The organism is Sediminibacillus halophilus (genome assembly GCF_900103695.1).
Taxonomy (GTDB): Bacteria; Bacillota; Bacilli; order Bacillales; family Amphibacillaceae; genus Sediminibacillus; species Sediminibacillus halophilus.
The window spans coordinates 193,238-239,517 of record NZ_FNHF01000005.1 but is presented as its reverse complement, the minus strand read 5'-3'; the positions used below and the strand labels follow the sequence as shown (position 1 = coordinate 239,517).

Here is a 46,280-nt window from a genome sequence, read left to right as displayed (position 1 = left end):
AAGCCCACCTCTAGATGAGACTTCCCATCATTTTAAATGAGTAAGATCCCTCAGAGACGATGAGGTTGATAGGTCCGAGGTGGAAGCGTGGTGACACGTGCAGCTGACGGATACTAATCGATCGAGGACTTAACTTAAATCAAAAAGCGTCGCGGGCTTGGTCAGATGCGACACGCATAAGCCAGTCACCGAAAAGCCCTGCCTTATGGGGCTTGTAGGGGAATGACTTATGACGCGAGCATCTAGCCCGCAGAGCTGGATTATAGTACTATCACGTGTGAAGTTCGTTGATGTCTTCCTTCTTATCTAGTTTTGAAGGTGTAAAAGATTTTTCGAATTTACCCTTGATTTTTTGTGAAAAACAGCTATAATAGTTGTTGTCACAAAAAAGTACACTTGGATGTACGCTAAAATGAGTCTGGTGGCAATAGCGGAGAGGTCACACCTGTTCCCATGCCGAACACAGAAGTTAAGCTCTCCAGCGCCCATGGTAGTTGGGGCTTTGCCCCTGCGAGAGTAGGACGCCGCCAGGCATATCCGTTCCACCGTAGCTCAGTGGTAGAGCAATCGGCTGTTAACCGATCGGTCGTAGGTTCGAATCCTACCGGTGGAGCCATGGAGAGCTGTCCGAGTGGCCGAAGGAGCACGATTGGAAATCGTGTAGACCGCTACCGCGGTCTCGAGGGTTCGAATCCCTCGCTCTCCGCCATTTCTTAAATGGCCCGTTGGTCAAGTGGTTAAGACACCGCCCTTTCACGGCGGTAACACGGGTTCGAATCCCGTACGGGTCACCACTTAATTGGAGGATTAGCTCAGCTGGGAGAGCACCTGCCTTACAAGCAGGGGGTCGCAGGTTCGAGCCCTGCATCCTCCACCATTAGAGAATCTGATAGGAATACATCTCCTACATTATCGCGGGATGGAGCAGTCTGGTAGCTCGTCGGGCTCATAACCCGAAGGTCGCAGGTTCAAATCCTGCTCCCGCAACCAATTATTTTCTTGCAACGTCGATTATCCTTCTTCGTTAGAAAATGATAATAGTGCTTGAAAGAGTGCAACCAATTCATTTCACTTACTACGCTGAGTTATCCCTTGGCTAGTGAGAGATACAGGTGCCCGACAGGGTGCAATCCAATCATTCCTTAATATGGTCCGGTAGTTCAGTTGGTTAGAATGCCTGCCTGTCACGCAGGAGGTCGCGGGTTCGAGTCCCGTCCGGACCGCCACTTACATAGTTTCATATCATTTATTGGCTCGGTAGCTCAGTCGGTAGAGCAACGGACTGAAAATCCGTGTGTCGGCGGTTCGATTCCGTCCCGAGCCACCTTTTCTTATGGAGGGATAGCGAAGTTGGCCAAACGCGGCGGACTGTAAATCCGCTCCCATCGGGTTCGTAGGTTCGAGTCCTACTCCCTCCACCATTACATAGGGGTATAGTTTAACGGTAGAACAGAGGTCTCCAAAACCTCCGGTGTGGGTTCGATTCCTACTACCCCTGCCATTATTAATATGTTGGCGGTCGTGGCGAAGTGGTTAACGCACCGGATTGTGGCTCCGGCACTCGTGGGTTCGATTCCCACCGGTCGCCCCATTTTCCAGTGTGTGGTATAGTTGGGCTATAGCCAAGCGGTAAGGCATCGGGTTTTGATCCCGTGATTCGCTGGTTCGAATCCAGCTAGCCCAGCCAAAAATGCGGAAGTAGTTCAGTGGTAGAACACCACCTTGCCAAGGTGGGGGTCGCGGGTTCGAATCCCGTCTTCCGCTCCATTTTAAGGCGGCATAGCCAAGTGGTAAGGCAGAGGTCTGCAAAACCTTTATCACCGGTTCAAATCCGGTTGCCGCCTCCATATGAATAACGTGCCGGTGTGGCGGAATTGGCAGACGCGCACGACTCAAAATCGTGTTCCTTCGGGAGTGTCGGTTCGACCCCGACCACCGGTATCGAATTAAACGCATGAGGACGGTTTAGTTTAACGACTAGATCGTCCTTTTTTGCGTTTAAAGAACCGTGAAATTATTCGCTGCAACTCAAAGACGTTATGTTCTATTTTTAAAACACATACGAGCAAACTTGTGGTTTGTGGTACTTTGCGATCACGTTGACTTTCTTTCCATAGTTTGAAATAAATTGACTCCGTTTTAGACAAGTAAAAAACCCCGCCTTCCTAACGTAATTTAGGAAAACAAAGCTTTACGATTCACACGACCAGGTTGATTTCAAGCTAGAATGCCGATAAGAGCTGAAAAAGTTCCCCTCACGGTAACAGGCTTGCTATTCACCTGTCTACCGAATGGGGAACATACAACTGTTGGGACAGCCCTATCATTCATTTGGCTCACATTTCAAACGTAATCATATATACATTATGTCTGACTTGAATGGGCATCATTACGGGATCGGAGATATTGCACTGGTGAGAGCCCAAACAACCTCTTATACTCACGGCTAAATTGAGTCGCACTCTGATATCCCATTTGCAGTGCCGTTTCGGTTACATTTGCACCGTCAAGTAGAAGTCTTCGCGCCTCTTGAAGACGAAGTTGTTTTTGATATTGCAAAGGTGTTTTGCCGGTCACTTCTTTAAATTTGTAATGAAGACTGGAAACGCTCATATTCCCAAGTCTAGCCAGCTCTTTAATGTTAATGGTACTATTAAAGTTTTGTGTAACCCAGTCGACCACCCTGCTTATCTGGGAAGCCTCCTGATGCCATAACATGCTGAAGTAAAAATCGGTAGCTTCTTCTCCGGTTAACAGCCAGTAGATAATTTCTCTTTTTACCGATGGTGCAAGGTACTTTGCGGCTTTGGGATTTTGTGAAAGTTTAAGCAATTTTTCGAAACCTTCCAATATCTCAATTGTTGTTTTGCCAACAAAAATGCCATGATACTGTTTAGAATTTGGTCGAAACTTTAGGTCGGCTTCAGTTGCGACAGCGGCGACTTCTCCAGGTGGCAATTCAATCCGAACGGCCACATATGGAGCAGCAGCTGAAGCCTCTAGCACCTGGCCTGTAACCGGCATATTTACACTTGTTGCAAGAAAATTCCCCGGTTTGTATTCAATAATATTTTCTCCAACCTGCATGTGCGTTTTCCCTTGAACAATAAGGCAGAGAGACGGTTTTAATGGACCTTTTGATCCAACCGTTGGACTTTTTTCAGTCAAGATTTGAAGGAAGGAAATCTCTGTCTGATATATGTTTGTACGTAAAGACAATTTTAATATTAAGTTTAATATTCGGTTCAGGACTTCCTGAACATTTTCCTGATTGTTTTCCATGGAATTAATCACCTCTAATAAAAAAAGGGTTTTCTTAATATGCATTAGACCACATAGGACATAAGAAAACAACTCCTTTTGGATGATTAGGCAGACATTCAATACAATTGAACTATCTATATAAAAGAAAAAGGCACATAATAACGGATGTAGCGGACAGATACATGCTGGTTGCTAAGCAAGTATTATTGTCATGCTTTAGAATACGCAGTATTAAGGAGGATATACAAAATGAAGTATAAGCAGCTTGGTAATACAGGACTTTTAGTTTCACAACTTGCGTTAGGCACAATGACGTTCACGAGTGGAAAGGATGGCTATAAAGTTCTCGGTTCAGTCGGGCAGGAAGAAGCTGACAAGATGATAAAAAAGAGTGTTGATACTGGAATTAATTTCTTTGATACTGCTGATGTTTATGCGGAAGGTGAAAGTGAAATTATTCTGGGTCAATCCTTCCGCAATCTTGGTATTCCACGGGAGGAAATTGTAATTGCCAGCAAAGCCGCTGGACGAACAGGTACGGGGCGTAACGATGTCGGAGCTTCAAGAGGACATATAATTAATGCCGTGGAAGCGAGTTTAAAGAGACTGAAGACGGATTATATTGATTTGTATCAAATTCACGCTGATGATTTCTTGACACCTGTAGAAGAAACGCTAGGTGCTTTAAATGATCTGGTAACACAGGGGAAGGTACGATATATTGGCGTGTCGAACTGGCATGCTTGGAAAATTGCTGATGCTCTTGGTATCTCGGAACGCAAAAATCTAGCTCGCTTTGAGACGGTTCAGGGGTATTATTCTCTTGCCAGCCGCGATGTTGAGCGAGAGCTGGCCCCTTTGATGGAAGCAAAAAAGATGGGGCTTCTGGTGTGGGGGCCGCTTGCTGGCGGACTGCTGTCAGGGCGTTATGATAGACACAATCAAAAAGCAGAGGACTCGCGCCGCAGTGAGGCTGATTTCCCAATTGTAGATAAAGAGCGGGCTTGGAATATCATTGATACGTTAAAACCGATCGCTGAAGCACATGGGACAAATATAGCAAGTATAGCTCTCGCTTGGCTGATGACAAGGCCATTTGTAACGTCCGTTCTTGTTGGAGCGAAACGATTGGAACAGTTAGAAGAAAATCTGGAGGCTGCAAACTTAGAACTAACGGGTGATGAAATTCGCCAACTTGACGAAGTCAGTAAACTACCTCCTGAATATCCAGGTTGGATGATTGACTTTCAGAAAAAGGATCGCCTGGAACCGCCGCTTTTTTGACAGGATTACAGTCCAGATAATCTGGAGCTTCAACACATATTAGGTTAAAATGCGACGATGAGGACAAGCAGATCCGGACGTCGTTCAGAGAACTGCCGGTTGTTGTAAGGCAGTGGATGTCTAAAGCTTGCTTTCGGAAAATAGTAGATAGGCAAGCCGATACAAAGAGGCATTGTTGTTGGATGGTGTCTAAGAGTTGTAATTGCTTAGGTGGTAACGCAGAGAAAGGGCTATTCCAAAAGAGATATGCTCCCCCTAGGGTAGACAGGTGAAATAATAAAACCTGTTACGCAGGGGGGAGCATTTTTTATGGTTAAATGGAATATACAGCCCTAGAGAAGTTTGCCATAATACAAGAGAGATCAATGAAGGTGCATCAATGTTAGAATGGCGATTAAGAAGTAAATCGAACCTTGCGAAGTGGAGGCGAGGGTATCGCGCTTACGGATACGAAGGGCTTGAAATCCGCACCTCCAATAAACACTGACCAGTTGATTCAATTGATATCCTATGTTGTTTTGTCCTATATTAAGTGGACAGAGTAAGACTTGCTCCTCTCCAACCTTCAAAGGGGCAAGTTCTGTATATTCCTCTTGTCTGACAACCTTCTGTATTTCCTCTTTTGCATTCTCACACACTTATTTTATGGCAAAGTTATTTTTACAAGCGGAAGTTGATCCATCTTCACATTATCCTCTCCCACTCAGTGGTAAGGTCGAAAAACGATTTGAAACTCCTTGCAAGGATCCGCTAATACCGGCTTGATTGATTCCCTGAAAGAGTTCAACGGCTCACACGCTTTTTTAGTATGCTAAAGTTCAAGTCTTTTTTGCTAATTAACTTGTTCCACGAAGAATTTGAGTTGCTTGATCTGGAAGAAACGACTTTATTGCTCAAAATGAAAATAAGCCAAAATGCTTGTAACGAAATAAAAGTTCTGGAGTTATATAAGAGAAAGGGGGAAAGAGATGGACTTTGAGGAGATCTATCGAGAATATTTTAAAGAGATCTATTTGTATATTAAATCGCTAAGTCACGATGAGACGATAGCAGAGGATATGACGCAAGAAGTTTTTTTTAAGGCATTAAAAGCAATTGATAAATTCGATGGCTCCAAAGATATTCGAGCGTGGCTTTATACTATTGCAAAAAATACATATTTCTCTCATTACAAAAGAAAGAAAAGAACTGTAACTTTAGAGGTCAATGAAGAGCCAAGCACGGGAGTCCAACTTGTCAAGCATTTGATGAATGAGGAAGATGCCTTCATGGTTCACCAGTTTCTTCATTCCATGAATGAGCCATATAAAGAGGTCTTTTCACTTCGTACTTTTGGTGAATTGCCTTTTGAGAAAATAGGAAGTCTTTTTGGAAAAAGTGCAGGATGGGCACGAGTGACTTTTTACAGAGCGAGGAAACAAATTATCGCATATATGGAGGAGTTGGAATATGAAAGAGATTAAGTGCACAATTATTCAAGATATTTTACCTCTTTATATTGATGAGGTAGTTAGTCAAGATACAAGAGAAATGGTTGACGAGCATTTACAGCACTGTGAGGAATGTAAAAAAGAATATGAAACAATGAAACATAACTTGTATATTCCTGAAGAAAATAAAGACTCTCTGTTTAGAACGATCCGTAAAAAGTGGCGTAAGAAGAAAGTGATGACTTCCATTGTATCCATCTTTGTAACCACAACGATTTTAATAGGAGCCTTTTTGTATGTTTTTTATTATGAAACGGTTATTCCCTATTCGGAAGACTTAATTAATATAGAAGCCAAAAATGAGAATCAGTTGGCTTCCCGTTACTTTGGTGAAAGCTATGCGAGTGTTAACGAAACGCACCCTATGCAACTTGAAATTAATGGAGAGACAAAGAATGTAAGCTTTATTTATTATACAAAAACCATTGCCGATTCCCCTTCCAGAAACCTGGTGAATAACGAAAAAGGCCTTAATGAAAAAGAATATACCTTTAACCTTGCGGAAAGTGGAAAAATTGATGCTGTGTATTATGGGGAATTTGACACGAAAAAAATCACTTCTGGAAAAGATTCTTGGGAAGCAATTTTAAAACGTTCCACATTAATTTGGGAGAAATAAGGACCGCTTTAAAAGACCAGAAATGGTCTTTTTTGTTTGAGTAAAACATATTTAAACTAAAAAACATAAATAGTATGACATAATAAAATAAAAATGATATACTAATTTTAAATCTAAGCTGGAGGAGATGTGTATGGCAGAGAAGCGGTACATTCGCTGGTTCGAGGAGATCCGGAAAGAAGATATTCCGCTTGTTGGTGGAAAAGGGGCTAACTTAGGCGAGCTTACCAATGGAGGGATCAGGGTTCCTCCCGGTTTTTGTGTTACTGCACAGGCGTATAGCGATTTTATTAAGGAGCGTAACTTGGATAAACAAATACTCGAAGAGGTAAAGCAGCTGGACATGGAGAATAATGCCCAGCTCCAAAGCACAAGTGCTTTGATCCGGGAATTGATCCTTCAAACCGATATTTTGAAATCGATCGAAGCAGAAATTCGTGAAGCATATGCAACATTTCAACATAGCCTTCAACAGGATGACTTATTTGTAGCGGTTAGAAGCTCCGCAACAGCGGAGGACTTACCTGAAGCCTCCTTTGCTGGACAACAGGACACATACCTGGAGATAAAAGGGATTTCAGAAGTGATCCGGCACGTTAAAAAGTGTTGGGCCTCTCTTTGGACTGCACGCGCCATCTATTATCGTGAAAAACAGCATTTCAGCCACTTTGATGTATCACTTTGCGCTGTCGTCCAGAAAATGGTGAACAGTAAAAAAGCGGGCGTGTTATTTACAGCCAACCCTGTCACAGAGAACCACAATCAAATGATGATTAATGCCAGCTGGGGGCTTGGTGAATCCGTCGTCTCCGGAATGGTCTCCCCTGATGAATACATTGTTGATAAAAAGAATAATAGGGTCGTTGAAAAGCATATCGCGACGAAAAACTTCCTTGTCGTCAAAAACGAGAAAGCAGTCGGAACGTCAAAAGTCGCCGTCAAAGAATTTTTGGGGGAAGACCTGGTAACGCAACAATGCCTGACAGCAACGGAAATCTGCCAACTTTCTGCGAATGCGCTTCGTATCGAAAAAATGTATCAATCACCGCAGGATATTGAATGGGCAATTGATGGCGATACGAATGACTTATACATTTTACAAGCCAGGCCGATTACCACGCTAAAAAAGGAGGAAACAGATGTGGTGGAACAGGTGGAAATAAAACGATTGGCGCTTTTGCGGGGACTTGCTGCATCCCCTGGAACAGGAAGTGGGAAGGTAAGAAAAATCAAAGATATCACCGAGATTTCGAAAGTGGAGGAAGGGGATATCCTTGTTACGATCATGACCAATCCGGATATGATGCCGGCCATGAAAAAAGCTGCAGCTGTTGTTACCAATGAAGGTGGCCGGACATGCCACGCTGCCATTGTTTCCAGAGAGTTCGGCATCCCCTGTATTGTCGGTTCCAACAATGCAACCGAAGTGTTGAAGGAAGGAATGGAAGTCACCGTGGATGCCACACGAGGCGTAGTCTATCAAGGCATTTTAGAGGAACCAGCCGAAATAAATAAAGAAATAAATCAGACTCCACCTGGAATAGACCAAATGCATCTACATCAACTAGCCCCGATTTCAGGGACGAAGGTTTACATGAACCTTGGGGAGCCGGATTTAATTACCAAATACAAAGACTTGCCGTTCGATGGAATAGGACTGATGCGCACCGAATTCATTTTCACTCATCTTGTAGGCGCTCATCCTATGTATCTATTGCGAAATGGCGAAGAAAAGCAATTTATCGATAAAATGGCCGAGGGCATCACAAAGGTAGCGCAAGACGTTTACCCTAAGCCTGTCGTCGTAAGATTGAGCGACTTCCGTTCGAATGAATTTAGAGGCTTAAAAGGCGGGGAAGAAGTGGAACCAATCGAGGCTAACCCGATGATCGGGTGGAGAGGAGTTTCCCGTTATATATCCCCTGAATACGAGGAAGGTTTCCGTCTGGAATGCCGCGCCATAAAAAAAGTCCGGGAAGAGTATGGACTGGTTAATGTATGGACGATGCTCCCTTTTGTCCGGACTACTTGGGAAGTCAAGAGAGTGAAAGAGATCATGGCTGAGGAAGGCCTCAAACAAGATCAGCAGTTCAAAATTTGGATTATGGCCGAAGTGCCGTCTGTCATATTCGAGGCGGAAGAATTTGCTGAAATGGTTGACGGATTTAGTATTGGAAGTAATGATTTGACCCAGTTAGTGCTTGGTTCCGACCGGGATTCGGGTATTCTGAACACCATGGGTTACTTTGATGAACGAAACCCGGCTGTGAAAAAAGCGATCAAAATGCTAATACAAGGTGCCCATAAACATAATAAGAGCGTCTCGATCTGTGGGCAAGGGCCATCCTTGTATCCCGAATTCACAGAATTCCTTATTCATGAGGGAATTGACAGTGTAAGCGTGAACCCTGATACGGTGGCCGGCACAAGGAGATTGGTTGCATCCGTCGAGCAGCGAATGATCTTGAATAAATTAAGAGAATTGTAAGTGTGCTTGAGAAATAGAAACCAATAAGGCTTCCTCAAAGCCTTATTGGTTTCTATATATTTGATGGTTCTTTCAAGGGAACTGCTATGATATCTCGGTGGCACTTCACGCATATGCGAAGAGTGACTAACTAAGTAAACTAGATGAAATCAAGCAAATATTAAAGTTAGCCCTTGATGTGAAGTTGGATATGGGACGCATATTCTATGTAACTGTCGGCTATTAAATAAAAAGAGGGCTATGCGATCAGTGGTAAGTGGTTTGTTTCATCCGATAGAGATTTTTCCTGAATTTACACATATATCCTAGTCTTAAAAAAAGTGCTATGTTATACTAAATTAAAATCACATATATTTACACTAGGGGTGCCATATAAGGCTGAGACAGATAGTAATCTGGACCCTTTGAACCTGATCTGGGAAATACCAGCGTAGGGAAGTGGGATTGAAACTTTTATATTATGTCTGTTTATAATATATTGACTAAAAGGCCACCCCTATATCCGGGTGGCCTTTTTTGCGTCCCGCGAATCGAAGAAAACTGAGCCAAATCAGCTGCAATTCGTCCAAAGACGGCGCAATCACGACTGCAAGAAGGGGGGGGAGACAGTGAGGAATGGGGAACTGCATATCGTTTCAACCGGAAATCAACAGCCAGAAGAATTTGCCAAAATCGCAGGGGACATACATCCATACATAACAGCCATTCATATTCGGGAGAAGCATAAAACGGCAAAGGAAATCTATCAAATGATTAAACGATTACTAGATAATCAAGTCCCCGCTTCTAAAATCATCGTAAATGACCGATTAGATGTTGCCCATGTGATGAAGGTTTGCGGTGTTCACTTAGCGTATCATTCCTTACCGGTCGACGAAGTGAAGGAACGCTTCCCTGATTTGCGTGTTGGTTGTTCTGTTCACTCCCTTGAGGAAGCAACGTTGGCTCAAAAGCAAGGTGCAGACTATGCATTCTTCGGGCATGTTTTTCCTACAAAATCAAAACCAGGATTAGCACCGCGGGGAGTGGAACAATTACGGTCAATTTTATCGTCTGTCTCTATTCCGGTAATTGCCATAGGAGGAATCAAACCTGGCAATGTTAACGAGGTGATGGAGGCTGGTGCGAAAGGGGTAGCTGTGATGTCAGGTGTTTTGGAGGCGAATCAGCCTCTGGTAAAAGCGAAAGAATATGTTTCCGAACTTATTATCTAGCAGTCCGATCCAACGAATGGATAGGAAGTGCTTATCGGAAAGGAGACTTTGTAATGCCTAATAAGTACGATTGTATTGTGATTGGCGGAGGGGTCAATGGGGGTTCGGTTGCGTATAACCTGGCCAAAAGAGGAAAAAAAGTTCTTTTGCTGGAAAAGGACCGTCTTGCAAGCAAAGCTTCTGGAGCGGCAGCAGGGATGTTGGCGGCACAGGCTGAACTGGAGGAAGATGGTCCGTTATTCCATTTGGCAAAGAAAAGCAGGTCGATGTTTCCTGTGCTTGCAAAGGAAATAAAAGATTTAACCGGAGTGGATATCGAATTAGTCAATAAAGGAATGTACAAAGTCGCTTTCACAGAAGAGGAGGAAAACCGTTTCAAGCATGTTATTAATCTCCAAACCAAGGCTGGTGAACAAGCAGAATGGATAAGTCGGGAAGAAGTAAGAAGAAGAGAGCCTGCCTTATCTACAGCAATCCGGGGTGCGATGTATATTGAAAAAGATGGGCAGGTAGCAGCACCTCATATGACGTTTGGGTTCTTGAAAGCGGCTGCGGTACTGGGGGTGGAAATAAGGGAGTTTACGGAAGTTTCCGCTTTTCTTTTCGACAATGGAAAAATAGCAGGAGTAAGAACAAGTGGAGGGAGCTTCGAGAGTGACAAGGTGATTCTGACGGGAGGGGCATGGAGTGAATCCCTATTGCCTGATTCGGAAATCCACTTAAACACTTATCCTGTAAAAGGGGTGTGCTTTTCCGTGGTCACCCATCAACCATTACTGACTGGAACGATTTTTTCTCATAGTTGTTATCTGGTGCCCAAAAAGGGCGGTCGCCTTCTAGTAGGGGCTACAGTCCAACCAAACACTTTTGATCAAACGGTGACGGTGGATGGCATTTCTTATCTGATGGAAAAGGCAAAGACACTAGTTCCCGACATCGTTCATGCAGAGTGGGAAAAAGCCTGGGCTGGGATTCGGCCGCAAACGTCAGATGGACTTCCCTACTTAGGGGAGCATCCAGCGTACGAAGGATTGTATGTGGCAACAGGGCATTTCCGTAATGGTATTTTGCTTTCGCCCATTACAGGAGAACTTATAGCTAGATTAGTAGATCGAGAACCGTTGGCTGCGGACTTACGTGCTTTTCGGATTGATCGCCATCTAGAAAGAACGCTTTAAAAAGGAGGGGTATGGATGGAATTAATTATCAATGGGGACAAGGTAGAGGTCCCAGATACCATTGCCACCGTTTCTTCATTGTTGGAGTATTTCGGCCTTGGCGAAAAAGTAGCGATTGTGGAACTGAATCAGAATATTTTGGAAAAGGATTTTCATGCAGATACGAGGCTCTCTGACCGGGACAAAATCGAAATTGTAAACTTTGTAGGAGGCGGATGATGATGCTCAAAATAGGCGATTACGAATTTTCATCAAGACTTTTATTAGGTACAGGTAAATACCCAAACTTTGATGTGCAAAAGAAAGCGGTAGAGGTTTCAAAAGCAGATATCCTGACTTTTTCCGTACGAAGAATGAATATATTTGAGGCTGGCCAGCCCAATTTTCTTGAAAAAATTGATGTGGAAAATTATACGCTGCTCCCAAATACCGCAGGGGCCAAGACAGCAGAGGAAGCCGTTCGTACGGCGAAACTAGCAAAAGCTTCTGGTCTATGTGACATGATTAAAGTAGAAGTGATCGGTGATCAAAAAACACTTTTGCCGGATCCGATAGAAACGTTAAAAGCAGCGGAAATGTTGTTAGAAGAAGGCTTTATTGTACTTCCGTATACGTCGGATGATGTTCTGTTAGCGAAACGGTTAGAGGAATTAGGCTGTCATGCGATTATGCCCGGGGCTTCCCCTATCGGGTCCGGGCAAGGAATTGTCAATCCGTTGAATCTTCATTTTATTATTGAACAATCAACGGTACCTGTAATCGTTGATGCTGGTATTGGTACACCTTCAGATGCAGCGATCGCGATGGAAATGGGGGCGGATGGAGTACTGCTGAACACTGCTGTTTCTAGTGCCGGAGATCCCGTGAAAATGGCAGAGGCAATGAAAATGGCGATTGAAGCTGGAAGATTGGGATATGAAGCAGGACGTATTCCGAAAAAAAGCTACGCAACAGCAAGCAGTCCAACGGAAGGACTGAGTGTACTTGAGTGAGCGTTATTCTCGCCAGGAATTGTTCGCGCCAATCGGGGAAGAAGGACAGGATAAGATTGGAAAAAAGCATGTGTTGATAATTGGTGCAGGGGCTCTGGGTACCGGAGCCGCTGAAGCACTGGTTCGAGCAGGAGTGGGAAAGTTGACAATTGTTGATCGGGATTACGTAGAATGGAGCAATCTCCAGAGACAGCAGTTATATGCGGAAGAAGACACCGAAAACCGCTTACCAAAAGCTGTGGCAGCAGAAAAACGTCTTCAATCGATTAACTCTTCGGTGACAATTGAAGCCATGGTGCTGGATGTGTCAGTAGAGGAGATAGAGCAATTGATTGATAGGGTGGATTTAATAATCGATGCCACTGATAATTTTGAAATTCGCCTAATCATAAACGACATAGCTCAAAAATATCGCATTCCGTGGATATGTGGAGCATGTGTAGGAAGCTATGGAATTAGCTATACGATTTTACCGGGAGAGACACCTTGTTTGCATTGTCTGCTGGAGACTGTGCCAATGGGAGGGGTAACCTGCGATACGGCAGGCATCATTAGTCCTGCTGTCCAAATGGTGGTCGCATATCAAACGACAGAAGCGTTAAAGATATTAGTTGAAGACAAGCAATCGTTGCGGAAAAAACTTGTCTCCTTTGATTTATGGAAAAATCAGCATACGGCCATTCAAGTCGATAAACTGAAGAGGGAAGATTGTCCATCTTGCGGTCAAGCCCCTTCCTATCCTTTTCTGTCGTATTCAAATCAGGCAAAAACAGCAGTTTTGTGCGGGCGGGATACAGTGCAAATTCGTCCCGCAAAGCAGAGGAGCAGAAACTTGCAAGAGCTGGCGGAGAGATTATCAAAACAAGACGGCAAGGTTTCGAAAAATCCTTATTTGCTTTCTTTTTCAATTGGAGATTTCCGCCTTGTCATCTTTCAGGATGGACGGGTGCTAGTTCATGGTACAAAGGATATATCAGAAGCAAAGACGTTGTATCATCGATATGTGGGATAGAGCCAACATTATGCTTTATGAGCTATTTCAATAAAAATACGTAATCGTCCCTCTATTTCCATTATAATGAAAGAAAACACGGAAAGCAGGGGATTGTATGCCGGCTCCTTTTTCTTTCGAGAGCATTGCCTGGAAACGTATTATGTTGCTTTTATCTTTAATCCTTCTCCCGAATTATCTTGTGATGCAAGTACAGCTTGTTGGTCCTGTCGATGATCTGATCGGCCTTTGCACAGCGCTTGATCTCGTCATCATCTTACCATTGGTGCTTTATTTCTTTGGATTCAAGAAACGGGTTTCATGGCTGGTGTTGTGCGCGTTTATATTCTGGGGACTGCTTCTGGCCAATTGGATGATTCCCGGTGAAGCAGATGGATACCTGTCCTATTTTAACCAATCGGTGATAGTGTTGGAGGCTGGAGTCATTGTCTTGGAATTGATGCTATTTGCTTTTATTGTAAAACGGCTTCCGTTGCTTTTCACAAATTATAGCGAGGAGAAGCAAGAGCATTATCACTTTTTGTTAAGTTTCTCGACGGCTATCCAACGCACGTTTTCCTTTAAAAATGAAAGATTGAATAAGTTCCAGTTCACCTTAAGGATTTTAGCAACTGATATTGCGGCGATCTATTATAGTTTGTTCAGCTGGAGAAAAAGCCCGCCCGTTATGGAGCATGGAAAAGGTCATTCTTTTACGTTTCATAAGGATGGCAGTTACCTGGGCGTTTTCATGATGCTCGTCCACGCAATGGTCCTGGAGATTATCGCGGTGCATATTATGGTTGCGCAGTACAGCCATACTGCCGCCTGGCTAGTCACGGGTCTTGATATTTACACGTTATTGTTCATCATTGCGGATTACCAGGCGATCCGTTTATCTCCTGTGGTGCTGGATTCAACAGGTATACATTTTCAAAAAGGCATCCGGCAGTACGGTTTTGTGTCATGGGAAAGAGTAAGCGGGATAGGTAAAAATGAAAAGTCCGTCAAGGAAGTAGATCAGGATCGTCGAAGTGTCTCGCTGGCACTTCACGGTCTTGAAAAAGAACAAATCCCTTATGTGATCCAACTAAAGGAACCAGTAGAAATCAGGCAGATATTCGGGTTCAAGAAAACGATCAAGTCTTTATATGTAAAAATGGATGAGGGACACACATTTTATGAGACTGTTGCTGCTTATATAAAGAAGCAAAAATCTATTTACTGAACGAGGAACGTGATTCTAAGAAAGCATGTTGATAAAGAAGGAAAAATGATTAACAAAGCTGACTGACGGCAAGTGCCTGGCACTCTTGTATGTCGAATGTGACATATGCAAGGAATGCCAGGCACTATTTTATGGTTGCCTTATTTTTTTATATCCATTAATAGTTCTTCAAACCATTTAACATTCACGATATGATGGGAACGTGAATTCTCCAGTAACTTCTTGAAATGGTTCTTTTCATCGAAAGTGTCTAGCGATTGCTCTATCAAGGAGATTTTCTTTTTCGTTTGTTCGATTTGTATTTCAAGAAGTTTTGCCAGTTCTTTGCTATCATACTCATCTGCAAACAACATGGCTGCATAAAATGATAAATTTATATAATCTGTTTTTGATCCATACTTGACCATCAATCTATCAAATTCTTCATTCCCTAGTTCCGTGATGATGTAATTGCGTTTCTCTCGCGTGTTGTCTAATTGATCGACTTTTTCAATATAATGTTTTTCTTCCAGCTGTTGAAGATTGTAGTAGAAGGACCCCTTTGTGAAATTCACTACATATTGATAGTGTCTCTCTTTCATTAAGGCCAGCAATTCGTATCCGTATGAACCCGGATTTTGCTTCAATAAACCTAAGATTAGTAACGGTATCAGAGAAACTCCTCCTTTAAATTCTTTAAAAAACCTTTAAATCATCATAGGGTTAACTATTGTTGATTTGCGCTAAGGAGGACTCGAATTCCTCATAAGATATTTTTCCCAGTGCCAAATCCATACTTTTTATATAAATCTTTTCCGTTTTTGTATAATCTTTAGGCTTATGATTGATCAATTCATCCTCATTATTTAATGGTTTTAAGATATGTTGCTTATTGGAAAAGGCTTCAAAATATCGCAGACCAAATTTTCTTTGCGAGGCTGCATCAAGATGAATACCATCAGGATTAGAAGTTAAACCGGAAGCTGTGACAAAGTAACAATTAGCTTGCTCAAAAGCAAATCTTTGCAGCTCTTCGTTGACAAGGTGATACTCCGTACAGTGCTTTCCAAATCCCTCTTTCCCTAAAAAATCTCCTAAGCCACCAATGATAAGAGGAATTTCCGGAGCATCCAGCTCTTTTCTAAGCATCTCGACAATGGAAAGCAATTTATCATAATAAACCTGATGGTTACCGTTTGTACTATCACTTTCTCCTTGATGCCACAGAATGCCCGTTAATTCACTAGTCTCCATGGCAAATTTAGCTTCGCTTACTGCGTGTCTAAATAGAGTTTCTTCTACAGCCCATTCATCCAGTGAGCTTCCTCCTTCAGCACACGGAATTAAGCCAATGGTGTCCTCTTGATTATGCTGGCACCAGGCTTCTGCAAATGAAGCCGCCAGACTGATGCCGGATACAGGGCGGTCGTAATTGATCGGTTCGGTCATCATCTGCCACCTTCCATTACGCAGCATACTGATTCTTTCATTAAAAATGGGCGTTGTCTCATGAATGAATCCCCGACCAGCCATATTGGACTGGCCTAGCATTAAAAATGATTTCATTTTTTTTCGACCTTTCTTTTGGTATTTAAATGTTTCCCCTTCTTGATAAGTGCTATCTATATCTATTTAAGTTATCCCTTAAGGAGTGCCATTATTGTAGATGAAAAATAGAATAGTCTAATTAGACTGATTGTCAATTATATTTTATGTTTCGTATTTCAGATAAAAATAAAATGAAATATAATGCGAAATGCCCTCTATATCTCACTAATTAACCTAAGCTCCATATTCTCCTTACTCCTTTTACGGACCCACCTACATGTCAGACCGCATACTTTCTTTAGTCACAATTCCTCCATTCATAATAAAATTCCCAAACGCCCATACTACCATTAGCGATTTTACGCAGGAGGAATGGCATGTGAACATTGCAAACATTTTTACGGTCATCGGATTTATCGCCTGTACGATATTAATTATTGTGCTCCTGGTTCTTGGAATCTTTTTATACAGAGTGGATAAAAGGCAAAAACAACATCCTATTCTTCGTAACTATCCACTGATCGGGAGAGTCAGGTATTTCCTGGAAAGCATTGGCCCCGAGCTGCGGCAATATTTGTTCAACAATAACCGGGAGGGGAAGCCTTTTTCACGGAATGACTATCAAAATATCGTGAAAAAGGCGAAGTACAAGCGGGATGTCATTGGATTTGGCTCGCAACGTGATTTTGATGAGCCTGGATACTATATCCGGAATTCGATGTTCCCTCACTTAACAGAAGAATTAAAGATGGATAGGCAGACGAAAGTCACGACCGAGCGCTATCTATTGATTAATGAACCCTTATTCGCCCAAAGGAAAGAGCGATTAGATAGAGATGAATCCCCTGTTTATTTATTGGAAGAGGATGATGCAATCGTGATTGGAGAAAATACGAGGCATCCGTTTAAGGTGAAAGGTCAGATTGGTATGTCTGCAATGAGTTATGGTTCTTTAGGTGAACGAGCCATTACTGCCCTCTCGGAAGGATTGGCTATTGCGAAAGGCACCTGGATGAATACAGGGGAAGGGGGGATCTCTGACTACCATCTAAAGGGCGGCGTGGATATTATCATGCAAATCGGCCCGGGGTTATTCGGAGTCAGGGATATGCAAGGGAATTTTAGTTGGGATGCATTGCTGGAAAAAAGCAACATTCCAGAAGTGAAGGCATTCGAGTTAAAACTTGCCCAAGGCGCCAAAACACGAGGCGGCCATGTCGACGGGGAGAAAGTGACTGAAGAAATTGCCAAAATAAGAATGGTAGAGCCTTATAAGTCGATCGACAGTCCCAATCGTTTTCGAGAGTTCAGTGACTTTCCTTCTTTATTTGAATTTATGGAAAAGGTTCGGGAACATGCCGGAAAGCCTATCGGTATGAAGGTGGTAATCGGAAGCCGTGAGGAGGCTGATGACCTTGCAAAAGCAATTAAAGAAACGGGTATGGGACCGAACTTCATTACGGTGGATGGCGGGGAAGGCGGTACAGGAGCATCGTACCAGGAATTAGCGGACAGTGTCGGGTTGCCGATTCGGTCGGCGCTGCCGTTAGTCGATCATGCCCTTCGGAAATACGGGGTGCGGGACAACGTAAAAATTATCGCATCCGGAAAGATGTTTTCGCCAGACCGAGTTGCCATCGCTTTGGCAATGGGGGCGGATCTTGTCAATATCGCGAGGGCCTTTATGATCACAGTAGGTTGCATCCAGGCGCTACAATGCCAATCCAACTCCTGTCCGGTCGGCGTCGCAACTACAGATCCTGAATTGCAAAAAGGACTCGTAATCGAAGAGAAAAAGTGGCGGACGGCAAACTATGTGATTACTATGCGCAAAGGCCTTTTCCGGCTGGCTGCGGCGGCAGGATTGGACTCACCGGCCAAGTTCACGAGAGACCATATTGTTTATCGGGATGAAAAAGGCAGGACATGGTCGTTGGAAGACATTTATCAATCGGCGGTACGACCGAAACATGTAAATGATATTTCTTAAGCGGAAGAAGGGGCGATAAATGAAAGCAGCAGAACTATTGATCAAATGCTTGGAGAACGAAGGAGTCGAATATATTTTTGGTGTGCCAGGAGAAGAAAACATCGATGTCATGGATGCGCTCCATGACTCAACGATTCAATTTATTTTGACAAGGCATGAAACGAGTGCAGCTTTTATGGCAGGGGGATACGGCCGGCTTACAGGAAAACCAGGTGTCTGTTTAGCAACACTGGGGCCTGGTGCAACCAATTTATTGACAGGTGTCGCCAATGCCAACATGGACCTGTGTCCGATCGTGGCGATCACCGGGCAGGCAGGACTTGGCCGCCAGCACAAAGTTTCCCACCAATACTATGACATGGTTTCGGTATATGAAAAAGTGACGAAATGGAATGCCCAGATAAAGACGCCTGACATTGTTCCAGAGGTAGTGCGGAAGGCCTTTCAAGTTGCTACACAGGAAAAGACCGGAGCAACGCATATTGAACTACCGGAAGATATTGCGGGAATGGAGGTGGACAGTTCCCCTCTAAATCTTGTTTCTCACCAGCTTTCAGAAGCAGATGAACCGGTGATTAATCAGGCGGCCGAAATGATAGAACAGGCGAGCCATCCGCTAATTCTAGCCGGAAATGGGGTGACACGGGGAAATGCTGCTGAAGCGTTAAAATCTCTGGTACAGAAGACAAATCTCCCGGTTGTACATACTTTTATGGGAAAGGGCGCAGTACCATGGACCGATGAGCACAGCTTGCTGACCGCCGGAATTGGCGGTGATGATTATATTACCTGCGGATTTGATGAATCAGACTTGGTTATAGCGATTGGCTTCGATATGGCGGAGTATTCGCCCAAAAGCTGGAATCCCGAGGGACAGACCCCCGTCCTGCACATCGATACGCAGGAAGCGGAAATCGATGCATGCTATCCAGTTCAATTACAGGTAGTCGGGAATTTGCAAGAAAACATCCTTAAACTAAAAGAGGGACTTTCGGAAAAAGAAAGAGATTTAACGTGGGTATCCCATGTTCGCAGAAAGGCATTCAGTGAACTGGAATCATTTCAAAACGATACATCCTTTCCTGTGAAACCGCAAAAAATCATTTCCGATTTACGTGCTGCAATGAAGGAAGACAGCATTGTCATCTCGGATGTGGGCGCACACAAAATGTGGATGGCCAGAATGTATCATTGTTATCAACCGAATTCATGTCTCATTTCCAATGGTTTGGCATCCATGGGGGTGGCAGTTCCCAGTGCCATCGCTGCTAAATTGGTACACCCGGAACGTCAGGTGGTTGCTGTATGTGGTGATGGATCGTTTCAGATGACCAGTGCAGAGTTGGAGACTGCCAAACGCCTGAACGTACCGATTGTCATCCTTTTATGGCGTGATGAAGGATACGGTTTGATTGAATGGCATCAAATGAAAGCTTTTAACCGTTCCTCTTATATTAAATTCGGCAATCCGGATTTCGGCCAGCTTGCCAATTCCTATGGTTTCGAGGCCTTGAAGGTCGCAGAGACAAACGAACTGAAACCGACCATCGAAAAAGCGCTCTCGATGAATAAGCCCGTACTAATCGATTGCCCAGTCGATTATCGGGAAAATATGAAGCTTACAGAAAAGCTGGGAAATATCATTTGCTGAATGGAGGACGTCTTATGATGAAAATAGGGTCCATTATCAATGGGCAAGAAAGAATAGAAGAGAACCGGCAAACAATGGCGGTTCATAATCCTTTTGACAACGAAAAGGTTGCCGAGTTAAAGCTTGCTGCCAAGAAAGACCTTGATGACGCGGTAACCAGCAGCTTCGAAACGTTTCATTCTGTGATGAAGGCTATGCCAGCGCATGAACGCGCAGATATTTTACGGAAAACGGCGGATTTGTTAGAGAAAAGAACAGATGAATTTGCAACCACAATCTGTAAGGAAGCAGGAAAACCGATAAAGTATAGCCGCGGGGAAGTCGAGCGTTCCATCCAGGTCCTCCGTTTCGCTTCTGAGTTGGCCAAAAATATTACAGGAGAAGTGGTGCCGATGGATGCCGCAGTCGGAGGCCAGCACCGAATCGGGCTGGTAAAGCGGGAGCCGTTGGGAGTTGTTGGGGCCATCACACCGTTTAACTTTCCTTTAAACCTTTCGCTTCATAAACTGGCTCCGGCGCTGGCTGCAGGTAACACAGTCGTGTTCAAGCCGGCGGAAAAAACGCCGATTTCGGCTTATAAGCTTGTAAAGCTGTTTCAGGAAGCGGGACTGCCGGATGGAGTAATCAATTTGGTTATCGGTACTGGCGAGGAAGTCGGCGCCCCCCTGGTAACGCATGACCACGTCCATAAAATCAGCTTTACCGGCAGTCTTGCAGTAGGCAAGAACATCAGGGAAACAGCTGGATTTAAAAAAGTTACGTTAGAGCTCGGTTCCAATTCCCCGAACATCTTGTTTGAGGACTCCGACATCGAAGACGCTGCCACAGAGCTGGTAAAAGGGGCATTTGCCTTTTCCGGCCAGGTGTGCATTTCCGCCCAGCGGATTTACGTCCATCAACAGATTTATGATAACTTCCTTTCGTCTTATATCCAAAAAATAAACGCATTGCGCATTGGTGATCCGCTCGATGAAAAGACGGACATTGGTCCAATGATCAATCAAGAAGAGGCAGAACGGGCCAAGCAGTGGATTGACGATGCGGTAGAAAAGGGAGCGAAAATCGAGGTCGGCGGTGAACAAGACGGCGCGGTCTTGACCCCTACGCTCATGACCAACGTGGATGAAAACATGAAAATCATTGCCCAAGAAGTATTCGCTCCCATTGTGTCCGTCATTCCATTTCGTACAGAAGAAGAAGTAATCGGCTATTCCAATAATTCCATTTATGGACTGCAGGCTGGTGTTTTTACAAAAGATATCAACCGGGCAATGCGGGTTGCCGACCGATTGGAAATGGGCGGCGTCTGGATTAATGAAATTTCGACGTACAGGCAGGATAATCATCCATATGGCGGCGTGAAGCAAAGCGGTGTGGGTAGAGAAGGCGTAAAATATGCCATCGAAGACATGACCGAAACAAAATTCATCGGGATAAAGATCGACCAAAACAAGCAGTGAAACGGTCAGGGTTGACCGTTTCGTTAAGCCCCCTCTTCCCTCAGGGAGGAAGGGGAACCTTTAGCTCTGAGAGTCCATTTAAAAGCGACCGGAAAAAACTCGAAACAACCGATATTGCGAAGGCGGTCGTTTATGCTGTGACCCAGCCGGATTACATAAATGTAAATGAAATTACGGTCCGGCCGGTTTAATTGCTTTTATAAATCAATATGATTTGGAGTCACGGATGACAAGGTTGAAAACTTATATTTTTGATCGGACAATGCTTATTCGCAAAATCGTGTGTAAGAGATAACTATAACAAATCCATCAAATAAATTTGATTTAAAAGGTTGCAATTTGAAATAATGAATAATACAATAACATTAAATCAAATAAAATTGATGTAAGGAAGTGAATCTTAGATGGGTTTACAATATACAAGTGATATTAATCAACAAGAAATGTTTAAAACATACGAAGCGAAATTTAAAGCCTTGTCTGATCAACTCCGCCTGAAAATCATGTATGAGTTAAACCAAAAAGGACAGATATGTGTCTGTGACTTAACCGAAATTATAGGTTTATCGCAATCAAAATTATCTTATCATCTAAAGATTTTGCTTGATGTCAATCTAATTGAAAGAGAAAAGATCGGCACTTGGAATTATTATCGTTTGAATGAAGAGGAAGTAAGAGGACTGCTGTCAGAAGAGTTATGCTGTATTTTTTATCCTGAGAAAAAATAAAAAATTTTAAGTTATACATCAAAAAAATTTGATTAATAGATCAACTTTTTTTGATGTGAAACGAAGGGATGGAGGGAAAAGATGGATGTTTTTTTGCAGTTTTTAAAAACATTTTTGACGCTTTTTTTAGAGTTGACATTGCTATTTATATTTATCAGCTTTTTGGTGAGCTGGTTACAGCGAAAGGTTACTGAAGAGAGGATTAAAAGAGTTTTCGATCGTCCGAATAAATGGAGTGGTTATCTTTATGGAACAGGTCTAGGTGCTTTGACCCCGTTTTGTTCATGTTCCACCATACCAATCTTAGCGGGCTTATTATCTTCCAAGGCACCTTTTGGTCCATCAATGTCATTCTTGATTGCTTCCCCTCTCTTGAATCCAGTCATTGTTCTGTTACTTTGGACATTACTTGGGTGGAAATTGACCCTTTATTATGTCGTAATTGTTGGGGTATTTTCCATTCTTATCGGAGTTGTTTGGAATGCCTTAGGTCTTAACCATTCCGTTAAAGAAGTAAAAGTCAGAAAAAGTGAGAACGAAGGCGATGGTATTGCTACATCGAAGTGGATATTAGCTCTTCAAGATGCATGGTCATTCTTTTATCCATTGCTACCTTTCTTGCTGATTGGTGTTTTTATTGGAGCATTTATTCATGATTTCATCCCTCAGGATTTTATTGTCAAATATGCAGGGGGGGATAAACCATGGACCATTCCAATAGCTTCCGTTATCGGTATTCCAATGTACATTCGTGCAGAAGCAATCTTGCCTATTGCAGATGCTTTGGTAGGTAAGGGCATGGGAATTGGAGCGATTATCGCCCTATTAATCGGTGGAGCCGGAGCAAGTATCCCTGAGGTGATTTTATTAAGCAAGCTGTTTAAAAAGAAATTAGTTGTTGCCTTTGTGGTATCAATATTATTTGTTGCCATTAGTACAGGATTTATCGTTCAAGTAATCCTATGAAGGGGGTGATAATCATGGCAGAAAAAAAGCCCGGTCTTAAAAAGTTGTTCTCTAGATCTAGTAAAGATTGCTGCAGTATTGAAATTGAAGAAGTAAAAGCAGATGAAAGTAACTGTTGTAAAACCGGAGAACAGAAAAGTGATAAACAAGAGAAAGAAGCTTGATAAATTAACCAGCCCAGCATTTTTCCTGCCGACAAAACAAAGGACTTTTTCAGAGAGTCCTTTGTTTGTTTTCGACTAATCCACCTTCCTTACGGTAAGGTTAAAAATAAACGGTAAGACCGGGAAAAGAGGTAAACAATGGTCGTCAATCATGGAGGATCTTTAACGCAAAATTACTTTAAATCTTATATAAAATTGATTTTGAATGCAAACGAATGTTCATTAAAAGAAGCTAAAGAGATAGTTTTTAACCATTTTTTTGAAAGGAAAGAAAGCCGTTTTGGGGAAGAAACATATAAGAATTTTTTATTTGCTTATAAAGAATTGGAAAAAGATATACACGATTAATTCTGCTTACCATCGTCTTAGTTAAACAGTTCAGAGACTCTGTAGAGGCGTCCGGGATAGGTGTATGGAAATAATGAATTATCCTTTCTTTCCTATTGAATAAACTCCTCCATTAAGAGGCAAGGTAAGCGTGACTATACCTGAGGAGGTTTCAGTATGGAAGAAAACAAAGATAAGAATTCAGCAAAGGGGAAAGACGTGGAACGCGACACGTTGACCACGCGCCAGGGGCGTCCTGTGGTTGATAACCAAAACATCCGTACGATTGGCAATCGCGGTCCGGCCACACTTGAAAATTATCATTTCATCGAAAAGATTTCCCATTTTGACCGGGAGGAAGTACCGGAGAGGGTCGTGCATGCACGAGGATCTGGAGCATTCGGGTATTTCGAAACCTATGGAAAAGTCGGAGACGAACCGGTTGAGAAATACACGCGTGCGAAAGTATTTTCTGGGGCGGGCAAGCAAACCCCTTTAATGGTTCGTTTCTCCACAGTTGCAGGAGCGAAAGATGCTCCGGAAACCGATCGCGATCCCCGAGGATTTGCCGTAAAGATGTACACGGAAGATGGCAACTGGGATTTGGTAGGAAATAATTTAAAAATCTTCTTCATCCGCGATGCCATGAAGTTTCCGGATATGATTCATGCATTTAAAGCAGATCCGGCCTCCAATATAAAAAGTCCTGAGCGAATGTTTGATTTCGTTTCCCGTACGCCGGAAGCTACCCATATGATTACCTTCCTGTTCTCACCGTGGGGTATTCCAGCTACATACCGCCATATGCAGGGATCCGGGGTGAACACGTACAAATGGGTGAACGACAAAGGGGAAGCAGTGTTGGTAAAATACCACTGGGAACCGAAACAAGGGATACGAAATCTGACACAAGAAGAAGCGAACGAGATTCAATCGAAGAACGTTGGACATGCGACCCAGGACTTATATGAAGCAATTGAGCGGGGAGAATACCCGGAGTGGGAATTGTTTGTTCAAATCATGGAAGACGGGTACCATCCGGAGCTCGACTTCGATCCGCTTGACGATACAAAGCTTTGGCCGGAAGACAAGTTTCCATGGCTGCCGGTAGGGCGTATGGTACTGGACCGTAACCCTGAGGATTTCCATGCAGAAATCGAACAAGCGTCATTCGGTACAGGTGTCCTGGTAGATGGAATGGATTTTTCGGATGATAAAATGCTACAAGGTCGTACTTTCTCCTACTCTGATACCCAGCGCTATCGTGTTGGCGCAAACTACTTGAAGCTTCCTGTCAATGCGCCTAAGACAGGCATTCGGACGAACCAGCAGCGCGGCCAAATGGATACCCGGGATCCGCGGGAATCAGGAGACAACCCGCATATTAACTATGAGCCTTCCATGGTCGGCGGTTTCCAGGAAGCGGATGGATCAAAAACACCGCCCCACGAGCCGGAATATAATGCGACGGCCATGAGTGCACCGATCGACCGCACCAATAATTACGGCCAGGCCGGCCACACCTACCGCAGCTTTGATGATTGGGAACGTGAGGAGTTAATAAAAAACCTATCAGATGCTCTCGCGATTTGCGATAAACGAATCCAAGATGCGATGATCGAGCACTTCACCCAGGCCGATGAAGACTATGGGCGCCGGGTTAAAGAAGGCATTCAAGCGAAAATGGCAGAAATGAAGAAAATGCAGGGTGACAGTAAAGTTCCCGGCCGTGAAGCAGGGGAATCCAAATATGGCCGAGGTTCTACAGCGCAGCATGAAGCAACAGAAGATGCAGTGAAGAAAAGCCACGAAGCAGATCCTTATTAACTTCTGGCAGAAAAACTTAAAAGGCTGTACAGACCAGCGTAAACTGGACTGGCAGTCTTTTTAATGTCATAAACAAAGCTTGGAGACAATTAAGTATTAAAGATGGCATTTTATCCGATTGAATCCTACCTATGTAAAGATAGTGGATAGCCCCTTGTCCACTACGCAATAAGCAAAATGATTTGAATATATAAGCAAATTATTATATATTGATAAGGGAATGAACAGGGAGGGATCTTATGTGACAAAAACAACAATTGAGATGGAAAAAGCGGCTTTGATTTTAAAACTGTTAGGGGACAAAACACGCTTAACCATGGTGAAGCTTTTGGAAAACAATGATTGTTGTGTATGCGAGTTTGTAGAAATCTTTCAAGCCAGCCAGCCGTCTATCAGTCAACATCTTCGTAAATTAAGGGACGTCGGGCTTGTCAAAGAGGATAGAAGGGGCCAGTGGATTTTTTATTCGATTAATAAGAACCACGAGTACTTTCCTTTTGTCGAACAAATCCTTGGTCAGCTACCTGATCAGGAAGATAAATTAAAAGAATTAGAAAAGAACGGAACACGGATTACTTGTTGTTAAATTGGAGGGGAAACGAGTGACAGCTTCGCTTATACTAGCTGTGTTTATTTTTTTGGCAACATTAGTGCTGGTGATTTGGCAGCCCAGAGGATTATCAATCGGATGGTCGGCGATCGGTGGGGCCATCCTGGCTTTAATTGTCGGTGTCGTTGACTTTAGCGACGTTGTAGAAGTAACCGGAATTGTCTGGAACGCAACGCTGGCATTTGTTGCGATTATTCTTATTTCGTTAATCTTAGATGAAATAGGCTTTTTCGAATGGGCTGCGTTACATATGGCCCGTGCCGCTAAAGGGAATGGCACGAAGATGTTCATCTATGTCAGCTTGTTGGGTGCCATTGTTGCGGCTTTCTTCGCCAATGACGGAGCGGCGTTAATATTGACGCCTATCGTATTGGCAATGGTCCGAAATTTAAATTTCCAGGAAAAAATGATTTTTCCATTCATCATGGCCAGTGGCTTTATTGCCGATACCACTTCACTGCCATTGATTGTCAGTAACTTGGTGAATATCGTCTCGGCAGATTTTTTCCATATCGGATTTGTGGAATATGCGTCACGGATGATTATCCCGAACTTTTTCTCTTTAGGTGCCACGATAATGGTATTATTGATCTATTTTAGAAAGGGCATTCCGAGAAATTATGATTTAACCGAATTAAAGAAACCGATCGATGCGATTAAGGATATCAAGATGTTCCGTCTTTCCTGGTATGTACTCGGGATACTCCTTATCGGTTATTTCGCAAGTGAATTTATTGCACTGCCGGTCTCGATTGTCGCAGGCGTAATCGCGATTTTCTTTATTTTCATGGCCAGGGGAAGCAAGGCAGTGGATACAAAAGGTGTAATAAAAGGAGCACCGTGGGAAATTGTGTTCTTCTCGATTGGTATGTATGTGGTGGTCTTTGGTCTGCGAAACGCCGGGCTTACTGATGTATTGGCCGGCCTGATCCAGGCGAGTGCAGAACAAGGTCTATTTGCCGGTACGGTAGCGATGGGCTTTATTGCGGCAATATTGTCGTCGCTCATGAACAACATGCCGACGGTGATGATCGATGCGATTGCGATTGCAGAGACTGATACTTCCGGAGTGCTAAGGGAAGCGCTGATTTATGCCAATGTCATCGGTTCCGACCTGGGGCCGAAAATCACTCCGATTGGTTCTCTGGCAACCTTGTTATGGCTTCATGTGTTGTCGCAAAAAGGCGTCAAAATTTCGTGGGGGACTTACTTTAAAACAGGGATTGTTTTAACGATTCCCATCCTGTTCATTACCCTTGTCGGCCTGTACCTGACGCTACTCATTCTTTAGTTGGAGATCGGATGGCTGCATGCGTGCGGCATCAGGAGTGTGTCCTTTTAAACGATCGCTAAAATTCATTCATGTTGGAGGGATAGAAATGAGCAAAGTAGAAATTTTTGATCCGGCGATGTGCTGTTCGACGGGTGTGTGCGGTCCGAGTGTGGACCCGGATTTAACAAGAGTCGCTTCCGCCGTTTATTCATTAGAACAAAAAGGAGTCGACATTAAACGATTTAATTTAGCCAATGAACCGGCTGCTTTCACCGATAATGAAACGGTAAATAACGTATTGCAAGAAAAAGGAGCAGATGCGCTTCCTGTCATCCTGTTAGATGGGGAAGTCGTCAAAATCGGAGAGTATCCAGCGAATGAAGAGTTCGCTACATGGCTGGAAGTGAAGGCAGAGGAACTAACACTAAAGCCTCGTGTCCGTGTATCTGTGAATTTTGATTAACAAAGGAGAAGAACAGATGTATCCACTATATCGTCCCAATGAACAGATTGAAACACCTTACTTGTTCTTCACTGGAAAAGGAGGGGTCGGGAAAACCTCTTTGGCTTGTGCCACAGCAGTGGCGCTTGCCGACCAAGGCGAAAAAGTCCTGTTAGTCAGTACGGATCCGGCCTCCAATCTGCAAGATGTATTCGGTATCGAAGTACAGCGGGAGGCTGTTGAAATTTATGGCGTTAAAAATTTATATGTAAGTAACATCGATCCGGAAGAGGCGGCAAGGGTGTACCGGGAACAGACAGTAGGTCCCTATCGGGATAAACTTCCTGCATCCGTCGTCCAACAAATGGAGGAACAGTTATCTGGAGCATGCACGGTAGAGATTGCGGCTTTTAACGAATTTTCCCATTTACTTGCGGATGAAGGGATTTTTGCTCAATATGACCGTGTGTTATTTGATACAGCGCCAACCGGTCATACTCTCCGTTTGTTATCACTTCCTGCTGCCTGGACGGGTTATTTGGAAGAAAGCACCCATGGTGCTTCATGCTTGGGTCCCTTATCAGGACTTGGTGACAAGAAGGAGATGTACCAAAAGGCTGTAAATGCTCTGTCCGACGCTGAAAAAACCACACTGATTTTAGTTGCCAGGCCGGAGGAATCTACGTTTAAAGAAGCGAATCGTGCCTCGAAAGAACTGGGGAGTATAGGTATCGAAAATCAATTGGTGGTTATCAACGGTCTCCTTCACCATCATGATCCGGAAGACGAGATATCAACGGCTTTTTATGAAGGACAGCAATATGCACTTCGCCAATTACCGGAAGGCTTGAAACAATTCAAACTGCTTTACATGCCCTATGTTTCTTATTCGTTAACGGGAATTGACAGCTTGCGCCAAATCGTAAGCAATCAACCGTTTGAACATGAAAGCGTGAAGGATGATGAAATGGAGATCCAGGCATTGCCCGGTTTGAAAGAGGTGGTGAACGATTTTTCCGTAAGAAATACCCGCGTCATTTTCACGATGGGCAAAGGAGGAGTCGGGAAGACATCGACGGCAGCCGCAATTGCGGTGGGACTCACCGAAAAAGGACACAAGGTTCACTTGACAACGACCGACCCGGCAGCACATTTGGATGATATGTTTCGGCACAATGCCATCCATGACAACCTGACAATCAGCAGCATCGACCCGGCTGTGGAAGTAGCAAATTATAAGCAGCAAGTAATCACAGCAGCGGGGGATATAACAGAAGAAGAGCTTGCCTACTTGCAGGAGGACCTGGAATCACCTTGTACGGAGGAAATCGCTGTATTCCGTGCATTTGCCGATGTGATAGACAAATCCGAACAGGAGATGGTCGTCGTTGACACCGCACCGACCGGGCATACGTTGCTCTTGCTGGATTCTTCAGAAGCCTATCATAAGGAAATGAGTCGGTCGACAGGGGAAGTTCCGGAAAGTGTTCGGAAACTTTTGCCGCGTTTACGCAACCCGGATGAAACGAGTGTTGTGATTGTGACGTTGCCAGAAGCCACCCCTGTTTTTGAAGCAGACCGCCTGCAGGATGACTTGAAACGAGCGGAAATCCGGCCAAAGTGGTGGGTAATCAACAAAAGTTTATATGCTGTACAAACAACCGATCAGCTATTGAAGCAGCGTGCTGCAAGCGAAAAACAATGGATCAGGCAAGTCAGTGAAGAGTTAGCGGCTAATAGTGCGCTAGTTCCTTGGAGGAAAGAACAAAAAATAGGATATGAACAATGGAAAGAATTAGTTTGAAAAACGGGAGGGTTCGAAATGAATATTACGGAAAAGGCAAATAAGAAAATAAACGAGTTATTGGAACAAAAAAACGCAGAAGGGATTCGTTTTTATTCGATGGGAGCAGGCTGCTGCGGCCCACAACTCGGAATTTCCCTGGATGCACCGGGAGAGAATGATATTATCGAAGAAATTGACGGAATCCAAGTAGCAATTGATAAAGAGGTAAAAGATACGGTGGCAGAATTAACGCTTGATAATGAAGAAACGCTGGAAGGTTCGCACTTCACTTTACTCGGCATGGATCAATGTTGCTAAAAAAACAAAAACGCTAGGGGGCCTAGTCTTATGAAACTAATTATTATTGGATCGGTGGCTGCGGGTACATCTGTAGCAGCAAAAGCGCGCCGGAATGATGAAAACGCGGAAATCACCTTGTATAATGCCGATTATGATATCTCCTATTCTATCTGTGGAATTCCTTACTTTTTGGGTGGAGAGGTTGATGAACTAGAAACTTTGACACCAAGAAATGCAGCATGGTTTAAAAAAAGGTATAACGTGGATATTCATACCCGTCATGAGGTGACGGCCATTGAACCAAACCAGAAAACAGTCACTGTCAAGAACTTGGAGACCGGTGAGGAAATACAAGATAATTATGATACATTAGTGTTTGCAACTGGTGCGTCACCAATCACTCCTCAGATTGATGGTGTTGAGCTCGGCCATGTATTTCATGTTCGTACTATTCAAAACACAGCTGCCATTCAATCGTTTATGACTGTGAATCAACCGAAAAAGGTTACCATCATAGGGGCAGGATTCATCGGGCTCGAAATGGCGGAACAGTTAACCCATAAAGGGATGGAAGTGACGATCGTGCAGCGGGGCGGCCAAATTATGTCCCATTTAGACAGGGATATGGCCGTTCGGGTTGAAGAACATATGCGAAACTACGGGGTCAACTTGTTAGTAAACGAAGAGGCTGCGAAAATTTCCCCACATAGAGTAGAGATGGCAAGCGGAAAAGCCGTTGATGCTGATATGGTGATATTAGCGACTGGAGTAAGACCCAATTCAAGTCTCGCTAAATCTATCGGGGTAGAGCTTGGTGCATCTGGTGCTATCAAAGTGAATACGAAAATGCAAACGAATGTACCGGATGTTTATGCCGTCGGGGATGTTGCTGAAAGCTTTTCCGTCGTCACTGGTAATGCACTTTACCGTCCATTGGGTTCTACCGCTAATAAAATGGGACGAATTGCCGGCGATGTGATTACAGGTGGCGATTTAGAACACCGCGGGATTTTGGGAACTGGTATTCTAAGGGTCTTTGATTTGGCGGTGGGTTATACAGGTTTGAGCGAAAGAGACGCCCTGGCTGAAGGGTTCGATATCGAGGTGCTTCATAACATTAAACCGGCAAGGGCGGAATATTTAGGTGGCAAAGAATTAGTGATCAAAGCAATTGCCGACAGAAAAACAAGCCGGATATTAGGAGTGCAAATTGTAGGGGAAGAGGGTGTGGACAAGCGAATTGACGTGTTTGTCACCGCTATTTCCTTTAAAGCTAAAGCGGAAGACCTTTTCCATTTGGATTTAGCATATGCCCCGCCGTTCAGTACAACGAAAGATCCGGTATTGTATACGGGTATGGCTTTGACAAATGCGATCGAGAAGAAAAATAAACTGATGACACCTCAGGAATTGTCAGACCGAACCGAAAGCGGAGAGCGTCTCCAAATCATTGATACGAGAGCGGCAAAGCAGTTTGAAGTATCGAACGTGGAGGGAGCCGTCAATATTCCATTGGCGAATTTACGTGAAGAAGCTGAAGGTTTGGATCCCGATGTTCCTACTGTGACGTATTGTAATAAGGGCGTAACAGGAAATGCGGCACAGAATGTGTTGAGGAATAAAGGCTTTAAAGAAGTCTATAATCTTTCCGGTGGCAATAAAAACTATCAGCGTTTTAATAAGGACAAGTAAGAGGAAAAAAGGCTGTTAACCCAACAGTCTTTTTTTGTCGGTTAAGTATAAGCTCAAGAGAGATGTTGAATACTTACCCTTTGAGGCCTTAAAGAACGTCCGGGTGGAAAAGAACGGACAATCCTTGATGGTTCCAACCTATGCTTGTCTGAGGCCCGCACAATGTGGATCCAGCAGGCCTTCCACAGGAGGTGGCGGATTTGCCTGTACTCCTATAAACAGGAGCCCTGCACTTTTCTTACCATAAAAGAAATACGTGGTATGTGGAAAGGCTGCAAACGTTTTTTATTTGACATAAAATACGGTACGGGGGTATAGTATAAACATAAAAGTAAAAGGAAGTGATTGTTGTGGAAGAGAAATTCTTGCATGATCACCCAAGTACTCCAAGAACGAAAGAGGAAATGGATAAAATCGTCAACCGTTTAAAGCGAATAGAAGGCCAGGTGCGTGGCGTCCAGAAAATGGTGGAAGAGGATCGTTATTGCATGGATATTTTAGTTCAAATCAGTGCGATTCAATCTGCATTGAAGAATGTCGGTTTTTCGGTAACGGAACGGCATATCAACCATTGTGTCAGCGACGCCATTAAGAAAGGGGAAGGACAGGAGTCGATTGAAGAATTAATGAGTGTGCTGAAGCAATTTTCCAAGTGAGGAGGGTAGACGATGAGTGAAGAAAAGCATGTCACAATTGGTGTCAAAGGGATGACGTGTGCAGCCTGTTCGAACCGGATTGAGAAAGTGTTAAACAAAATGGATGGGGTCGAGGCACAGGTCAATTTGACGACAGAAAAGGCGACGCTGGATTACGATCCCGCGAAAACAACAATGGAAGACATCACACAAAAAATAGAAAATATCGGATACGGGGTCCGGACGGAAAAAGCGGATTTGGATGTCTTCGGAATGACGTGTGCCGCTTGTTCCAACCGAATTGAAAAGGTGCTGAATAAGCAAGAAGGGGTTTCACAGGCCGCTGTCAATTTGACAACAGAAAGTGCAACGATCGAATACAACCCTGCACTAACAGCCCCGCAAGCATTGATCGAAAAAATACGCAAAATCGGGTATGATGCCAAACCGAAGGCAGAATCTGAAGAAAAACAAACGCATAAAGAAAAGGAATTGCAACAGAAAAAGACCAAGTTAATCATATCTGGAGTCCTCTCGGCTCCGTTATTAGTAACGATGCTCGTCCATTTATTGAACATGAATATACCGGCTATCCTGATGAATCCTTGGTTTCAATTCGCATTGGCTACCCCTGTACAGTTTATCATTGGCTGGCAGTTTTATGTTGGTGCCTATAAAAACCTGAAAAACGGCGGAGCGAACATGGATGTGTTAGTTGCATTGGGAACGAGTGCTGCTTATTTTTACAGTTTATTCGAAGCAGTCAGGACGATCGGCAATCCGGGATATATGCCGCATTTATATTTTGAAACGAGTGCCATTTTAATCACCCTGATTTTATTTGGCAAGTACTTGGAAACAAGAGCAAAGAGCCAGACAACGAACGCTATCTCTGAATTGCTCAACCTACAAGCAAAAGAAGCGCGCGTCATACGGAACGGCAACGAAACGATGATACCGGTGGAAGAAGTGGTCGTGGGCGACCGTCTGGTAGTAAAACCAGGGGAAAAAATACCGGTAGACGGTATGGTCGTGAAAGGGAGAACCTCTATCGATGAGTCGATGCTTACAGGCGAATCGATTCCGATTGAGAAGGATTCAGGAGCAAAAGTGATTGGCTCCACCATCAATAAAAATGGCTCCATCGAGATGGAAGCAACAAAAGTCGGGAAAGATACGGCACTTGCATCGATTATAAAAGTAGTGGAAGAAGCGCAAGGATCGAAGGCGCCAATTCAACGGCTAGCTGATGTGATTTCCGGCTATTTTGTGCCGATTGTAGTCGGGATTGCGCTGGTAACCTTTGTAATCTGGATTGCGTTTGTGACGCCAGGTCAATTGGAACCGGCCTTGGTGGCAGCAATTGCTGTCTTGGTCATCGCTTGTCCGTGTGCCCTTGGTTTGGCGACACCGACTTCGATTATGGTTGGGACAGGAAAGGCGGCTGAAAGCGGAATATTGTTCAAGGGCGGCGAACACCTTGAAGGCACCCACCAGTTAGAAGCAATTGTCCTGGACAAAACCGGAACAATCACCAAAGGGAAACCGGAAGTAACCGACTTTTCCGGCGATGAAGAAACATTGCAGCTGCTGGCAAGTGCTGAGAAAGGATCAGAGCACCCACTGGCGGAAGCGATTGTGTCCTATGCAGCAGAAAAGGAAGTGGATTTTGTCGAGGTGGAAGATTTCACAGCCATACCCGGCCATGGTATCGAAGCGACCATTTCCGGGAAACACATTGTTGTGGGGAATCGCAAGCTGATGCAAAATCACGGAATTGGCACGGAAGTCGCTGAAGACACCTTGGTTGATTATGAGAACAGTGGGAAAACAGCCATGCTAATCGCCATCGATGGCCAGTATCGAGGAACCGTCGCGGTCGCTGACACGATGAAAGAAACAGCTCCTGAAGCGATTAAGCAGTTAAAAGCGTTGGGAATTGACGTCATCATGTTGACGGGGGATAACGAAAGGACCGCCCAGGCGATTGCGAAACAGGCGGGAATCGAGCAGGTGATCGCCCAGGTATTGCCGGAAGAGAAAGCAGATAAAGTAAAAGAGATTCAGCTGCAAGGCAAAAAAGTGGCAATGGTCGGCGATGGGGTTAATGACGCCCCCGCGCTCGTCACTGCCGACATCGGCATCGCGATTGGAACCGGTGCGGAGGTGGCGATTGAAGCCGCAGACGTGACCATTCTCGGCGGGGAGCTGTTGCTGTTGCCGAAAGCAATCAACATCAGCCATGCGACGATTCGCAATATCCGGCAAAACCTTTTCTGGGCGTTCGGTTACAATACAGCGGGCATTCCGATCGCCGCAATCGGTCTGCTTGCACCTTGGGTTGCCGGTGCGGCAATGGCGTTGAGCTCGGTTAGCGTTGTTTCGAATTCCCTGCGCTTAAAACGGGCGAAACTATAAAGGACTGAGTCCATTTAAAGGAGGTGAGAATCATGGAAAAAACATTGAACGTTCAAGGCATGTCTTGCGGACATTGCAAAACGGCGGTGGAAGGCGCCTTGAAAAATTTAGATGGTGTTTCAACAGCTGAAGTCAACTTAGAAGCTGGCAAAGTTGATGTAACCTATGACGACGCCAAAGTTTCTTTTGACGATATGAAAGAAGCGGTTGAAGAACAGGGCTATGATGTCGAAGCATAATGAGGCAAATGCTCATTTTTGTTGGAAAACAAACCTATGGAGTGTGTCAGTGCGGTTAGGCACACTCTTTAGGTTATAAATACGAGTAATAAAAAGATGAGTGAAATGATGGATCAGGACAAAGAATTGTCACCTTTCTTAACAAGATACTATGCCGGATTAGGAAGGAATCTTCTGTTCCTGATTGGATATGTACAGACAGAAATGGAAATATAAATATTTTGGTTTACTTAACTTACATAACATGCTCTTTGGGTAATTGTTATTATTTTTTGATATAAAAATACCCTACCCCTGTATGATGTTTAAAATTTAAATTTAAGAAAAAGGGAGGAGGACCTAGTGGAAAACGTTGTGAAGAAAAGTAGAAGTCACCATAATTGGCGGGATTGGAGTTGAGCCAAAACTCAAGATTTGAACTGCTTGAGTATGTGTACATTTTATCGTACTCGGAGCAAGAGCCCTTTCGCTCTTTTATTTTCAAATACAACCACAGTTTAAAGGAACTATTGGACAGGATCCATTTTTCAAGTGGGAGTTAATGCATAACGTTACAACCCGATCCTACTACTCATTCTTTTGTTCCTTTTAATAATAATTAGAGATTGGCAAATTATATCGGAAAAGGAGGATAATGCATGGTGAAAAATAATGAGAATCATGGACAAGGCAAGCACGCACACGAACAGCACACATCCCGTGAACAACACAGCCATCAGGAGCACGGAGGAGATGGTCACAACTGTCATGATCACCACGAAAATCAGGATCATGGGGGGCATGGCGATACTAGTTATGATCATCACGGACATCATGATCATGGAGACATGGTTAATGACTTTAAGAAACGCTTTTACACTTCATTAATTGTTACCATCCCTATTCTCATTTTATCTCCAATGTTACAACACTTTATAGGAGTGGACTGGCGATTTGAGTTTGACCATTATATTTTATTTGCTCTTTCAACGTTTGTATTTTTCTATGGTGGCTGGCCGTTCATAACTGGCGGTATAAACGAATTAAAAGATAAGAATCCAGGAATGATGACCCTTATTGGATTTGCAATCGTAGTGGCGTATGGTTATAGCACCTTGACCGTCTTCGGTTGGGAAGGAAACGACTTCTTTTGGGAACTGGCAACATTGATTGATATTATGTTACTTGGGCATTGGATTGAAATGCGTTCAATAATGGGAGCTTCGAACGCACTGGAGGAACTCGTTAAACTGATGCCAAGTGAAGCACATAAATTAAATGAAAACGATGAAGTGGAAGATGTTTCAGTAGCCGATTTAAGAAATAACAATAGAATTCTTGTAAAGCCTGGTGAAAAGATTCCTGTTGATGGCACCATTTTGGATGGAAAGTCAGCCATTGACGAATCGATGCTGACTGGCGAATCCGTCCCTGTTGAAAAACAAGTTGGCGATGAGGTAATTGGCGGTTCTGTAAACAAAGAAGGTTCGCTTACCGTACAAGTTGAAAAGACAGGGGAAGATTCGTACTTGTCCCAAGTTATTACATTGGTCAAACAAGCCCAAGAATCAAAGTCCCGGACACAGGATGTAACAAATAGAGCAGCAAAGTGGTTGTTTTATCTTGCGTTAGGATCGGGCTTTCTTACATTGATTATCTGGCTGGTTCTGGGATATTCATTTGATATTGCGTTAGAACGAATGGTTACAGTAATGGTAATAACATGTCCACATGCACTTGGATTGGCTGCTCCACTTGTAATCGCAGTGTCTACTTCTATTTCGGCTCAAAGTGGATTGTTGATTAGAAACCGTGTCCATTTTGAAGGGGCAAGAAATCTGAATGCGGTAGTATTTGATAAAACCGGTACCTTAACAAAAGGTGAGTTTGGTGTAACGGACGTTGTATCGATGGAAGGGAAGGAAAAAGCAGAAGTCTTAATGTGGGCAGCAAGTCTGGAACAAAATTCAGAGCATCCGTTGGCAGCTGGCATCGTGAAAGAAGCAAAAGGAGAAAACCTCACACTTAAGAAAATAACAAACTTTGATTCCATAACTGGTAAAGGCATTGAAGGAACGATAGATGGAAAAAAAGTAAACGTAGTTAGCCCGGGGTATGTTCAGAACACTCTTATAAAATATGACCAAGAACAGTTTAATGAAATGTCGGAAAAAGGGAAGACAGTTGTGTTCGTGTTACTAAATGATACGTTAATTGGCATGATTGCTCTTGGGGATATCGTTCGTGAAACTGCACAAGAGGCGATTTCTGCATTAAAGGCAAGTGGAATTCATTCCATTATGCTCACCGGAGATAATAAGAAAGTTGCCCAGTGGGTAGCAAAACAATTGGATATCGATGAAGTCTATGCAGAAGTGCTGCCAAATGAAAAGTCTGATCAGGTTAAGAAAATTAAAGAAAAGGGATGGAAAGTTGCTATGACAGGCGATGGGATCAATGATGCTCCTGCCTTGGCAACTGCAGATTTAGGTATCGCGATTGGTGCGGGGACAGATGTAGCTATGGAAACGGCCGATGTAGTCCTGGTCAAGAGTAATCCAAAAGACGTGGTCACTTTAATTAATTTATCAAAAAAGACCTATCGAAAAATGGTGCAAAATCTATGGTGGGCAACAGGGTACAATATTTTTGCAATCCCACTGGCGGCAGGAGTTCTGGCTCCGATTGGGGTTGTCTTGAGTCCTGCAGTGGGGGCGATTCTGATGAGTATAAGCACCGTAATTGTTGCAATTAATGCAAAAATGTTAAAAGCATAAAGCTTTATAAAATTTAATAATATTTATCGCTGTTTTATTCCTTATTTCTAATAGTTCATTGCCCGTCTTTTCAATGCAAACATCAGAAACGGCTGATAGGATGAATTCTGAGAGGACTGCTACTGAAGAAAAAAGTAGGGGAGCGGGAGTGAAATACTCCCGCTCCTCCACTTTTTGACTAGAGTGGCATTACCGCCTGTTTCTTGGTCTTCAGAAACCAAAAGATGAGAGGAGAACCCCTTTTCTTCAGCAAAGCTTCTTAATTCTTTTCTTGATAATATCCAATGATTGACTGCTTCCATATGGCTCGCGATAATACTGGCGTGAGGGGGAGCATTGTAGACTTCGTAGATAACTTATGTGTTCTGCCTCACCTAAAAAGCCCGCCATTAATAAGCTTATTGATGATTCCGGCCATTTCTTTTGGCGACTTATCCATATCATTGTTCAGCCAGGTTTTTATCACATGAATGCTCCCGCTGATGATGAAGGTGCTCAAATACTCCGAAGCGTCCTCTTCAAAATGATTGCTGGTCGTCCAATGGTTCATAAACACGCCATGCGCGAACACCATCACTTTTTTCTGGAAGGTCGTATCGACTTTTTCGTTGAAAAGTGTCTTGCATACCTCATGTTTGGAGGCGAAGTATTCGATCAGCTTTTCAATCATTTGGAGCGAGTCCTCTTCCTTGTCAAAATTGTATTGGCTTAAGTATCCCTTCATGTCTTCAATAATTTCATCTTCTATTTTATCCATCAGGTCATATTGATCAAAGTAATGAGAATAAAAAGTGGAGCGGTTGATGTCGGCCAATCCGCAAAGCTCTTTCACGGTAATCGCCGAGATCTGCTTTTCCCTTAGCAGCTGCATTAAGCTGTCTTTTAAAACCATCCGTGTGTACTTTTTTCTTCTATCCAATTTGGAAGCAGTCATGAGTAATCCCCTTTCTTTTCCCTTCATTAAATACTCACTATCTATGGTTTTTTTGCTGTTATCCAACACATTCATTCATTGTGTTGCCAAAATAACATATGATAATAAACTGTTTGTTGAATAGCCAACACGGTGTCCATATAATGATAAAGTGTGCGTTGGAAAATGGCAAGAGAGGGTGAAGGAGAATAACTATTGCAGCTAAAATTATAAAACACAAAAAGGGCGTTGCCTTGACGTTCATGGTTCTTACCATCCTCTGTATCCTGGCACAGTTCACCGTATCGGTAAACTACGACATGAAGGATTACTTGCCAGAGGATGCGCCATCGACAACGGCAATGGATATAATGGACGAAGAATTTGATGGGAATGTCCCGACAAACAGAGTGATGATGCGTGACATGACCATACAGGAAGCCCTTGCTTTTAAAGAAAAGCTTGCAGCTATCGATGGAGTAGCAGCGGTTACTTGGCTGGATGATGCCATCGATATCAAACAACCGCTCGAAATGGCAGATCAGGAGACGGTTGATTCTTACTATAAAGATGGGAAGGCGCTTTTCTCCTTCAGCATCGAAGAGGGTAAAGCGGTAGCCACAACCGATGCCATCTATGATTTGATCGGCGAAGACAATGCGATGGCTGGAGAGGATTTGAATACGGCGACCCAGCAAAAGATGGCCGGAAAAGAATCCATGTATGCAGGTGCCTTGCTGGTACCGATTATCATCCTTATTTTGGTGCTGGCCACGCGTTCCTGGGTCGAACCGGTATTGTTCTTGACGGCAATCGGCGTTTCCGTGCTTATCAACATGGGGACGAACATATTTCTTGGAGAAGTATCCTTCGTTACACAGTCCGTCGCACCGATTTTGCAGCTGGCCGTATCGTTGGATTACGCTATTTTCCTGCTTCACAGTTTTTCTGATTACCGGAGGAAAACAGCCGATTCGCAGGAAGCGATGCAGCTTGCGATGAAGAAGTCCTTTTCCGCGATTGCGGCAAGCGCCTCGACGACCTTCTTCGGGTTTATTGCCTTGACGTTCATGGACTTTGAAATCGGGGCGGATTTAGGCATTAATTTGGTAAAAGGAATTGTCTTGAGCTTTATCAGTGTCATGGTATTTTTACCTGCGCTTACACTGTTGTGTTTTAAATGGATCGATAAAACCCAGCATAAACCGTTCCTGCCTCGTATCAGGAACAAAGGAAATTTCGTGTTGAAAATGAGGATTCCGGCTTTGATTCTTGTGTTTCTTTTGATCGTGCCAGCGTTTCTCGCGCAAAGCCAGACCAGTTTTATTTATGGAATCGGTGACCAGCCGGAGAATACCAGAGCCGGAAGTGATGCAGCAGCAATCAAGGACGAATTTGGCGAAAGCACTCCGATGGTCGTGCTTGTCCCGCGGGGAGATACGGCCAAAGAAGAAGCACTGGTGGAAGACCTAGAGAAGGTTGACAAGGTGTCCAGTGTGCTTGCTTATGTGAACACTGTGAGCGCAGCGATTCCTCCCGAGTACGTAGGATCCTCGGTGACAGAACAATTTTATTCGGATAACTACAGTCGAATTATCTTGCAAACCGACACGAAAACCGAGGGGGAAGAGGCGTTCCATTTAATTGAACAGGTACAGCATACGGCAGAAGACCATTATGATCATGACGTGTATATGGCCGGCGAAAGCGTGACCTTATATGACATCAAAAATGTCGTGCAGAAAGACAACAAGCTGGTCAATCTTCTGACGATCGCCACGGTTGCTTTTGTTCTGCTGGTGACCTTTAAGTCGATCTCCATTCCGATTGTTCTGTTGTTTACCATCCAGTCGGCGGTATGGATGAATTTATCTGTTCCGTACTTTACGGACTCTTCGTTGGTCTATGTCGGTTATCTGTTGATCAGTATCATTCAACTGGCTGCAACGGTAGACTATGCAATCCTGCTGATGGATGCCTATAAAGAAGACAGGAAGGAAATGTCCGCCCGCGAGGCAATAAAGAAAACAATGGATGAAAAAATCTTTGCGATTGGCATATCGGCTTCGATTTTATCCAGTGTCGGGTTCATTTTATGGATTACCTCGTCCAACCCGATCGTGTCCTCCATCGGGATGCTGCTTGGCCGTGGGGCATTGTTATCGTTTATCATGGTCGTTTTCTTCCTGCCTGCCATGCTGCTGGTCTTTGATAAATGGATTGCCAAAACAACCTGGAAAGCAAACTTTAAAAAGGAGAAATGACGATGAGAAGAATAAAGAAGCTTCTGCTTGTCTTTTCGATCATCCTGTTGGCGATGCCGTCACTGCTTGTTTCGGCTGCGAGTGAAAGCAAGTCAGAGGAAGATACAACCCAGAAAAAAGGGGAAGTCTCCTCCAAGGATGAAGTTGTCTATGGCAAGCTGAATGCTGCTGGGGAAAGAAAAGAACTTTATGTGGTAAACACGTTGGACGTTGAAAAAGCGGGAGAAGTCGTGGACCATGGAACGTACACCGATCTGAAAAACCTGACAGATTTATCGCCGCTGGAACAGAAGGACGGAGAAGTGACCGTCGATGCACCAGAAGGAAAGTTTTATTACCAGGGAAACATGGAGGGTCAGTCCCTGCCTTGGGATGTCTCCATTACCTATCTGTTGGATGGAGAAGAAATCGCCCCGGAAAATCTGGCAGGAAAAGATGGGCATGTTGAGGTGAAAATAGCGACTTCCGCCAATGAAAAAGTCGATCCTGTATTTTTTGAAAACTATTTACTGCAGATCTCTCTTTCTTTTAACCTGGATAACTATCGGAACATCGAGGCTCCGGACGGAACACTTGCCAATGCCGGGAAAAACAAACAGGTGAGCTTTACCGTGATGCCTGAAAAAGAGGAAGAACTGGTCGTGGAAGCAGACGTTTCAGACTTTGAGCTGGATGGCATCGATATCTCCGCCGTTCCATCCTCTATGCCGATCGAATCTCCGGATATAGACGAGATGACCGGGGAGATGGATACGCTGACGGACGCTATCACGGAAGTGAATGGCGGAGTCGCGGACCTGGAAGACGGGATTGCGCAATTAAACGATGGTGCCGGGGAATTACGTGACGGTTCCAAGGAATACAAAGATGGAATTTCTGCATTGGATGCTTCTTCTGCGGAACTGGTGAACGGTTCCGGCAGCCTGAAGCAGGCACTGGAAGAAATGAGTGCTTCTTTATCGAACAGCTCGGCAGATATGGGCCTTGGCGATTTGAAACAGTTGGAAGATGGACTTTCCCAAATGGCCGATGGAATTAATCAGTCGGCAGATGGGCTGGTTACGTTAAAAGACAATTATGCCAAAGCATACAACACGTTGGATGAAAAAATGGCAGCCATACCGGACTACAAGATTTCAGAAGAGGAGTTCAAGGAGCTTTATGGCAGCGGCGCCGATCCGGAAGTTCTCGATAAATTAAAAGAAACGTACACCGCTGCGCGTACGGCCAAAGGCACTTATTCTGCTGTCAAAGAGGGATTTGAAGCGGTCGGCGGAACGTTGGGTCAAGTTAGTGGTACGCTTTCGGGCATGGCGGATAACCTGGAAGAAATGGCCAACCAGCTTGGCTCTTCCCGGGAAAACATGGACGGTGCCGATTCCTTTGCGCAGTTGCAAGATGGAATCAGTGAAATAGCCTCCCAGTATGCTTCCTTCCATTCCGGATTGGTGGAATATACGGACGGAGTGAACCAGTTATCCAGTTCCTACGGGGAATTGCACAATGGAATTTCCGGCCTTGCTGAAGGACTGGGAGAAACCGAAAACGGGATTGGCTCGCTGCACGATGGAACAGCAGAATTGCAGGATGCTACGAGTGACCTGCCTGACGAGATGAAAAAAGAGGTCAATGAAATGATGGATGAGTATGATAAATCAGATTTTGAACCAGTCTCTTTTGTTTCATCGAAAAATGAAAAGGTCAATTCCGTTCAATTTGTATTGAAAACCGAAAGCATCAAGCAAGAAGAACAAGAAGAGACTGAAGAACCTAAGGAAGAAGCGAAGGGGTTCTGGGCTCGGTTGATGGATTTGTTTAAGTGATAAGGGGGTGCCAGTCCTTTCTTTGCATTAGGGCTGGCACCTCCATTATTGGTATTCTAACTTCTGTTTTTTATTGAAACGGGAACAACTCCCCTGCATATCATTATCCCACTTTTTCCTCGTGAAGAGCTTCTCTTCAATCATGTCTTGGTCTGTATACAGAAAGCTCTGGAGCATCTCAGCTTATCTTATAGACTTTTTATTTTCTTTCCATTGAGTGAACCACGTTTTCACATTTGTGCTAATCTGTAAATCGAACGCTTTCAACGCTTCCTCTAATTCATGATACTGACGGTCAACCAGGAAAGCCATCCCTGAAGAGTCGTATAACTTCATCAGCGAAAAATGAGCATCTTCATCTTCTGGTCTAAGCAGGCATATTTTTTTATACCAGGTTTCTGCTTTTTCTACGTCTTTTTGTTTAACATAATAACTTGCCAATCGAAATGCGATTTTCAACCAGACTTGTTCCAATCGATAACACTCTGCTTCAGCCCACAAATAGTGATACTCCTGCAAGTAACCGCCTTTGTATAGCTTCATGTTTTTTTCAAAGTAATCGATTGTTTCGGTAGTGATTTTTGGTGCCGTTTTCATCTTGTGTTCCCATTCTGCCAGGTCAATGGATACTTTTTGGGTAGACAGGTTATAGCCTTCTCCAACATTCTTAATGATGAAATGGTCGTTGAATTTTTTAAGGGTTTTACGTATGTGATAGATTGCAGTATACAATTGGGAATAAGCTTTTTCCGGACCAAACTCCGTCCAGATTAATTCAACGATTTCCGATTTACGTACCGTTTTATTTTCATGGTGAAGCAGGTACAGGAATAATTCCTGCGATTTTGCTGTTCGCCATGAAATGAACTCAGTCGTACCTCCGTTTAGTTCAAACGTCAACTCCCTGGATACATTTATTCTCAAAACATCATCTTTTACGAAAGAAGGATGTTTTTGATTATTTACCTTTCTTTCCACTCTTTCCAACGTTTTTTTTAAGCGTTCAAATTGAACAGGTTTAAGTACATAGTCCAATGCATTCAACTCAAAAGCTTGTACGGCATAATGGTTGAAAGCTGTTACAAACACAATCGAAATATTGGCGTTAATCTCGAGTAATTTCTCTGCAAGTTCCAAACCATTGATTTCAGGCATTTCGATATCAAGAAATATTACGTCCACTTCCGCTAAAAGATCGGTATGTTTCTCCGCGTCAAAGTAGTTGTATTTTCCAATCACATCCGCATTTTCAATTTTATTGATTTGAAATTCTAAAAAATCTAACGCCAGCGATTCGTCATCGATAAGAATTACCTTCACAGAGATCCCCCTATATTTAACGTATTCCTGAACACAATCTCGTTTACAAAGTGAAATAGAATAACGATTCAATTAAATCATACATGTAACCACGGCTAAATTCCATCACTCATTTTCCATCATTTGTAGATAAATTGTAGAGTTGCGCCTTTTATACTTTTCACTTGGGAATCTACAAAACTTTCAGCAAAAGGAGTGAATGAAAGAAACAAAAAATATTTGCTTTCATGCTATCAACTTTTAGAGAGGTGATACTGTTCATTACTTCATTTAAAGAAAAAGACGAGTAGAAAACATATAGGCAAAGACAGGGAGATAAGTCACACAGTTTTTAGGGGAATTTGAGATAGAGGGAGAAATGTATGAAAAATTATGTAAAAAGAAAACGTAGCGTTCATGTTCACCGTTTTATGATATTACTTTTGCTGCTATCTTTATTTACCAGTGGATTTACTGGCATTGTAGCAGCGGAAGAATTGGAAGAAGTAGTTCATGATGATCAAAGTGGTGCTGTTCAAAATAGAATCGATCCTATTGAATATGAAGACTCCATATTATCCAAAAAAGCTACCTATACGGGAAACCCGGGAGAATATTTTATCGACCTATACGTGGAAGGTAAGTCATCTGGAACAACGGAGACAACAGATTTTGTCCTTGTATATGATAACTCCAACAGCATGGATGAAAATGACAGGGATACGATCTCCCAGGAGGCCACTTCTGATTTTGTTTCTGCGTTATTAAGCCCGGAAAACAATGAAAATGGAAATATTAGAATGGCCTTGGTGACATTTGGTACGGATGTATTTGATGGAAGGGAAAACAGAGCTTACCAAGGCACCCAGACGGATAATTTGTCCCAAAAACAACTTACGACCAATACGGAAGAGATCATTGATAAGTTACCAGGAGATGTTCCCAGTGAAAGGGGACAGGGTAATAATGGCGGCACGTTTACACAGGCAGCTCTGGTAGAGGCCGAGCAAATATTGGCTGGAAGCGATGCGGATAACAAACATATTATTACAATAACGGACGGCGTACCTACATTAAGCTATAATTCCAATGGAGAAGTCGTTGGAAATGGAACAAGTTTTCACTATAGTGATGATGGGGTTGATAGAACCCATGGTGCGGATACGATAGCAGAGGCGGAAGGCATTCGGTCAAACGGTATTACGATGTCTTCGATTGGCATTGAGATTACTGGCAGTGGTCAAGCTAGCTTAGAAGAAGCAGAAGAGGTAATGGAAGGGATAGCTAGTTCACCAGATCAATATTATGGTGTGGACAATGTATCCAATCTATCACAAGTACTAAGCCAGATATCAAGCTCATTTACAAAAAGCATTGTCGATGGCACGGTAACAGACCCGATGGGAGATCTTTTCAATATAAAAAAGAAGGACAACGGATTTCAACGGGCAACTAGTCAGGCGTTGACAGACGGCGATTATTATCTGTCAGCAAGCGAAAATAGCTTATTAGACGGGGGCAATGCTACGTTGAATGAAGATACAATCACACTCGAACATCTGAATTTGGGAGCCGATGAATGGATTAACTTGCGATATAAAGTTCAATTAGACACGGAGAATGAGAACTTTATACCAGAAACTTATTATCCAACCAATGGAACTACCACTTTGCAGACTACAACAGATTCAGAGGCGAATAGAAATTTCCCCATCCCGCAGGCCTATGGAACTTCCGCAGACATTAGTGGAATGAAAACGTGGGAAGACTATAACCAAATCGATTCCAGACCGGAAGAAATTGAAGTAGAGTTATGGAAAACGGTGAATGAAGAGGATGTATTACTAGAGGAAAAGGTTGTAACGGCAGAGGATAACTGGAAATTCACCTTTGAAAATTATCCGAAGTATGATAATAACGGAAATACAATTAATTATTTTGTGAAAGAATCATCACTAGATCATTATGTGCCTTCTTATTCAGATGGATCCTATGATATTACCAATACTTTAATTGATCAACCGGGAATAGAGCTGAATAAATCTAGTGACTTAGAATATTTCACCAAAGCTGGACAAGTTATTACTTATACATTCGAGGTGAAAAACACGGGAAATGTACCATTAAGCAATATAAAAGTTACAGATGATATGCTAGGAAATGAAGTGGTGTTAGGATCGACAAGCTTATTACCTAATGAGGTTACCACTGCAACAGCAACCTATGAAATAACCGAACAAGATTTTGGGCAAGGCGAAATTACAAATGTTGCCGTTGTTGAAGGCGAAACGCCAAAGGGAGATACAATAACCGATGAAGGAACAGACAGCCTTCTCAGGACTGCACTGGTAACGGTAAAATACGTGGATGAAGCAGGGAATGAGCTGGCAGCGTCAGAAGAGCTGACCGGAAATATCGGTGACCGTTATGAGACAAGCCCAG

At 43.5% G+C, this 46,280-nt stretch carries 36 protein-coding genes, 14 tRNA genes, 2 rRNA genes, 1 pseudogene and 1 riboswitch; of the genes and pseudogenes, 48 read left to right on the top strand and 5 right to left on the bottom strand.

The genetic code is table 11. From position 1 onward, the window contains the following. The 16 genes from BLR82_RS16590 to BLR82_RS16515 all read left to right on the top strand — a co-directional run. A 23S ribosomal RNA gene (locus BLR82_RS16590) occupies positions 1 to 137 on the top strand; the annotation flags it as partial. A gap of 280 nt (positions 138 to 417) precedes the next feature. Beyond that, positions 418 to 533: ribosomal RNA gene (gene rrf / locus BLR82_RS16585) — 5S ribosomal RNA — on the top strand. Between the two features lie 8 nt (positions 534 to 541). After that, positions 542 to 616, top strand: a tRNA-Asn gene (locus tag BLR82_RS16580). 1 nt (position 617) lies between these two features. Further along, positions 618 to 709: transfer RNA gene (locus BLR82_RS16575), tRNA-Ser, on the top strand. Between the two features lie 10 nt (positions 710 to 719). Then, positions 720 to 794, top strand: a tRNA-Glu gene (locus tag BLR82_RS16570). A 7-nt stretch (positions 795 to 801) separates the two neighbouring features. Then, positions 802 to 877, top strand: a tRNA-Val gene (locus BLR82_RS16565). A gap of 36 nt (positions 878 to 913) precedes the next feature. Further along, positions 914 to 990, top strand: a tRNA-Met gene (locus BLR82_RS16560). Between the two features lie 159 nt (positions 991 to 1,149). After that, positions 1,150 to 1,226: transfer RNA gene (locus tag BLR82_RS16555), tRNA-Asp, on the top strand. A gap of 25 nt (positions 1,227 to 1,251) precedes the next feature. Then, positions 1,252 to 1,324: transfer RNA gene (locus BLR82_RS16550), tRNA-Phe, on the top strand. 11 nt (positions 1,325 to 1,335) lie between these two features. Further along, a tRNA-Tyr gene (locus BLR82_RS16545) sits at positions 1,336 to 1,421 on the top strand. Between the two features lie 6 nt (positions 1,422 to 1,427). Then, positions 1,428 to 1,501 (top strand) — tRNA-Trp (locus BLR82_RS16540). Positions 1,502 to 1,515: 14 nt separating this feature from the next. After that, positions 1,516 to 1,591, top strand: a tRNA-His gene (locus tag BLR82_RS16535). A gap of 21 nt (positions 1,592 to 1,612) precedes the next feature. After that, positions 1,613 to 1,687, top strand: a tRNA-Gln gene (locus BLR82_RS16530). Positions 1,688 to 1,692: 5 nt separating this feature from the next. After that, positions 1,693 to 1,767 (top strand) — tRNA-Gly (locus tag BLR82_RS16525). Positions 1,768 to 1,773: 6 nt separating this feature from the next. Continuing rightward, a tRNA-Cys gene (locus tag BLR82_RS16520) sits at positions 1,774 to 1,847 on the top strand. A gap of 12 nt (positions 1,848 to 1,859) precedes the next feature. Next, positions 1,860 to 1,941: transfer RNA gene (locus tag BLR82_RS16515), tRNA-Leu, on the top strand. 423 nt (positions 1,942 to 2,364) lie between these two features. On the opposite strand, the gene BLR82_RS16510 is transcribed toward BLR82_RS16515, so the two are convergent. Further along, on the bottom strand, positions 2,365 to 3,282 hold the full coding sequence (locus BLR82_RS16510; RefSeq protein WP_074600588.1) for an AraC family transcriptional regulator: 918 nt from the start codon (positions 3,280 to 3,282) through the stop codon (positions 2,365 to 2,367). A gap of 231 nt (positions 3,283 to 3,513) precedes the next feature. Between BLR82_RS16510 and BLR82_RS16505 the strand changes: the two genes are divergently transcribed. The 10 genes from BLR82_RS16505 (at position 3,514) to BLR82_RS16460 (ending at position 14,748) form a co-directional block, all read left to right on the top strand. Continuing rightward, positions 3,514 to 4,548 (top strand): aldo/keto reductase, encoded by a 1,035-nt coding sequence (locus BLR82_RS16505; protein ID WP_074600565.1) that lies wholly within the window; start codon positions 3,514 to 3,516, stop codon positions 4,546 to 4,548. Between the two features lie 968 nt (positions 4,549 to 5,516). Further along, positions 5,517 to 6,011 (top strand): RNA polymerase sigma factor, encoded by a 495-nt coding sequence (locus BLR82_RS16500; RefSeq protein ID WP_074600564.1) that lies wholly within the window; start codon positions 5,517 to 5,519, stop codon positions 6,009 to 6,011. Continuing rightward, positions 5,998 to 6,657 carry a zf-HC2 domain-containing protein gene (locus tag BLR82_RS16495; RefSeq protein WP_074600563.1) on the top strand — a complete coding sequence of 220 codons (660 nt, stop codon included), beginning with the start codon at positions 5,998 to 6,000 and terminating at the stop codon, positions 6,655 to 6,657. The genes BLR82_RS16500 and BLR82_RS16495 overlap by 14 nt, the downstream gene beginning before the upstream one ends. Positions 6,658 to 6,790: 133 nt before the next feature. After that, positions 6,791 to 9,145, top strand: a complete 2,355-nt coding sequence (gene ppsA, locus BLR82_RS16490) for a phosphoenolpyruvate synthase (RefSeq protein ID WP_074600562.1) — start codon at positions 6,791 to 6,793, stop codon at positions 9,143 to 9,145. A 351-nt stretch (positions 9,146 to 9,496) separates the two neighbouring features. Beyond that, a riboswitch (TPP riboswitch) is annotated at positions 9,497 to 9,599 on the top strand. Between the two features lie 154 nt (positions 9,600 to 9,753). After that, positions 9,754 to 10,359 carry a thiazole tautomerase TenI gene (gene tenI / locus BLR82_RS16485; protein ID WP_074600561.1) on the top strand — a complete coding sequence of 202 codons (606 nt, stop codon included), beginning with the start codon at positions 9,754 to 9,756 and terminating at the stop codon, positions 10,357 to 10,359. A 53-nt stretch (positions 10,360 to 10,412) separates the two neighbouring features. Next, positions 10,413 to 11,537, top strand: a complete 1,125-nt coding sequence (gene thiO / locus BLR82_RS16480) for a glycine oxidase ThiO (protein ID WP_074600560.1) — start codon at positions 10,413 to 10,415, stop codon at positions 11,535 to 11,537. Between the two features lie 15 nt (positions 11,538 to 11,552). Further along, the gene (gene thiS / locus BLR82_RS16475) at positions 11,553 to 11,756 is read left to right on the top strand and encodes a sulfur carrier protein ThiS (RefSeq protein WP_074600559.1); all 204 of its coding nucleotides are present in this window, start codon (positions 11,553 to 11,555) and stop codon (positions 11,754 to 11,756) included. A gap of 2 nt (positions 11,757 to 11,758) precedes the next feature. Continuing rightward, entirely contained in the window at positions 11,759 to 12,529 is a 771-nt protein-coding gene (locus tag BLR82_RS16470) for a thiazole synthase (protein ID WP_074600587.1), read from the top strand. Then, entirely contained in the window at positions 12,522 to 13,541 is a 1,020-nt protein-coding gene (locus BLR82_RS16465; RefSeq protein WP_074600586.1) for a thiazole biosynthesis adenylyltransferase ThiF, read from the top strand. Before BLR82_RS16470 ends, BLR82_RS16465 begins: the two co-directional genes overlap by 8 nt. Before the next feature lie 97 nt (positions 13,542 to 13,638). Next, positions 13,639 to 14,748, top strand: a complete 1,110-nt coding sequence (locus tag BLR82_RS16460; RefSeq protein WP_074600558.1) for a hypothetical protein — start codon at positions 13,639 to 13,641, stop codon at positions 14,746 to 14,748. A 140-nt stretch (positions 14,749 to 14,888) separates the two neighbouring features. Here the strand turns inward: BLR82_RS16460 and BLR82_RS16455 are convergent, their stop codons facing one another. Both BLR82_RS16455 and BLR82_RS16450 read right to left on the bottom strand, forming a co-directional pair. Beyond that, positions 14,889 to 15,401 carry a PadR family transcriptional regulator gene (locus tag BLR82_RS16455; protein ID WP_074600557.1) on the bottom strand — a complete coding sequence of 171 codons (513 nt, stop codon included), beginning with the start codon at positions 15,399 to 15,401 and terminating at the stop codon, positions 14,889 to 14,891. Between the two features lie 49 nt (positions 15,402 to 15,450). Beyond that, entirely contained in the window at positions 15,451 to 16,293 is an 843-nt protein-coding gene (locus BLR82_RS16450; RefSeq protein WP_074600556.1) for a sialate O-acetylesterase, read from the bottom strand. A gap of 361 nt (positions 16,294 to 16,654) precedes the next feature. On the opposite strand from BLR82_RS16450, the gene BLR82_RS16445 reads away from it, so the two are divergent. From BLR82_RS16445 to BLR82_RS16360, 19 genes and pseudogenes are all read left to right on the top strand, one after another. Next, positions 16,655 to 18,265: an FMN-binding glutamate synthase family protein gene (locus BLR82_RS16445; RefSeq protein ID WP_074600555.1), complete on the top strand. Its 1,611-nt coding sequence runs from the start codon at positions 16,655 to 16,657 to the stop codon at positions 18,263 to 18,265. A gap of 19 nt (positions 18,266 to 18,284) precedes the next feature. Further along, complete coding sequence (locus tag BLR82_RS16440) at positions 18,285 to 19,916, top strand: acetolactate synthase large subunit (protein ID WP_074600554.1); 1,632 nt, start codon at positions 18,285 to 18,287, stop codon at positions 19,914 to 19,916. Between the two features lie 14 nt (positions 19,917 to 19,930). Continuing rightward, the gene (locus tag BLR82_RS16435) at positions 19,931 to 21,376 is read left to right on the top strand and encodes an aldehyde dehydrogenase family protein (protein ID WP_074600553.1); all 1,446 of its coding nucleotides are present in this window, start codon (positions 19,931 to 19,933) and stop codon (positions 21,374 to 21,376) included. An 80-nt stretch (positions 21,377 to 21,456) separates the two neighbouring features. Then, positions 21,457 to 21,567: pseudogene (locus tag BLR82_RS21390) on the top strand (oxidoreductase); the annotation flags it as partial. 252 nt (positions 21,568 to 21,819) lie between these two features. Further along, complete coding sequence (locus BLR82_RS16425) at positions 21,820 to 22,104, top strand: ArsR/SmtB family transcription factor (protein ID WP_425440909.1); 285 nt, start codon at positions 21,820 to 21,822, stop codon at positions 22,102 to 22,104. 81 nt (positions 22,105 to 22,185) lie between these two features. Further along, complete coding sequence (locus BLR82_RS16420) at positions 22,186 to 23,070, top strand: permease (protein ID WP_074600551.1); 885 nt, start codon at positions 22,186 to 22,188, stop codon at positions 23,068 to 23,070. A gap of 14 nt (positions 23,071 to 23,084) precedes the next feature. Then, positions 23,085 to 23,234: a hypothetical protein gene (locus BLR82_RS21170; RefSeq protein ID WP_175486841.1), complete on the top strand. Its 150-nt coding sequence runs from the start codon at positions 23,085 to 23,087 to the stop codon at positions 23,232 to 23,234. Between the two features lie 138 nt (positions 23,235 to 23,372). Further along, positions 23,373 to 23,582, top strand: a complete 210-nt coding sequence (locus tag BLR82_RS16415; protein WP_074600550.1) for a hypothetical protein — start codon at positions 23,373 to 23,375, stop codon at positions 23,580 to 23,582. Positions 23,583 to 23,738: 156 nt separating this feature from the next. After that, entirely contained in the window at positions 23,739 to 25,388 is a 1,650-nt protein-coding gene (locus BLR82_RS16410) for a catalase (RefSeq protein ID WP_074600549.1), read from the top strand. A 241-nt stretch (positions 25,389 to 25,629) separates the two neighbouring features. Next, positions 25,630 to 25,974 (top strand): ArsR/SmtB family transcription factor, encoded by a 345-nt coding sequence (locus tag BLR82_RS16405; protein ID WP_281242224.1) that lies wholly within the window; start codon positions 25,630 to 25,632, stop codon positions 25,972 to 25,974. 16 nt (positions 25,975 to 25,990) lie between these two features. After that, positions 25,991 to 27,289 (top strand): arsenic transporter, encoded by a 1,299-nt coding sequence (locus tag BLR82_RS16400; protein WP_074600547.1) that lies wholly within the window; start codon positions 25,991 to 25,993, stop codon positions 27,287 to 27,289. 88 nt (positions 27,290 to 27,377) lie between these two features. Beyond that, on the top strand, positions 27,378 to 27,734 hold the full coding sequence (arsD, locus tag BLR82_RS16395) for an arsenite efflux transporter metallochaperone ArsD (protein ID WP_074600546.1): 357 nt from the start codon (positions 27,378 to 27,380) through the stop codon (positions 27,732 to 27,734). Positions 27,735 to 27,750: 16 nt separating this feature from the next. Then, entirely contained in the window at positions 27,751 to 29,517 is a 1,767-nt protein-coding gene (arsA, locus tag BLR82_RS16390) for an arsenical pump-driving ATPase (RefSeq protein ID WP_074600545.1), read from the top strand. 18 nt (positions 29,518 to 29,535) lie between these two features. Then, positions 29,536 to 29,817, top strand: a complete 282-nt coding sequence (locus BLR82_RS16385) for a HesB/IscA family protein (protein ID WP_074600544.1) — start codon at positions 29,536 to 29,538, stop codon at positions 29,815 to 29,817. A 30-nt stretch (positions 29,818 to 29,847) separates the two neighbouring features. Continuing rightward, on the top strand, positions 29,848 to 31,491 hold the full coding sequence (locus BLR82_RS16380) for an FAD-dependent oxidoreductase (RefSeq protein WP_074600543.1): 1,644 nt from the start codon (positions 29,848 to 29,850) through the stop codon (positions 31,489 to 31,491). Between the two features lie 404 nt (positions 31,492 to 31,895). Next, a complete protein-coding gene (locus tag BLR82_RS16375; protein ID WP_074600585.1) occupies positions 31,896 to 32,147 on the top strand; it encodes a metal-sensing transcriptional repressor in 252 nt (83 codons plus the stop codon). Positions 32,148 to 32,159: 12 nt separating this feature from the next. Beyond that, on the top strand, positions 32,160 to 34,544 hold the full coding sequence (locus BLR82_RS16370) for a heavy metal translocating P-type ATPase (protein WP_074600542.1): 2,385 nt from the start codon (positions 32,160 to 32,162) through the stop codon (positions 34,542 to 34,544). 32 nt (positions 34,545 to 34,576) lie between these two features. Next, positions 34,577 to 34,783: a copper chaperone CopZ gene (gene copZ, locus BLR82_RS16365; protein WP_074600541.1), complete on the top strand. Its 207-nt coding sequence runs from the start codon at positions 34,577 to 34,579 to the stop codon at positions 34,781 to 34,783. Positions 34,784 to 35,421: 638 nt separating this feature from the next. Beyond that, positions 35,422 to 37,539: a heavy metal translocating P-type ATPase gene (locus BLR82_RS16360; RefSeq protein WP_074600540.1), complete on the top strand. Its 2,118-nt coding sequence runs from the start codon at positions 35,422 to 35,424 to the stop codon at positions 37,537 to 37,539. A 370-nt stretch (positions 37,540 to 37,909) separates the two neighbouring features. On the opposite strand, the gene BLR82_RS16355 is transcribed toward BLR82_RS16360, so the two are convergent. Continuing rightward, positions 37,910 to 38,473 carry a TetR-like C-terminal domain-containing protein gene (locus tag BLR82_RS16355; RefSeq protein ID WP_074600539.1) on the bottom strand — a complete coding sequence of 188 codons (564 nt, stop codon included), beginning with the start codon at positions 38,471 to 38,473 and terminating at the stop codon, positions 37,910 to 37,912. A 242-nt stretch (positions 38,474 to 38,715) separates the two neighbouring features. Between BLR82_RS16355 and BLR82_RS16345 the strand changes: the two genes are divergently transcribed. Both BLR82_RS16345 and BLR82_RS16340 read left to right on the top strand, forming a co-directional pair. Next, positions 38,716 to 40,716, top strand: a complete 2,001-nt coding sequence (locus BLR82_RS16345) for an efflux RND transporter permease subunit (protein WP_074600537.1) — start codon at positions 38,716 to 38,718, stop codon at positions 40,714 to 40,716. A gap of 2 nt (positions 40,717 to 40,718) precedes the next feature. Next, positions 40,719 to 42,539, top strand: a complete 1,821-nt coding sequence (locus BLR82_RS16340; protein ID WP_074600536.1) for a hypothetical protein — start codon at positions 40,719 to 40,721, stop codon at positions 42,537 to 42,539. 183 nt (positions 42,540 to 42,722) lie between these two features. Here BLR82_RS16340 and BLR82_RS16335 read toward each other — a convergent pair whose 3' ends face one another. Then, on the bottom strand, positions 42,723 to 43,859 hold the full coding sequence (locus tag BLR82_RS16335) for a response regulator (RefSeq protein ID WP_074600535.1): 1,137 nt from the start codon (positions 43,857 to 43,859) through the stop codon (positions 42,723 to 42,725). Positions 43,860 to 44,221: 362 nt separating this feature from the next. Here BLR82_RS16335 and BLR82_RS16330 point away from each other — a divergent pair. Beyond that, positions 44,222 to 46,280: DUF7507 domain-containing protein (locus BLR82_RS16330; RefSeq protein ID WP_175486840.1), on the top strand; the 2,059-nt coding region annotated here is incomplete at its 3' end.

Bases quoted from the DNA above. Each gene is read 5' to 3' on its own strand.
- BLR82_RS16510 (WP_074600588.1), bottom strand. From the start codon at position 3,282: ATGGAAAACAATCAGGAAAATGTTCAGGAAGTCCTGAACCGAATATTA.
- BLR82_RS16505 (WP_074600565.1), top strand. From the start codon at position 3,514: ATGAAGTATAAGCAGCTTGGTAATACAGGACTTTTAGTTTCACAACTT.
- BLR82_RS16500 (WP_074600564.1), top strand. From the start codon at position 5,517: ATGGACTTTGAGGAGATCTATCGAGAATATTTTAAAGAGATCTATTTG.
- BLR82_RS16495 (WP_074600563.1), top strand. From the start codon at position 5,998: ATGAAAGAGATTAAGTGCACAATTATTCAAGATATTTTACCTCTTTAT.
- ppsA (WP_074600562.1), top strand. From the start codon at position 6,791: ATGGCAGAGAAGCGGTACATTCGCTGGTTCGAGGAGATCCGGAAAGAA.
- thiO (WP_074600560.1), top strand. From the start codon at position 10,413: ATGCCTAATAAGTACGATTGTATTGTGATTGGCGGAGGGGTCAATGGG.
- thiS (WP_074600559.1), top strand. From the start codon at position 11,553: ATGGAATTAATTATCAATGGGGACAAGGTAGAGGTCCCAGATACCATT.
- BLR82_RS16470 (WP_074600587.1), top strand. From the start codon at position 11,759: ATGCTCAAAATAGGCGATTACGAATTTTCATCAAGACTTTTATTAGGT.
- BLR82_RS16460 (WP_074600558.1), top strand. From the start codon at position 13,639: ATGCCGGCTCCTTTTTCTTTCGAGAGCATTGCCTGGAAACGTATTATG.
- BLR82_RS16450 (WP_074600556.1), bottom strand. From the start codon at position 16,293: ATGAAATCATTTTTAATGCTAGGCCAGTCCAATATGGCTGGTCGGGGA.
- BLR82_RS16440 (WP_074600554.1), top strand. From the start codon at position 18,285: ATGAAAGCAGCAGAACTATTGATCAAATGCTTGGAGAACGAAGGAGTC.
- BLR82_RS16435 (WP_074600553.1), top strand. From the start codon at position 19,931: ATGATGAAAATAGGGTCCATTATCAATGGGCAAGAAAGAATAGAAGAG.
- BLR82_RS16425 (WP_425440909.1), top strand. From the start codon at position 21,820: ATGTTTAAAACATACGAAGCGAAATTTAAAGCCTTGTCTGATCAACTC.
- BLR82_RS16420 (WP_074600551.1), top strand. From the start codon at position 22,186: ATGGATGTTTTTTTGCAGTTTTTAAAAACATTTTTGACGCTTTTTTTA.
- BLR82_RS21170 (WP_175486841.1), top strand. From the start codon at position 23,085: ATGGCAGAAAAAAAGCCCGGTCTTAAAAAGTTGTTCTCTAGATCTAGT.
- BLR82_RS16415 (WP_074600550.1), top strand. From the start codon at position 23,373: ATGGTCGTCAATCATGGAGGATCTTTAACGCAAAATTACTTTAAATCT.
- BLR82_RS16410 (WP_074600549.1), top strand. From the start codon at position 23,739: ATGGAAGAAAACAAAGATAAGAATTCAGCAAAGGGGAAAGACGTGGAA.
- arsD (WP_074600546.1), top strand. From the start codon at position 27,378: ATGAGCAAAGTAGAAATTTTTGATCCGGCGATGTGCTGTTCGACGGGT.
- arsA (WP_074600545.1), top strand. From the start codon at position 27,751: ATGTATCCACTATATCGTCCCAATGAACAGATTGAAACACCTTACTTG.
- BLR82_RS16385 (WP_074600544.1), top strand. From the start codon at position 29,536: ATGAATATTACGGAAAAGGCAAATAAGAAAATAAACGAGTTATTGGAA.
- BLR82_RS16380 (WP_074600543.1), top strand. From the start codon at position 29,848: ATGAAACTAATTATTATTGGATCGGTGGCTGCGGGTACATCTGTAGCA.
- BLR82_RS16375 (WP_074600585.1), top strand. From the start codon at position 31,896: ATGGATAAAATCGTCAACCGTTTAAAGCGAATAGAAGGCCAGGTGCGT.
- BLR82_RS16370 (WP_074600542.1), top strand. From the start codon at position 32,160: ATGAGTGAAGAAAAGCATGTCACAATTGGTGTCAAAGGGATGACGTGT.
- copZ (WP_074600541.1), top strand. From the start codon at position 34,577: ATGGAAAAAACATTGAACGTTCAAGGCATGTCTTGCGGACATTGCAAA.
- BLR82_RS16360 (WP_074600540.1), top strand. From the start codon at position 35,422: ATGGTGAAAAATAATGAGAATCATGGACAAGGCAAGCACGCACACGAA.
- BLR82_RS16355 (WP_074600539.1), bottom strand. From the start codon at position 38,473: ATGACTGCTTCCAAATTGGATAGAAGAAAAAAGTACACACGGATGGTT.
- BLR82_RS16345 (WP_074600537.1), top strand. From the start codon at position 38,716: ATGGTTCTTACCATCCTCTGTATCCTGGCACAGTTCACCGTATCGGTA.
- BLR82_RS16340 (WP_074600536.1), top strand. From the start codon at position 40,719: ATGAGAAGAATAAAGAAGCTTCTGCTTGTCTTTTCGATCATCCTGTTG.